Source organism: Streptomyces sp. NPDC003393 (assembly GCF_053589015.1).
On record NZ_JBSFRB010000032.1, the window covers coordinates 1 to 56678 of the forward strand.

At 71.4% G+C, this 56678-nt stretch carries 43 protein-coding genes and 3 pseudogenes; 29 read left to right on the forward strand and 17 right to left on the reverse strand.

Features of this window, described 5'->3' with window-relative positions; translation table 11 throughout:
* Nucleotides 1-221 precede the first annotated feature (221 nt).
* Entirely contained in the window at nucleotides 222-986 is a 765-nt protein-coding gene (locus ACWDUZ_RS26515; protein ID WP_451634318.1) for a methyltransferase domain-containing protein, read from the reverse strand.
* A gap of 69 nt (nucleotides 987-1055) precedes the next feature.
* Here ACWDUZ_RS26515 and ACWDUZ_RS26520 point away from each other — a divergent pair, with 69 nt between their 5' ends.
* The 6 genes from ACWDUZ_RS26520 to ACWDUZ_RS26545 all read left to right on the forward strand — a co-directional run bounded on the left by ACWDUZ_RS26520 (nucleotide 1056) and on the right by ACWDUZ_RS26545 (nucleotide 8487).
* Nucleotides 1056-1499 carry a hypothetical protein gene (locus ACWDUZ_RS26520; RefSeq protein WP_451634319.1) on the forward strand — a complete coding sequence of 148 codons (444 nt, stop codon included), beginning with the start codon at nucleotides 1056-1058 and terminating at the stop codon, nucleotides 1497-1499.
* A gap of 235 nt (nucleotides 1500-1734) precedes the next feature.
* Nucleotides 1735-3963, forward strand: a complete 2229-nt coding sequence (locus tag ACWDUZ_RS26525; protein WP_451634320.1) for an MMPL family transporter — start codon at nucleotides 1735-1737, stop codon at nucleotides 3961-3963.
* A gap of 161 nt (nucleotides 3964-4124) precedes the next feature.
* A complete protein-coding gene (locus ACWDUZ_RS26530; protein WP_451634321.1) occupies nucleotides 4125-4706 on the forward strand; it encodes a hypothetical protein in 582 nt (193 codons plus the stop codon).
* Nucleotides 4707-4911: 205 nt separating this feature from the next.
* Complete coding sequence (locus ACWDUZ_RS26535; RefSeq protein ID WP_451634322.1) at nucleotides 4912-5097, forward strand: hypothetical protein; 186 nt, start codon at nucleotides 4912-4914, stop codon at nucleotides 5095-5097.
* A gap of 113 nt (nucleotides 5098-5210) precedes the next feature.
* Nucleotides 5211-8261 (forward strand): helix-turn-helix transcriptional regulator, encoded by a 3051-nt coding sequence (locus ACWDUZ_RS26540; protein WP_451634386.1) that lies wholly within the window; start codon nucleotides 5211-5213, stop codon nucleotides 8259-8261.
* Nucleotides 8262-8292: 31 nt separating this feature from the next.
* Complete coding sequence (locus ACWDUZ_RS26545) at nucleotides 8293-8487, forward strand: DUF6191 domain-containing protein (RefSeq protein WP_451634323.1); 195 nt, start codon at nucleotides 8293-8295, stop codon at nucleotides 8485-8487.
* 8 nt (nucleotides 8488-8495) lie between these two features.
* Here the strand turns inward: ACWDUZ_RS26545 and ACWDUZ_RS26550 are convergent, their stop codons facing one another.
* Both ACWDUZ_RS26550 and ACWDUZ_RS26555 read right to left on the reverse strand, forming a co-directional pair.
* A complete protein-coding gene (locus ACWDUZ_RS26550) occupies nucleotides 8496-9638 on the reverse strand; it encodes a PQQ-dependent sugar dehydrogenase (protein ID WP_451634387.1) in 1143 nt (380 codons plus the stop codon).
* A 177-nt stretch (nucleotides 9639-9815) separates the two neighbouring features.
* Nucleotides 9816-10814 carry an aldo/keto reductase gene (locus ACWDUZ_RS26555; RefSeq protein WP_451634324.1) on the reverse strand — a complete coding sequence of 333 codons (999 nt, stop codon included), beginning with the start codon at nucleotides 10812-10814 and terminating at the stop codon, nucleotides 9816-9818.
* Between the two features lie 78 nt (nucleotides 10815-10892).
* Here ACWDUZ_RS26555 and ACWDUZ_RS26560 point away from each other — a divergent pair, with 78 nt between their 5' ends.
* The 6 genes from ACWDUZ_RS26560 (at nucleotide 10893) to serA (ending at nucleotide 21336) form a co-directional block, all read left to right on the forward strand.
* Complete coding sequence (locus tag ACWDUZ_RS26560; RefSeq protein ID WP_451634325.1) at nucleotides 10893-11855, forward strand: 2-hydroxyacid dehydrogenase; 963 nt, start codon at nucleotides 10893-10895, stop codon at nucleotides 11853-11855.
* 444 nt (nucleotides 11856-12299) lie between these two features.
* The gene (locus ACWDUZ_RS26565; RefSeq protein WP_451634326.1) at nucleotides 12300-15674 is read left to right on the forward strand and encodes an EAL domain-containing protein; all 3375 of its coding nucleotides are present in this window, start codon (nucleotides 12300-12302) and stop codon (nucleotides 15672-15674) included.
* 267 nt (nucleotides 15675-15941) lie between these two features.
* On the forward strand, nucleotides 15942-17792 hold the full coding sequence (locus ACWDUZ_RS26570) for an acetolactate synthase large subunit (protein ID WP_451634327.1): 1851 nt from the start codon (nucleotides 15942-15944) through the stop codon (nucleotides 17790-17792).
* 34 nt (nucleotides 17793-17826) lie between these two features.
* Nucleotides 17827-18354 (forward strand): acetolactate synthase small subunit, encoded by a 528-nt coding sequence (gene ilvN, locus ACWDUZ_RS26575; protein ID WP_451634328.1) that lies wholly within the window; start codon nucleotides 17827-17829, stop codon nucleotides 18352-18354.
* A 119-nt stretch (nucleotides 18355-18473) separates the two neighbouring features.
* A complete protein-coding gene (gene ilvC, locus ACWDUZ_RS26580; protein WP_451634329.1) occupies nucleotides 18474-19472 on the forward strand; it encodes a ketol-acid reductoisomerase in 999 nt (332 codons plus the stop codon).
* A gap of 274 nt (nucleotides 19473-19746) precedes the next feature.
* Nucleotides 19747-21336, forward strand: a complete 1590-nt coding sequence (serA, locus tag ACWDUZ_RS26585; RefSeq protein ID WP_451634330.1) for a phosphoglycerate dehydrogenase — start codon at nucleotides 19747-19749, stop codon at nucleotides 21334-21336.
* 75 nt (nucleotides 21337-21411) lie between these two features.
* Here serA and ACWDUZ_RS26590 read toward each other — a convergent pair whose 3' ends face one another.
* Entirely contained in the window at nucleotides 21412-22971 is a 1560-nt protein-coding gene (locus ACWDUZ_RS26590) for an MFS transporter (RefSeq protein WP_451634331.1), read from the reverse strand.
* Nucleotides 22972-23068: 97 nt separating this feature from the next.
* Here ACWDUZ_RS26590 and ACWDUZ_RS26595 point away from each other — a divergent pair, with 97 nt between their 5' ends.
* On the forward strand, nucleotides 23069-23656 hold the full coding sequence (locus tag ACWDUZ_RS26595) for a TetR/AcrR family transcriptional regulator (protein ID WP_451634332.1): 588 nt from the start codon (nucleotides 23069-23071) through the stop codon (nucleotides 23654-23656).
* A gap of 22 nt (nucleotides 23657-23678) precedes the next feature.
* On the opposite strand, the gene ACWDUZ_RS26600 is transcribed toward ACWDUZ_RS26595, so the two are convergent.
* On the reverse strand, nucleotides 23679-24851 hold the full coding sequence (locus ACWDUZ_RS26600) for a PucR family transcriptional regulator (protein ID WP_451634333.1): 1173 nt from the start codon (nucleotides 24849-24851) through the stop codon (nucleotides 23679-23681).
* A gap of 179 nt (nucleotides 24852-25030) precedes the next feature.
* On the opposite strand from ACWDUZ_RS26600, the gene ACWDUZ_RS26605 reads away from it, so the two are divergent.
* From ACWDUZ_RS26605 to ACWDUZ_RS26625, 5 genes are all read left to right on the forward strand, one after another.
* Entirely contained in the window at nucleotides 25031-25957 is a 927-nt protein-coding gene (locus tag ACWDUZ_RS26605; RefSeq protein WP_451634334.1) for a proline dehydrogenase family protein, read from the forward strand.
* A 252-nt stretch (nucleotides 25958-26209) separates the two neighbouring features.
* Nucleotides 26210-27841: an L-glutamate gamma-semialdehyde dehydrogenase gene (pruA, locus tag ACWDUZ_RS26610; RefSeq protein WP_451634335.1), complete on the forward strand. Its 1632-nt coding sequence runs from the start codon at nucleotides 26210-26212 to the stop codon at nucleotides 27839-27841.
* 458 nt (nucleotides 27842-28299) lie between these two features.
* The gene (locus ACWDUZ_RS26615) at nucleotides 28300-28431 is read left to right on the forward strand and encodes a hypothetical protein (RefSeq protein WP_451634336.1); all 132 of its coding nucleotides are present in this window, start codon (nucleotides 28300-28302) and stop codon (nucleotides 28429-28431) included.
* A gap of 77 nt (nucleotides 28432-28508) precedes the next feature.
* On the forward strand, nucleotides 28509-29552 hold the full coding sequence (locus ACWDUZ_RS26620; protein WP_451634337.1) for a 3-isopropylmalate dehydrogenase: 1044 nt from the start codon (nucleotides 28509-28511) through the stop codon (nucleotides 29550-29552).
* A gap of 255 nt (nucleotides 29553-29807) precedes the next feature.
* Nucleotides 29808-30902 (forward strand): branched-chain amino acid aminotransferase, encoded by a 1095-nt coding sequence (locus tag ACWDUZ_RS26625; RefSeq protein WP_451634338.1) that lies wholly within the window; start codon nucleotides 29808-29810, stop codon nucleotides 30900-30902.
* Between the two features lie 4 nt (nucleotides 30903-30906).
* Here the strand turns inward: ACWDUZ_RS26625 and ACWDUZ_RS26630 are convergent.
* A pseudogene (locus ACWDUZ_RS26630) lies at nucleotides 30907-31302 on the reverse strand (cytosine permease); the annotation flags it as partial.
* 215 nt (nucleotides 31303-31517) lie between these two features.
* Here ACWDUZ_RS26630 and ureA point away from each other — a divergent pair.
* The 6 genes from ureA (at nucleotide 31518) to cimA (ending at nucleotide 38958) form a co-directional block, all read left to right on the forward strand.
* Nucleotides 31518-32315 (forward strand): urease subunit gamma, encoded by a 798-nt coding sequence (ureA, locus tag ACWDUZ_RS26635; RefSeq protein ID WP_451634339.1) that lies wholly within the window; start codon nucleotides 31518-31520, stop codon nucleotides 32313-32315.
* Entirely contained in the window at nucleotides 32312-34033 is a 1722-nt protein-coding gene (locus tag ACWDUZ_RS26640; protein ID WP_451634340.1) for an urease subunit alpha, read from the forward strand. Before ureA ends, ACWDUZ_RS26640 begins: the two co-directional genes overlap by 4 nt.
* A gap of 9 nt (nucleotides 34034-34042) precedes the next feature.
* Nucleotides 34043-35083: an agmatine deiminase family protein gene (locus ACWDUZ_RS26645; protein ID WP_451634341.1), complete on the forward strand. Its 1041-nt coding sequence runs from the start codon at nucleotides 34043-34045 to the stop codon at nucleotides 35081-35083.
* A 19-nt stretch (nucleotides 35084-35102) separates the two neighbouring features.
* A complete protein-coding gene (locus tag ACWDUZ_RS26650; RefSeq protein ID WP_451634342.1) occupies nucleotides 35103-35714 on the forward strand; it encodes a TetR/AcrR family transcriptional regulator in 612 nt (203 codons plus the stop codon).
* A 54-nt stretch (nucleotides 35715-35768) separates the two neighbouring features.
* Nucleotides 35769-37070, forward strand: coding sequence for an MFS transporter (locus ACWDUZ_RS26655; protein ID WP_451634343.1), 1302 nt, complete (start codon nucleotides 35769-35771; stop codon nucleotides 37068-37070).
* Between the two features lie 283 nt (nucleotides 37071-37353).
* Entirely contained in the window at nucleotides 37354-38958 is a 1605-nt protein-coding gene (cimA, locus tag ACWDUZ_RS26660; protein ID WP_451634344.1) for a citramalate synthase, read from the forward strand.
* 150 nt (nucleotides 38959-39108) lie between these two features.
* On the opposite strand, the gene ACWDUZ_RS26665 is transcribed toward cimA, so the two are convergent.
* Both ACWDUZ_RS26665 and ACWDUZ_RS26670 read right to left on the reverse strand, forming a co-directional pair.
* The gene (locus ACWDUZ_RS26665; protein WP_451634345.1) at nucleotides 39109-39717 is read right to left on the reverse strand and encodes a GPP34 family phosphoprotein; all 609 of its coding nucleotides are present in this window, start codon (nucleotides 39715-39717) and stop codon (nucleotides 39109-39111) included.
* A gap of 97 nt (nucleotides 39718-39814) precedes the next feature.
* A pseudogene (locus tag ACWDUZ_RS26670) lies at nucleotides 39815-40177 on the reverse strand (RICIN domain-containing protein); the annotation flags it as partial.
* Nucleotides 40178-40485: 308 nt separating this feature from the next.
* Here ACWDUZ_RS26670 and ACWDUZ_RS26675 point away from each other — a divergent pair.
* The gene (locus ACWDUZ_RS26675; protein WP_451634346.1) at nucleotides 40486-43524 is read left to right on the forward strand and encodes a glycoside hydrolase family 3 protein; all 3039 of its coding nucleotides are present in this window, start codon (nucleotides 40486-40488) and stop codon (nucleotides 43522-43524) included.
* Nucleotides 43525-43704: 180 nt separating this feature from the next.
* Entirely contained in the window at nucleotides 43705-45081 is a 1377-nt protein-coding gene (locus ACWDUZ_RS26680) for a hypothetical protein (protein WP_451634347.1), read from the forward strand.
* Between the two features lie 209 nt (nucleotides 45082-45290).
* Here ACWDUZ_RS26680 and ACWDUZ_RS26685 read toward each other — a convergent pair whose 3' ends face one another.
* Nucleotides 45291-45905: a YceI family protein gene (locus tag ACWDUZ_RS26685; protein WP_451634348.1), complete on the reverse strand. Its 615-nt coding sequence runs from the start codon at nucleotides 45903-45905 to the stop codon at nucleotides 45291-45293.
* Nucleotides 45906-46179: 274 nt separating this feature from the next.
* On the opposite strand from ACWDUZ_RS26685, the gene ACWDUZ_RS26690 reads away from it, so the two are divergent.
* The 3 genes from ACWDUZ_RS26690 (at nucleotide 46180) to ACWDUZ_RS26700 (ending at nucleotide 48939) form a co-directional block, all read left to right on the forward strand.
* Nucleotides 46180-46704, forward strand: coding sequence for a hypothetical protein (locus ACWDUZ_RS26690; RefSeq protein ID WP_451634349.1), 525 nt, complete (start codon nucleotides 46180-46182; stop codon nucleotides 46702-46704).
* Nucleotides 46705-47074: 370 nt separating this feature from the next.
* Nucleotides 47075-48670 carry an acyl-CoA carboxylase subunit beta gene (locus tag ACWDUZ_RS26695; protein ID WP_451634350.1) on the forward strand — a complete coding sequence of 532 codons (1596 nt, stop codon included), beginning with the start codon at nucleotides 47075-47077 and terminating at the stop codon, nucleotides 48668-48670.
* 74 nt (nucleotides 48671-48744) lie between these two features.
* Nucleotides 48745-48939, forward strand: coding sequence for an acyl-CoA carboxylase subunit epsilon (locus ACWDUZ_RS26700; RefSeq protein WP_451634351.1), 195 nt, complete (start codon nucleotides 48745-48747; stop codon nucleotides 48937-48939).
* Between the two features lie 129 nt (nucleotides 48940-49068).
* Here the strand turns inward: ACWDUZ_RS26700 and ACWDUZ_RS26705 are convergent, their stop codons facing one another.
* The 8 genes and pseudogenes from ACWDUZ_RS26705 to ACWDUZ_RS26740 form a co-directional block, all read right to left on the reverse strand.
* Nucleotides 49069-49659 carry a GTP-binding protein gene (locus tag ACWDUZ_RS26705; RefSeq protein ID WP_026252548.1) on the reverse strand — a complete coding sequence of 197 codons (591 nt, stop codon included), beginning with the start codon at nucleotides 49657-49659 and terminating at the stop codon, nucleotides 49069-49071.
* A complete protein-coding gene (locus tag ACWDUZ_RS26710) occupies nucleotides 49640-50209 on the reverse strand; it encodes a DUF742 domain-containing protein (RefSeq protein ID WP_451634352.1) in 570 nt (189 codons plus the stop codon). The genes ACWDUZ_RS26705 and ACWDUZ_RS26710 overlap by 20 nt, the downstream gene beginning before the upstream one ends.
* 97 nt (nucleotides 50210-50306) lie before the next feature.
* Complete coding sequence (locus ACWDUZ_RS26715) at nucleotides 50307-50720, reverse strand: roadblock/LC7 domain-containing protein (protein WP_004983065.1); 414 nt, start codon at nucleotides 50718-50720, stop codon at nucleotides 50307-50309.
* Nucleotides 50721-50730: 10 nt separating this feature from the next.
* Nucleotides 50731-53967 carry a nitrate- and nitrite sensing domain-containing protein gene (locus ACWDUZ_RS26720; RefSeq protein ID WP_451634353.1) on the reverse strand — a complete coding sequence of 1079 codons (3237 nt, stop codon included), beginning with the start codon at nucleotides 53965-53967 and terminating at the stop codon, nucleotides 50731-50733.
* A 440-nt stretch (nucleotides 53968-54407) separates the two neighbouring features.
* A complete protein-coding gene (locus ACWDUZ_RS26725; protein ID WP_067301226.1) occupies nucleotides 54408-54983 on the reverse strand; it encodes a GTP-binding protein in 576 nt (191 codons plus the stop codon).
* Nucleotides 54964-55362 (reverse strand): DUF742 domain-containing protein, encoded by a 399-nt coding sequence (locus tag ACWDUZ_RS26730; RefSeq protein ID WP_451634354.1) that lies wholly within the window; start codon nucleotides 55360-55362, stop codon nucleotides 54964-54966. Before ACWDUZ_RS26730 ends, ACWDUZ_RS26725 begins: the two co-directional genes overlap by 20 nt.
* 111 nt (nucleotides 55363-55473) lie before the next feature.
* Nucleotides 55474-55887 carry a roadblock/LC7 domain-containing protein gene (locus tag ACWDUZ_RS26735; protein ID WP_005479910.1) on the reverse strand — a complete coding sequence of 138 codons (414 nt, stop codon included), beginning with the start codon at nucleotides 55885-55887 and terminating at the stop codon, nucleotides 55474-55476.
* A 9-nt stretch (nucleotides 55888-55896) separates the two neighbouring features.
* Nucleotides 55897-56678, reverse strand: a pseudogene (locus tag ACWDUZ_RS26740) (nitrate- and nitrite sensing domain-containing protein); the annotation flags it as partial.

Genomic DNA, 56678 nt, shown 5'->3' on the forward strand with positions numbered 1-56678 from the left:
CCGTACTATTTACCTATCTGTCTGACGGGGGGCTTCGCCTCGGTCTATGGCTGTTTTCCTTCTGATCCGCGGTGCGGCCCCGGAGGACGCGTCCTCCGGGGCCGTACGGCCGTACGCGCACGCCCTCGCGCCGTACGGACAGAAGCGTGCGGTACAGGCCCAGGCATGCCCGAGGCGGGCCGTACGCCCTCGGGGCGGCCCGTCCGGGCATCGGGGGCGTGCTAGGCGCGACGTCCCACGACCCGGGCGAAGCCCAGCAGGCGTCCCCGGTCGGCGTTCAGCAGTTCCACCGAGTCCCGGGCCATCCCCGCCATGAACTCGCTCGGGCTCTCCTCGGCGCACACCTCGCTCCACCGCAGCCAGTCGCGCCAGCCCTCCTCGAGCCAGTCGGCGGTCTCGACCGTCACGGCGCCGGTGCGCGTCCAGTTCCGGTGCCACCAGGCGGGGGAGTGGAACGACCAGAACCCCGTGTCCCAGTGGTCCTTGAGGTGCTCCGGCGGCTCGACGCCGTCGATCTCCTCCCGCACGGACGGCACCACGACCCCGATCCGCCCGCCGGGCTTCAGCAGCCGGGTCAGGGAAGGCAGGTAGAGGTCGTCGGTGCCGAAGTAGTGGTAGGCGTCGACGGAGACGATCGCGTCGAACGACTCCTCGCCGAACGGCAGGTCGTGCGCCTCCGCGTGGACCGGCACCACCCGGTCGGCGACCCCGGCCTCGTCGATCCGGCGGGCGTTGTCGTCGGGCTTGATCCACAGGTCGGCCGCGACGATCTGGACGCCGTACTCGCGGGCCAGGAAGACGGAGGTCAGCGCGCGCCCGCAGCCCAGGTCCAGCACGCGGGCGCCCGCGGGCAGGGAGTCGAGCCGCAGGGCCGGTGCCAGCCACTCCAGCAGCCACAGCGGATGCGGCCCCATCTGGTGTTCGATGAGCCGGCGGGCGTCGTAGGTGTTGCTGCGCGGGTAGCGCGCGTGGGTGATGTCGACCATGGGGAACGTGGGTAGCAGCGGAGACCCCGGTCCCGCACCCGATTTCCCGGGCCGCTACGCTCGCCCGCCATGAGTGGACGCGCCGATTCCGAAACGCACCCCGAGATATCCGCGGCGGACGAGGACTCGGCCGCCACCGTGCCGGACGGACGCGAGGACGCCGCAGGGACGACCGAGGGCGCCGACGACGCCGAGGGCCGCGGTGACGATCCGCAGGACGGCGCCGACGACGCCGAGGGCCACGACGGTGACCCGCAGGACGGTGTCGAGGTCGCGCGCCGGGCCCGCTGGACGGCGACCGGCACGGGAGCCCTGCTCACGCTCGCCGGGGCCGCGGCGTGCCTGCTGCGACTCCGCGACTCGGCCCCGGCCCTCGTCCCGGCCGCCTACGCCGTCGGCGCCGTCGTCTGCGCCGGGGCGGCCCTCCTCGGCCGGCGCGGTCACACCCGACGGGCGCTGTGGCTGTTGATCGCCGGGGTGATGGTGATGGCACTCGGCGATCAGTCGGACTGAGCCGACGGGACGACGGTCCGACCGTGACGGTCGCGGGGGCCGAGACGACAGACCGTGTCCAGTACTCGTGTGAGTTCGCTCCCACTCATGTGAATCACCCCACGAAGGCGCTAAACGATCACATTCGCCTGTAAGAGTGGCTGCATATTGCTCATGCGTTCTTTGCGGGCTGTTCACTCATGAACGACTGTTCCCGGTCAAAGATCCACAATTCGCACATCTGGGAGCACCGTTCGTGGCAGCCCTTGCGTGCTGGTGTCTGCGGCACCGCCTCGCCGTCGTCCTGCTCTGGCTCCTCGCCCTCGGCGGGGTCACCGTCGCCTCCGCCGTCACCGGCCCGGCGTACTCCAACGACTACGAGGTCCCCGGCACCGAGTCGGGCCGCGCCACCCAACTGCTGCGCGAGGGCTTCCCGGGCCTGGGCGGCGACAGCGACACCGTGGTGTGGCACACCACGCCCGGCAGCGTGCGCGACTCCGACGTCGAGCAGACGATGACCCGCACCCTGGACCGGATCGCGACCCTGCCCGGGGTGGCGTCCGTGACCAGCCCCTACAAGGGCCAGGGAGCGGACCGGATCAGCCGCGACGGGCACACGGCGTACGCCACGGTCACCTTCGACCACCCGGCCCAGGACATCCCCGCCACCGAGGCGCAGGCCGTCGTCGGCGCCGCCAAGGCCGCCCAGACCGAGGGTCTCCAGGTGGAGCTGGGCGGCAGCGCCATCGGCGGCACCCAGCCCTCCGGCGGGCACCTCGCCGAGGCCGCCGGCGTGGCCGTGGCCGCCGTGGTGCTCCTGCTCGCCTTCGGCTCGCTCGCCGCGTCCCTGCTGCCCATCGCCACCGCGCTGGTCAGCGTCGGCACCGCCTACGCCGCCATCGAACTCCTCGGCCACGCGATGACCGTGGCCGCCTTCGCGCCCATGCTGGGCGTGCTGATCGGGCTCGGCGTCGGCATCGACTACGCGCTGTTCATCGTCACCCGGCACCGACGCGGTCTCAAACGCGGGCTCGACGTCGATCAGGCGGCCACGAGCGCCGTCGCCACCACCGGACGCGCCGTCGTGTTCGCGGGTGCCACCGTCTGCATCGCGCTGCTGGGCATGTTCGTCCTGCGCCTGGGCTTCCTCGACGGGGTCGCGGTCGCCGCCGCCTCGACGGTCGTCCTCACCGTCGCCGCCTCGGTGACCCTGCTGCCGGCCCTGCTGTCCTGGATCGGCCCGCGGGCACTCAGCCGGCGCGAGCGGCGCAGACTGGCCGAGCACGGGCCCGAACCCGAGGTGCCCACCGGCTTCGCCGCCCGCTGGTCGGCCTTCGTCGAACGCCACCCCAAGCTGCTCGGCGCCCTCGCGCTGGTCGTCGTCACCGTGCTGGCCCTGCCCACGCTCACCCTCCACCTGGGCACCTCCGACCAGGGCAACGACCCCGCGACGTCGACCACCCGCAAGGCCTACGACCTCGTCGCCGAGGGCTTCGGCCCGGGCATCAACGGGCCCCTCACGCTCGTGACGCGGGTCGACGGAGCGGACGACAGACTCGCCCTGGACAACCTCGACGCCACCCTGCGCTCCACCGAGGGCGTCGCCGCGGTCACCCCGGTCACCTACGACACCGGCGGCGGCACCGCCTATCTGACCGTGGTGCCCGACTCCGCGCCCCAGTCCCAGCGCACCAGCGACCTCGTCGACCGGCTGCGCACCGAGGTGCTGCCCCGCGCCGAGACCGGTACCTCCCTCGATGTGCAGGTCGGCGGCGTGACCGCCGGATACGACGACTTCGCCGGCGTGATCATCGGCAGACTGCCGCTGTTCGTGGGCGTCGTCGTCAGCCTCGGCTGCGTCCTGCTCCTGCTCGCCTTCCGGTCCGTCGGCATACCCCTGAAGGCCGCCGTCATGAACGTGGCCGCCGTTGCCGCCGCGTTCGGTGTCGTCGTCGTGATCTTCCAGTGGGGGTGGGGCAGCGAGTTCCTCGGCCTCGGCCGGGCCGGGCCCATCGAGCCGTTCCTGCCCGTGATCATGGTGTCGGTGCTCTTCGGACTCTCCATGGACTACCAGGTCTTCCTGGTCAGCCGGATGTACGAGGAGTGGCTGGAGACCGGCGACAACCGCCGTGCGGTCCGCGTCGGCCTCGCCGAGACCAGCCGCGTGATCAACTCCGCCGCGGTCATCATGATCTCGGTCTTCCTCGCCTTCGTGCTCGGCGGCGACCGGGTGATCGCCATGTTCGGCATCGGTCTCGCCGCCGCCGTCGCCATCGACGCCTTCGTGCTGCGCACCCTGCTGGTGCCCGCCCTGATGCATCTGCTGGGCCGTGCCAACTGGTGGCTGCCACGCCGGCTGGACCGCGTACTGCCCCGGATCAGCATCGAGCCGCCGGAGTGCCGTGCCGCCCATGACCGGCTCACCGACGTCATGGACGAACTGGCGAAGCAGACGCAGCAGGACGTACGCGACACCTCCGGGTGACGACGGAGCGCCGTCGCGGCCTCCGGAGCCCCGGCACGCCCAGGGGCCCCTCGCCCACCGTGCCGGTGCCCGAGTCGCTTCCGGCACGGGCGCGTGCCGGGCAGAAAGATCGTCGACGTTCCTTAAGGGACCTCTCAGACAGCATCCGTGCGGTGCGGCCCATGGCAACCAAGACTGCGGACCAGGCCGCGACCGAGAGCACCGAGGCCGCCGAGGCACCTGAGACCGCCGAGGCGACCGAATTGTCGAACGACGAGGCAAGGGCACAAGGCCCGGACGACACGGCGGGTACGGACGACGTGGAGGCGGCCGGCACCGAGGCCGGTGCCGGTGGCACGGAAGGCGCGGGGCCCTCGGGCGTCGTGCAGGGCGCCGGCGCCGTCGTCTCCGCCGCGCTGGGCCTGGTCTCGCTGAGCGGCAGCTGGCTCGGCACCGTCGCGGGCGCGCGTGAGCAGCTGATCGGCCAGCTGCGGACCTCCACCTCCGCGAGCGTCGCACGGCAGATCAAGGAGGTCTACGGCGACGCCTGGCACACCACCGCGCTGTGGGGCGGGCTGTTCGCGCTCCTCGCCCTCGTCGTCGGCGTCGTGGTCCTCGCCCGGCCCGCGTTCGGCACCACGGGCAGCCCGCAGGCGCCCTGGATCAAGTCGGTCGCCTGGGCGGGCGTCACACTCGGCGTCCTCGGGCTGCTGCTGGCCGTCCTGAAGTACACCGACGCGCTGCTCGCCCTCCCGTCCGCCTGAGCGGGGCCGTGAACCGCGAGCCGGAGAGGGGCCTTACGGCCGCCGTAGGTACCTTAGGGCGACCTTGGGGCCCCTCTTGCAGATCTAAGGTCCTGGGCGGCGCCGAAGATGCGGAAGTAGCCCGATGCGGCCCGGCCCCCTGGGAGACGAAGGTGGTCAGCGAGCACCGAAGCGGTGTTCGGACACCATCTCTCAGGGAGCCACCATGTACGGGTACGAACTCCACCAGCTGCGTTCCGCCGAGCTGCGCCGCGAGGCCGACCGGGCGCGCCTGGTCCGCGAGGCGCTGCGCGCCCGCCGCGCCGCCCGGCGGTCCGCCGCCCACGACGCCCCCGAAGCGGAGTCGCATAGTGGCGCCCCCCGGCGGCACCGGTTCACCCCGGCCGCGTGAACACGGGAGAGCAGAGGGGCGTCGGCTCCACGGTGGCCCGCCGGCCCCGTCCGTCCGGGGCCGACCGGACCGTCCAGCCGAAAAACGGTGCCGCGCTGTCGGACCCGCATGCGATGCTCGAGTCCGTGGAGACCAGGTCCGTCAGTCCCGTGTTCGTGGGCCGCGCGAACGAGTTGGACACGCTGCACGACGCTCTCGCCCACGCGGCCGGGGGAGAGCCGCAGGCGCTGCTGCTCGGCGGTGAGGCCGGTGTCGGCAAGACCCGGCTGATCGAGGAGTTCGCCGCGTCCGCCGCCCGCCGGGGCGCCGTCGTCGCGGTCGGCGGCTGTGTGGAGATCGGCGCGGACGGACTGCCGTTCGCGCCGTTCTCCACCGCGCTGCGCGCCCTGCGCCGGGAGGCGCCCGACGCGTTCGCCGCCGCGGCCGCCGGACAGGAGGAAGAGCTCGCCCGGCTGCTGCCCGAACTGGGCGAGCAGCCCGTCACGCGCGGCACGGGCCGGCACGACGAGGACGGCATGGCCCGCCTGTTCGAACTCACCGCCCGCCTGCTGGAGCAGGTCGCCGCCGACCGCACCGTGGTCCTGGCCCTGGAGGACCTGCACTGGGCCGACGCCTCCACCCGGCACCTCCTGGCCTACCTCTTCCGCACCCTGCGCACCGGCCGCCTGGTCGTCCTGGCCAGCTATCGCTCCGACGACATCCACCGCCGTCACCCGCTGCGCCCCCTGCTCGCCGAACTCGACCGGCTCCGCGCGGTCCACCGCGTCGAACTCGCCCGCTTCACCCGCCAGGAGGTCGGCCGTCAGATCGCCGGCATCCTCGCCGCCGAACCGGCCGCCGCCCAGGTGGACGAGATCTTCCAGCGCTCCGACGGCAACGCCTTCTTCGTCGAGGAACTCGCCTGCTGCGCCGCGGAGGGCTGCGCCGCCCTCAGCGACTCCCTGCGCGACCTGCTCCTCGTCCGCGTCGAGGCACTGCCCGAGTCCGCCCAGCGGGTCGTCCGGATCGTCGCCGAGGGCGGCTCCACGGTCGAGTACCGGCTGCTGGCGGCCGTGGCCCGGCTCGCCGAGGACGACCTCATCGAGGCGCTGAGGGCCGCCGTCAACGTCAACATCCTCGTCGCCGCACGCACCGGCGACGGCTACCGCTTCCGGCACTCCCTGGTCCGCGAGGCCGTCAGCGACGACCTGCTGCCCGGCGAACGCTCCCGCCTCAACCGCCGCTACGCCGAGGCCCTGGAGGCCGATCCGACGCTCGTCCCCGCCGACCAGCGCGTCATGCGGCTGGCCAGCTACTGGTACCACGCCCACGACCCGGCCAAAGCCCTGCCCGCCGTCCTGGACGCCTCCGTCACGGCCCGCGCCCGGCACGCCTACAGCGAACAACTCAGGCTCTTGGAACGGGCGATGGAACTGTGGGACTCCGCACCGGAGGAGGTGCGGTCCCGGCTGCGGCCCGTGGACTACACCGAGGTCTACCCTCCCTGCGGCTGCGACCCGGCGACCACACCCCTGCGCTACCTCGATCTGATGGCGGAAGCAGCCGTAGCCGGCCGCCTCTGCGGCGAGCGGGAACGCGCCCTGAAGATCACCAAGCGGGCGCTGCGCCTGCTGGACGAGGAGCACGACCCGCTCCGGGCCGCCTGGTTCTGGGTCCAGCGCTCCCGGCTGGTCCAGCTGAAGTCCCACGGCGACGGCCGGCGCGAACTGGCCACGGCCCAGGAGCTGGTGCGCGGGCTGCCGCCCTCGGAGGTGCATGCCGAGGTGCTGGCCCACGTCGCCAACTGGTCCATGGTCCACCTGCCCGGCCCCGAGGCCTTCTCGGCGGCCGAACGGGCCGTGGAGTACGCACGCATGGTGGGGGCCCGTGAGATAGAGATGACCGCGCGGCTCACCCTCGGCGGGCTCATGGTCGACGCGGGGGACATCGAGACGGGCCTCGCCGAGATGTACGAGGTGAACCGGTGCACGGTGGAGGACGGGATCTCCGCCGTGGCCGGCCGCTCCTACGTGAACCTGCCCTCCGAGCTGGAGGCCGTCGGGCGGTCCCGCGACGCGGTGCCGCTGCTGGAGCAGGGGCTCGCCTACACGCAGAGTCATGGCCTGCTGGACCACGAGGCCTGGATCTGGGGCAACCTGGCCGAATCCCTGTTCAGCCTGGGCCGCTGGGACGAGGTGGCCGAGGCGGCCACCCGGTCGGCACGCGTCGGCCGAAGCGCCAAGCCCAGTGCCTTCCATGCGAAGAACCAGGCCGAACTGGCCGTCGCCCGCGGCGACCTGCCCGAGGCGGCGCGTCAGCTCGCCCTCGCCCGGGAGAGCTTCGGCAAGTACGACCACGCCCTGCAGCACGCCCTTCCCCTGGCCCGTCTCTCGATCGCCGTCGCGGCGGGCGAGGGCCGCCTGCTGGACGCCCGGGCCGAACTCCAGGACGTCCTGGAGACCGGTTTCCCGCCCGGAACCCAGCGCTACGGCTGGCCCCTGCTGCTCACCGCCGCCACCGTGGAGGTCCGCGCGGCCGGACTGCCCGCCGCCGATCCCGGCCGTCCCGCAATCCTCGACCGCATCCGTCAGGCCATGCGGACGTTGACCGTCAAGGTGCCCGTCTGGCAGGCGTACGAACGCTGGGTGCGCGCCGAGCTGCTGCGGGCCGAGGGCCAGTTCCGCGCCGACGACTGGGCCGAGATCGTCGCCGTCTTCGAAACCCTGGAGCGCCCCTACGACCTCGCCCGGGCCCGCTTCCGCCTGGCCGAGTCCCTGCTGCACTCCGGCGAGGACGGGCGGGAGCGCGCCGCGGAGCTGCTCCGCCTGGCCCAGGCCGTCGCCGAGCACCTGGGCGCCCGTCCGCTGGCCGACTCGGTGGCCGTGCTCGCCCAGCGCGCCCGCCTGTCCCTGGCCCACGCCCCGCAGCGGGGCCTTGTCCCGGCCGACCCCGCCGAGTCCCTCGGGCTGACCAGCCGCGAACGCGACGTGCTGCGCCTGGTCGCGCTGGGCCGCACCAACCGCCAGATAGCCGAGGAACTGTTCATCTCGCCCAAGACGGCCAGCGTCCACGTCTCGAACATCCTCGGCAAGCTCGGCGTCTCCGGCCGCGGCGAGGCGGCGGCGGTGGCGCACCGGATGGAGCTGTTCCCGCAGGACACACTCACTGCCCCGACGGCGGGGTGAGCCGTACGGTGGACACCAGGAAGGGGCCATCGTGTTCGACATCTTCGAGGAACTCTTCGCGCCCGGCCGCAAGCACACCCGGGACGAGCGGAAGCGGCTGGAACTGACCCGGGAGGACGTCGGGGACAACGATCCGGGGCGCGGACCCATCGATCTCGCCTCGGGGAAGGTCGTCGTACGGCCGCCCAGGAGGTCCCGCGACGACGCCGAGCCCGGCGATGAGTGAGCCCGCCGTCACGTCACCTCCAGCTCCAGGATCCGGTCGTCGCCCTTCCTGGGGTCCCCGCGGCCGTCCGTGTTGCTGGTGACCAGCCAGAGCTTGTCGCCGCCGGCCGCGACCACCGTGCGCAGCCGGCCGTAGGCGTCCGTCAGGAACGCCTGGGGCGGTGCCGAGGCCTCCGTGCCCTTCAGGGGGATCCGCCACAGGCGCCGGCCCCTCAGGCCGGCCATCCAGACGGAGCCCTCGGCGTAGGCGATGCCGCTGGGGGAGGCCTGGTCCGTGTGCCACTGGTCGATCGGGTTGTGGTACTTCGGGTCGCTCGACCTGCCCTCCGCGTCCGGCCAGCCGTAGTTGTCGCCGGGTTTGATCGCGTTCAGCTCGTCCCAGGTGTCCTGGCCGAACTCCGAGGCGAACAGCCGCTGCTTGCCGTCCCAGGCCAGGCCCTGCACATTGCGGTGGCCGTAGGTGTAGACGGGGGAGCCGGGGAAGGGGTTGCCCGGCGCGGGCCGGCCCTCCGGGGTCAGCCGCAGGATCTTGCCGCCCAGGGACTTCCTGTCCTGGGCCAGGCCCCGCTCGCCGCTCTCGCCCGTGCCCGCGTACAGCATGCCGTCGGGGCCGAAGGCGATCCGGCCGCCGTTGTGGATGATTCCCTTGGGGATGCCCTTGAAGACGGTGTCGGGTGCGCCGAGCTGTTCGCCGGCCGGCTTCTTCGGGTCGTACAGCATCCGGACGATGCGGTTGTCCGAGGCCGAGGTGAAGTAGGCGTAGATCATGTGGTCCGAGGCGTAGCCGGGGGAGAGCGCGATGCCGAGGAGGCCGCCCTCGCCCTCCGGCGCCACCCCGGAGACGGTGCCCAGCTCGGTCTGCTTGCCCGTCCTGTCGTCGACCCGGGTGATCGTGGCCTCGTCGCGGGAGGACACGAGGAGACCGCCACCGGGCAGCGGCGCCAGCCCCCAGGGGCTGTCCAGGCCCTCCGCGACCGTGCGCAGCACCCTCACCGAGCCCTTGGCCGGTGGCGCCGTCTCCCCGGGCGCCTGCCCGGAGGGCGAGGACGGGGCGGCCGTCGCACGGCTGGGCGCCGCGCCCTGCCCGGACGGCGTCTCCGGGGAGCCGCACCCCGCCGCCAGCACCAGCACGGCGGCCAGCGTGCCCGTCACAGCTCGTCGTTGCACGATGAAGTCCCTTCGACGCGGCGGGTCCTACTTCCTCATACACCGCCCGCGCCTCCAAGGTTCCCGACTCCGGGATTTCGGCGCTTCCCGGGCGTGCCGCTCGGGGCCCCCGAGGACGCGCGCGGCGCGGGGTCGCCGAGGACCCCGCGCCGGCCCGCCCCTTCAGTCCCACGACTCCTGTGCCGCCGGCAGGCGGCCCAGCTCGGCCAGGTCCTCCGGCGTCAGACGCAGGTCCGCCGCGCCGGCGTTCTCCACGACCCAGCGCTCGTGCTTGGCGCCCGGGACCGGGACCACGTGCGGCCCCTGGGCCAGCACCCAGGCCAGGGCGACCTGGCCCGGAGTGACGTCCTCGCCGTGCCGTGCGGCCACGCGGCGCAGGCCGGCCACGATCGGCTGGTTGGCGGCCATCATGTCGGCGGTGAAACGCGGGTGGCGGGCCCGCAGGTCGTCCGGTTCGAAGCCCTGGCCGGGCGTGAGGGTGCCGGTCAGGAAGCCGTTGCCGAGCGGCATCGCGGCCAGGAAGCCGATGCCGCGCGCCGCGCACCACGGGAGCAGGGACCCAAGCGCCTCCGGCGACCACACCGACAGTTCGGCCTGCACCGCGCCGACCGGGAAGACCTGCTGCACCCGCTCCAGCTGCCGGATCGTTCCGTCGTACAGGTGAGCCCCGGACCGGCGGCCGCCGCGCGCCCCCACGGCGCACAGGCCCAGCGCCCGCACCTTCCCGGCCCGCACCAGCTCCGCCATCGCGCCCCAGGTCTCCTCGACGGGGACCTCCGGGTCCGCGCGATGCAACTGGTAGAGGTCGATCACGTCCGTCTGCAACCGCCGCAGCGACGCGTCGCAGGCCCGCCGCACATAGCCGGGGCGGCCGTTGGCCACGATGTGCTGCTCGCCGACCAGCAGGCCCACCTTCGTCGAGACGAAAGCGACCGACCGCCGCTCCTTCAACACCCGCCCCACCAGCAACTCGTTGGTGAACGGGCCGTACATGTCGGCCGTGTCCAGGAGCGTCGTGCCCAGGTCCAGCGCCCGGTGCACGGCCCTGAGCGACTCCTCCCCCCGCTGCCGCGAGGTGCTGTACGCCCAGCTCATCGGCATGCATCCGAGTCCTACAGCCCCCACCGCGAGTGCCGCCGCGCCGATCGTCCTGCGCTCCACCTCGCCGTAACCCTCCCTCTGTCGCGGCTCACCAACCTAACCTCTGCCTCCTCACGCACCTGGCATAGCCTCCTGAACATGACTGCTGACGTGTGGCTGCCCATCCCGCCCGGCGAGATCGACGGGCTTCCCGAGGGGCCGAACTACCTGTTCTGGGACGGGGGTGAGGACGGCGGCCAGGAGTTCCCCGGAGACCCGGCCGACTGCGTCTTCTACGTGGTCCCGTACATGAAGCCCGCCGGGCTCGGCACCCGCCCGATGTCCCGGATGCGTGCGGTGCGGGTCGTCCAGACGCTGTCCGCCGGCACCGACCACGTCGAGGCCGGCCTGAAGGACCTGCCCGCGGGGGTACGGCTGTGCAACGCGCGCGGTGTGCACGAGGCGAGCACGGCCGAACTCGCCCTCACGCTCGTCCTCGCCTCCCTGCGCGGCATCCCCGACTTCGTGCGGGCCCAGGACCGGGGCGAGTGGCGGGGAGGTTTCCGTCCGGCGCTCGCCGACAGGACCGTCCTCATCGTCGGTTACGGATCCATCGGTGCCGCCATCGAGGACCGGCTCGCGCCCTTCGAGCTCGCGCGGGTGGCGCGCGTGGCGCGCTCCGGGCGCACCACAGCGCGCGGTCCGGTGCATCCGCTCACCGATCTGCCCTCTCTGCTTCCGGAAGCCGATGTCGCCATCCTCTCCACGCCCTTGACAGAGGGCACCCGCGGCCTGGTGGACGCCGAGTTCCTCGCCCGCATGAAGAACGGCGCCCTGCTCGTGAACGTCGCGCGCGGGGCCGTCGTCGACACGAAGGCGCTGCTGGCGGAGGTGGAGACGGGCCGTCTCACCGCGGCCCTCGATGTCACCGATCCCGAGCCGCTGCCCCCCGGCCACCCGTTGTGGCACGCGCCCGGCGTGCTGATCAGCCCGCACGTGGGCGGACCGACATCGGCGTTCCTGCCGCGTGCGAAGCGGCTGCTGACGGGCCAGTTGCACCGTTTCGTGAACCAGGAGCCGCTCGCGAACGTGGTTCTGACGACGGGTGCGTCGGGCGGGTGACCCCGGGCGGGTGAGCCCTTCGGGTACGGACCGCGACCTGCCGGGTGCGGAGCGTACTCGCCTTCCGGTCGTTCGTCACGGAGCGTAGAGCAGCTATGTCCCTGAGTGACCGGACTGGTGTATCGTCCCGGACAGGGGCTGCGCCGCGACCGTTCGGCGCCGGGGACGGACATTTCAGACGCGAGGGGGGCGACGGGCGATGCACGGCCGATGGACGAACGATCCGACGCGGTGGGGCCGCCACCAAAGGCCCTGGCACGCGGCCGCGCGCAGACGGGGTCACCACGGCGGCCACCACAGTCACCACAGCCATCACGGCAGTCGCTCCAGCCGGCACTGCCCGCACAGTCACCACCAGCACCGCAGGCCGACCGGACGCCGCAGGCACACCCATACGCCGCACCTGGACCCGCGGGACCCGGCGGCGCGGACCGGGAGGGACCGGTGAGCCCGCCCCCGCCCGCCCTGCCGGCGCTGGGCGGCGCCCTGCGGCGCCGGTCCGCGCCGAGCACGCTGCGGGCCCGCCCGCAGGCCCCCGCCGGCACCACCCGGAGGCTGGTGCCCCAGCTCGTCCTGGCGCTGATGTGCGCGGGATACGCCGTCGGCGCCGCCTGTGACTGGGGCTCGCACGAGCTCGCGCTGATCATGGGGGACTTCGGGCTGGCCGCCGCGGCCGGCACCGCCGCCGTGTCCTGCGTCGTCTACGGCCGCGGTCATCGCGTCCGCTTCCGCTCCGCCTGGCTGCTGTTCGGCCTCTCCTCGGCGATGGCGGCCCTGGGCAACGGGGTCTGGGGGTGGTACGAGGTCGTCCTCGGCGAGCCCATGCCCAGTCCCAGCTACGCCGACCTGTTCTTCCTCTGCTTCGCGCCCCCCGCGATCGTCGGCCTGCTGGTGCTCGCCAAACGGCCGGTGACCAAAGCCGGTTGGGTGTGCCTGGCGCTGGACGCCTGGCTGATCGGAGGCTCCCTGCTCACGCTGTCCTGGAGCCTCGCGCTGGCCCAGGCCGCGAAGTTCGACGGGCCGAGCGTCGCGCACACCGCGCTCTCGCTGGCGTACCCGCTGCTGGACATCGCTCTGGTCAGCATGGTGCTCGCGCTGCACTTCCGGCGCTCGCCGGTCAACCGCACCGCCGTGAACACCGCGATCGGCGGGCTCGCCCTGACCGTGCTGAGCGACGCCCTGTTCACCTCGCCGCTGCTGCACAGCAGCTACAGCTCCGGGCAACTGCTCGACGCGGGCTGGTTCGCCGGCTCGCTGCTCCTCGCCTACGCCCCCTGGGTCGCGCCCCGCGGCCCTGCGGCCCCCACCGGAGAACAGGAGACGGACCGGCAGACGGAACGCGCCAGGCGCAGGTCCCCGGAGTCGGGCCACACCGCCGACGGGCCGGGGCCCCACGCGGACGAGCCCCGCGCACGCGGGCCCCGCGAGCGCGAGCCCGACACGCACGGGTCTCGCGAGCACGACCGCCGCGGGCATGCCACCGACGGGCACCGGCCGAGCGCGCACGAGCCCACCGGACAGCGGACCGAGGGGCACACGGGTCACGCGCGCGTGGCCGACGGACAGGCCGTGCGGACCGCCGCCGGTACCGCTTCCGCCGAAGACGGACACACCCCCGCCGCCGACGGGCACGCCCCGGCGGCCGACACGCGGGCCGTCCCGGCGGACCGGCACGCGCACGCGGTGGACGGGCCGACGCCCGGACGGCGCCCGGTCCCGCGCGGCCGCGACCGCCGGGCACCCGGGCCCGGCGGCGACGGCGTCCGGTATCCGGCCGGCCGGCCGATCGCCGGCTCCCTCGCCGCGCTCACCCCCTACCTCGCCGCGGCCGTCTGCACGCTGGGGATCCTCTACAACGTGCTCAACGGCCACAGCGTCGACCGCGTGGTGCTGATCACCGCCGGTGCCGTCGTGCTCGCCCTCGTCGTGCGCCAGGGCATCATGCTGCTCGACAACATCACCCTCACCCAGGAACTGGCCCAGAAGGAGAATCACTTCCGCTCCCTGGTGCAGGGCTCCAGCGACGTCATCATGATCGCCGCGCCCAACGGCATCCTGAGGTACGTCTCCCCGGCCGCCGCCGGGGTGTACGGGCGGCCCGCGGAGGAACTGGTGGGCACCGAACTGGCCGGTCTCATCCATCCGGAGGACCTGGGCTGCGTGGTGCACGAGGTGCGCCGCTTCCTCGTCGCCCGCCCGGAGGAGGAACCCACCACACGCATCGAGTGCCGGTTCCGCTCCGGAGACGGCGGCTGGCTCAACGTGGAATCGACGGTCAACCGGCACCACGGCGGACTGATCTTCAACAGCCGGGACGTCACCGAGCGAGTCCGCCTCCAGGCGCAGTTGCAGCACAACGCCGAGCACGACCCGCTCACGGACCTGCCCAACCGCGCGCTGTTCACCCGGCGCGTGCAGCAGGCACTGTCCGGCCGCCGCTCCACCGACCGCGGCACCGCCGTGCTCTTCATCGACCTGGACGGCTTCAAGGCCGTCAACGACACGATCGGGCACCAGGCCGGGGACGAGCTGCTCGCCCAGGCCGCCCGCAGACTCCAGGAGGCGGTCCGGCACGGGGACACCGCCTCCCGCCTGGGCGGCGACGAGTTCGCGGCCCTCATCGTCGGGGACGGCACCCGCGACCGCACCGCCCGCGAAGGGCACATCCTGGAGCTCGCCGACCGCCTCAGGGTGACCCTCTCGCAGCCGTACCTCATCGACGGCAACGATGTCCGCGTCGCCGCCTCCATCGGGGTGGCCTTCGCCGAACCGGGGTTGGGCGCGGGGGAGCTGCTGCGCAACGCCGACCTGGCCATGTACCGGGCGAAGGCGGCCGGAAAGGGCCGCGTCGAGCTGTACAAGCCGCAGATGCAGCAGGACGTCGTGCGCAAGGCGGAACTGGTCGGCCGGCTCAGGTCCGCCCTGCACGACGGCGAGTTCACGCTGCTGCACCAGCCGGTGGTCTGCCTGGAGACCGGCCGGATCACATCGGTCGCGGCGCAGGCGCGCTGGCGCTCCTCCCAGGGGGTGCTCTTCACTCCCGCCGATTTCCTGCGGGTCGCCGAGGACGGCGACAAGGCGGCCGAACTGGGCCGCTGGATGCTGGAGGAGGTCGTGGAGCAGGCCTCCGAGCGCGCTCGGGACGGTCTGAGCGTGTCCGTGGTGGTCCGGGTGGGCGCCCGCCGTCTGGTGGACCGCTCGCTGCCGCCCGGCACCGTGGAGGCCCTGCTGACCCGGCACGGGCTGCCGTCCGGAGACCTGGTGATCGAACTGTCGGACACCGACCCACGGGTCTCCCTGGACGAGCTGGAGCGGCGGCTGGCCGGCCTCAGACGCCTCGGCGTCCGGATCGCGCTGGACGGCTTCGGCAGCGGCCACGGGGCCATCACGGCCCTCAGAAGGCTCCCCGTGGACGTGCTCAAGCTCGACCGCGGCCTGGTCGAGGGCGTCGTCGAGTCAGCCCGGCTGCACAAGATCACCGGGGGGCTGCTGCGCATCGCCGGGGACCTCGGACTCCAGTCGCTGGCCGAGGGCGTGGACCTGCCCGAACAGGTCGCCGCCCTGCGCGCGATGGGGTGCACCCATGGGCAGGGCATGGCGTTCTCCGGCCCGCTGGACGAGTACCGGCTGCGCCGGGTGCTTGCCGCCGGCCGCTTCCCCGTGCCGCACGGCCCCGCCGAGCCGGCCTTCGCCGGCGGCGGGCGCGGTGAACGCTCCGTGGAGCGGGGCTCCGGCGTGTACACCGGCGGGATGACCGCGGTCCTCGGGGGCGGGACGACCCTGCGACCACATGATGAGACTCCCGTCCCACCCACTTGACACCGAGTGCGTGCCGGGGGGAGGGTCAGTGCCATGCGCACCCGAATTCTCGTACTTGGACGGCGCGTCGGCTGAGCTGGGACCCACCGGAGAGACACCCCGGAATCCCCAGCGACCCTCACCGGCGCGCTCCCCTCGCTTGCCTCACGGCACGAGGGGTTTTTTGTTGCACGGGCACCTGCCGCACAGCAGCCCGAAACCGTGCGAACCTGGCGAAAGCCGACACCCGAACCCTCGCAGAACCTCAGCATCGAGAAGAGAATGCCGATGACCGAGCAGGCCTCCGGGGCCCACCATCCGCAGCCGCGGCCCCGTTCCTCAGGACAGCAGTCCGCGCCCGTCGAGCACGTCACGGGTGCGCAGTCCCTCATCCGCTCTCTCGAGGAGGTCGGCGCCGACACCGTATTCGGCATTCCCGGCGGCACGATCCTTCCGGCGTACGACCCGCTGATGGACTCCGGCCGCGTGCGTCACGTCCTGGTCCGGCACGAGCAGGGCGCCGGCCACGCCGCCACCGGCTACGCGCAGGCCACCGGCAAGGTCGGCGTCTGCATGGCGACCTCGGGACCCGGCGCCACCAACCTGGTCACGCCGATCGCCGACGCCAACATGGACTCCGTGCCGCTGGTCGCGATCACCGGGCAGGTGGTGTCCTCGTCGATCGGCACGGACGCCTTCCAGGAGGCGGACATCGTCGGCATCACGATGCCGATCACCAAGCACAGCTTCCTGGTCACCAAGGCCGAGGACATCCCCCGGGTGATCGCGCAGGCGTTCCACATCGCCTCCACCGGCCGCCCCGGACCGGTCCTGGTCGACATCCCCAAGGACATCCTCCAGAAGAAGACCACCTTCTCCTGGCCGCCGGTCATGGACCTGCCCGGCTACCGCCCGGTCACCAAGCCGCACGCCAAGCAGATCCGCGAGGCGGCCAAGCTCATCACCGCCGCGAAGCGCCCCGTGCTCTACGTCGGCGGCGGCGTGCTCAAGGCCGGGGCCACCGCCGAGCTGAAGGTCCTCGCCGAACTCACCGGAGCGCCCGTCACCACCACCCTGATGGCGCTCGGCGCATTCCCCGACAGCCACCCGCTGCACGTGGGAATGCCGGGCATGCACGGTGCGGTCACCGCCGTCACCGCGCTGCAGAAGGCCGACCTGATCGTCGCCCTCGGAGCCCGCTTCGACGATCGCGTCACCGGCAGGCTGGACAGCTTCGCCCCGTACGCCAAGATCGTCCACGCCGACATCGACCCGGCCGAGATCGGCAAGAACCGCGCCGCCGACGTGCCGATCGTCGGCGACGCCCGCGAGGTGATCGCCGACCTGATCCAGGCCGTCCAGAAGGAGCACAGCGAGGGCCAGAGGGGCGACTACAGCGCCTGGTGGAAGGACCTCAGCCGCTGGCGCGACACCTACCCGCTCGGCTACGACCAGCCCGAGGACGGCTCGCTCTCCCCGCAGCAGGTCATCGAGCGCATCGGACAGCTCGCCCCCGAGGACACGATCTTCGCGGCGGGTGTCGGCCAGCACCAGATGTGGGCCGCGCACTTCATCCAGTACGACAAGCCCGCCACCTGGCTGAACTCCGGTGGCGCCGGAACCATGGGCTACGCCGTCCCGGCCGCCATGGGCGCCAAGGCGGGACAGCCCGAGCGGACCGTCTGGGCGATCGACGGCGACGGCTGCTTCCAGATGACCAATCAGGAGCTGACCACCTGCGCCCTGAACAACATCCCGATCAAGGTCGCCGTCATCAACAACGGCGCCCTCGGGATGGTCCGCCAGTGGCAGACCCTGTTCTACAACCAGCGGTACTCCAACACGGTCCTGCACTCCGGTCCGGACGACGTCAACCCCGAGGCCAGGGGCACCCGGGTGCCCGACTTCGTGAAGCTGTCGGAGGCCATGGGCTGCTACGCGATCCGCTGCGAGCGGCCCGAGGACCTGGACAAGGTCATCGAGGAGGCCAACTCCATCAACGACCGCCCGGTCGTCGTCGACTTCATCGTCCACGAGGACGCGATGGTCTGGCCGATGGTCGCCGCCGGCACCTCCAACGACGAGATCATGGCCGCCCGCGACGTCCGCCCCGACTTCGGCGACAACGAGGACGACTGAGAGCCACCGAGGACTTCAGGAAGGTACGACCGTCATGTCCACCAAGCACACGCTCTCGGTCCTGGTCGAGAACACCCCCGGCATCCTCGCCCGGATCGCGGCCCTGTTCTCCCGTCGCGGCTTCAACATCGACTCGCTCGCGGTCGGCGTCACCGAGCACCCGGACATCTCCCGCATCACCATCGTGGTGAGCGTCGAGGACCTGCCCTTGGAACAGGTGACCAAGCAGCTCAACAAGCTCGTCAACGTGCTCAAGATCGTCGAGCTGGAGCCGTCCCAGGCGGTGCAGCGCGAACTGGTCCTGGTGAAGGTGCGCGCCGACAACGAGACGCGCTCCCAGGTCGTCGAGATCGTCCAGCTGTTCCGCGCCAAGACCGTCGACGTCTCCCCGGACGCGGTGACCGTCGAGGCCACCGGGTCCAGCGACAAGCTGTCGGCCATGCTCAAGATGCTGGAGCCGTTCGGCATCAAGGAACTGGTCCAGTCCGGCACGATCGCGATCGGCCGCGGGGCCCGTTCGATCACGGACCGGTCGCTGCGCGCCCTCGACCGGTCGGCTTAGCGGCGTATTCGGGCGGTCGGGGGACACCGGCCGCCCGGATACCGAGACCCCCGAACCTCCCGTCCCCTCACCGGCATACGGTGGGACGCACAACCTGCACACCAAGGAGAGAACCCAAAGTGGCCGAGCTGTTCTACGACGCTGACGCCGACCTGTCCATCATCCAGGGCCGCAAGGTCGCGGTCATCGGCTACGGCAGCCAGGGCCACGCCCACGCCCTGTCGCTGCGCGACTCCGGCGTCGACGTCCGGGTCGGTCTGCACGAGGGCTCGAAGTCCAAGGCCAAGGCCGAGGAGCAGGGCCTGCGTGTGGTCACCCCGGCGGAGGCCGCCGCCGAGGCCGACGTCATCATGATCCTGGTCCCGGACCCGATCCAGGCGCAGGTCTACGAGGAGTCCATCGCCCCGAACCTGAAGGACGGCGACGCGCTGTTCTTCGGCCACGGCTTCAACATCCGCTTCGGCTTCATCAAGCCCCCGGCCGGCGTGGACGTCTGCATGGTCGCTCCGAAGGGCCCGGGCCACCTGGTGCGCCGTCAGTACGAGGAGGGCCGCGGCGTCCCGTGCATCGTGGCCGTCGAGCAGGACGCCTCCGGCAGCGCGTTCGCGCTGGCCCTGTCCTACGCCAAGGGCATCGGCGGCACCCGGGCCGGCGTCATCAAGACCACCTTCACCGAGGAGACCGAGACCGACCTGTTCGGTGAGCAGGCCGTGCTGTGCGGTGGCACCGCCGCCCTGGTGAAGGCCGGCTTCGAGACCCTGGTCGAGGCGGGCTACCAGCCGGAGATCGCCTACTTCGAGTGCCTGCACGAGCTGAAGCTGATCGTCGACCTCATGTACGAGGGCGGCCTGGAGAAGATGCGCTGGTCGATCTCCGAGACCGCCGAGTGGGGCGACTACGTCACCGGCCCGCGCATCATCACCGACGCCACCAAGGCCGAGATGAAGAAGGTCCTGGCCGAGATCCAGGACGGTTCGTTCGCCCGGAACTGGATGGACGAGTACCACGGCGGTCTGAAGAAGTACAACGAGTACAAGAAGCAGGATTCCGAGCACCTGCTGGAGACCACCGGCAAGGAGCTGCGCAAGCTCATGAGCTGGGTGAACGAGGAGGCGTAGGCCTCATGCCGGAGGCCGGGGCGCGGAACGCCCCGGCCTCTTCGGCGGACCGGGGGTAACGTCGGAGTTCACGGTGGACTCGCGGCGTTGTCCACCCCGTCCAGCCACGGACGGGTGATCCTTCCGCAGCGGCGCAATGGGGCGCCCGTGGCGCCACTACACTGCTGCACAACAACGCGTCAGGCCCACAGCGTCGTGCGTCTTCCACGCGGCTAGCACCCCTCCGCCAGCGGCCGTCGGGACGGCCGTCCGCATTGGACTTGTGAGGACTCACGTGAGCTCGAAACCCGTCGTACTCATCGCTGAAGAGCTGTCGCCCGCCACCGTCGACGCGCTCGGCCCGGACTTCGAGATCCGGCACTGCAACGGCGCCGACCGTGCCGACCTGCTCCCCGCCATCGCCGACGTGGACGCGATCCTGATCCGTTCGGCCACCAAGGTCGACGCGGAGGCGATCGCCGCGGCGAACAAGCTCAAGGTCGTCGCCCGCGCCGGTGTCGGCCTGGACAACGTCGACGTCTCCGCCGCCACCAAGGCCGGCGTGATGGTCGTCAACGCCCCGACCTCGAACATCGTGACCGCCGCCGAGCTGGCCTGCGGCCTCATCCTCGCCACCGCCCGCAACATCCCGCAGGCCAACGCCGCGCTGAAGAACGGTGAGTGGAAGCGCAGCAAGTACACGGGTGTCGAGCTGGCCGAGAAGACCCTCGGTGTCGTCGGCCTCGGCCGCATCGGCGCCCTGGTGGCCCAGCGCATGTCCGCCTTCGGGATGAAGGTCGTCGCCTACGACCCCTATGTGCAGCCCGCGCGGGCCGCGCAGATGGGCGTCAAGGTGCTGACCCTGGACGAGCTGCTGGAGGTCTCCGACTTCATCACCGTCCACCTTCCGAAGACCCCCGAGACCCTCGGCCTGATCGGCGACGAGGCGCTGCGCAAGGTCAGGCCGAGCGTGCGCATCGTCAACGCCGCCCGCGGCGGGATCGTCGACGAGGAGGCGCTGTACTCGGCGCTCAAGGAAGGCCGGGTCGCCGGCGCGGGCCTGGACGTGTACGCCAAGGAGCCGTGCACGGACTCCCCGCTGTTCGAGTTCGACCAGGTGGTCTGCACCCCCCACCTGGGCGCCTCCACCGACGAGGCCCAGGAGAAGGCGGGCATCGCCGTCGCCCGGTCCGTGCGCCTCGCGCTGGCCGGTGAGCTGGTGCCGGACGCGGTGAACGTCCAGGGCGGTGTCATCGCCGAGGACGTCAAGCCGGGCCTGCCGCTCGCCGAGCGCCTCGGCCGCATCTTCACCGCCCTGGCGGGCGAGGTCGCGGTCCGCCTCGATGTCGAGGTCTACGGCGAGATCACCCAGCACGACGTGAAGGTGCTGGAGCTCTCCGCGCTCAAGGGCGTCTTCGAGGACGTCGTCGACGAGACCGTGTCCTACGTCAACGCCCCGCTGTTCGCCCAGGAGCGCGGCGTCGAGGTCCGCCTGACCACCAGCTCCGAGTCGGCCGACCACCGCAACGTCGTCACCGTGCGCGGCACCCTCGCCGACGGCGAGGAGGTCTCGGTCTCCGGCACGCTGGCCGGCCCCAAGCACGTCCAGAAGATCGTCGCGGTCGGCGACTACGACGTGGACCTGGCGCTCGCCGAGCACATGGTCGTCCTGCGCTACGAGGACCGTCCCGGTGTCGTGGGCACGGTCGGCCGTGTCATCGGCGAGGCCGGCATCAACATCGCCGGCATGCAGGTCGCCCGCTCGACGGCGGGTGGCGAGGCACTGGCGGTGCTGACCGTCGACGACACCGTGCCGTCCAACGTGCTCGCCGAGGTCGCCGCGGAGATCGGCGCGACGTCGGCCCGTTCGGTGAACCTCGTGTAGGTTGCCGCAACCGAACGCCGGGCGGCTACGTGAGGTAGCCCGCCCGGCGTTTTCGCGCACCGCCCATGGCCGCCGTCAGGCCGCCGCCTCCACGGCCTCGGCCGCCTCCGGCGCCGGCGCGGTCTCCCGCACGTGAACCCGGCGCAGGCTCGTCGCCGCCGCGATCGCCGCGAGGACCAGCACCGCCGCGGCCGCGATCGCCGCGCCCCGCATGCCGCCGGTGAAGGCCTCGCGTGCCGCCGACACCAGGGCCTCGCCCGCGCGTCCCGGGAGCTGTCCGGCGACGGCGAGCGCACCGCCGAGGGTCTCGTGGGCCGGGGCCGGCGCGGCGGACGGGATCGCGTGGCGGTAGATCGCCGTGCCGACGGAGCCGAGCACCGCCATGCCGAGCGCGCCGCCGAACTCCTGGCCGGTCTCCAGCAGGGACGAGGCCGCGCCCGCCCGTTCCACCGGGGCGGCGCCCAGCGCCAGGTCGGTCATCTGGGACATCACCATCACGACGCCGGAGGCCAGGACGCCGCACGCGACCAGCACCAGCCAGAGCGAGTCGGTGCCGGCCAGAGCGAGCATCGCGTAGCCGGTCGCGGCGATCGCGAAGCCCGCGGCGACGACGTACGCCCGGTTGACGCCCTTCTGCACCAGCTGTGTCGCCACCGGCGCCGCCATCCCGATCGGCACCGACGGCAGCAGCGCCCACAGGGCGGCCTCCAGCGCGCTCTTGCCGAGCACCGACTGCAGGTACTGCGTGGTGAAGAAGGCCGAGCCCATCATCGCGAACGCGGAGACGAGGTTCAGGACGATCGCGGGGGCGAAGCCGCGGCCGCGGAACAGGGCCGGGGAGATCATCGGGTCGGCCGCCGTGCGCTGGCGGTGGACGAAGAGGGCCGCGAAGAGCAGGCCGACGGCGATCGAGACGACGTAGCGCGGGTGCGCTCCCTCGGACGGGATCTCCTTCAGGCCGTAGATCACCGGAAGCACCGCCGCCATCGACAGCGGCACGCTGAGCAGGTCGAAGCGGCCGGGCTCGGGGTTCTTCGACTCGGGCAGCAGGATCGGGCCGAGGGCCAGCAGCAGCACCATCGCGGGCAGGTTGACCAGGAAGACCGAGCCCCACCAGAAGTACTGCACCAGCACCCCGCTGAGCACCGAACCGAGCGCGATGCCGCCGGTCATCACACCGGACCAGATGCCGATGGCCTTCGCCCGTTGTCCGGGGTCGGTGAACATCGTGCGGACCAGCGCCATCGTCGAGGGCATCAGGGTGGCGCCGCCGATGCCGAGGACCGCGCGGGCGGCGATCAGGGTCTCGGCGCTGTTCGCGTACGCGGCCACCAGCGATGCGGCGCCGAAGGCGGCGGCCCCGGTCAGCAGCAGTCGGCGGCGGCCGATGCGGTCGCCGAGCGAGCCCATCGTCATCAGCAGACCGGCCAGGACGAACGCGTAGATGTCGAAGATCCACAGCTGCTGGGTGCCGCTCGGCTCCAGGTCCGCGCTGATCGCGGGGATCGCGAAGTACAGGACCGAGACGTCCATGGAGACCAGCAGCAGCGGCAGCATCAGCACACCGAGGGCGGTCCATTCGCGACGGCCGGCGCGGGGGGCCGCGGTCGTGGTGGTGCTCGTCGAGTTCGTCATGGCAGTGACTGTACGGGCGTCTTAAACGCCTGTCTAGTACGCTCGTATAAATCAGTCGTCTAGGACGGACGTATGAATCCGGAGTAGGGTGAAGCGCATGGGACACCGTGAGGATCTGCTCGAAGGCGCCAAGCGCTGTCTGCTGCAGAAGGGCTTCGTTCGTACGACCGCGCGTGACATCGTCAAGGAGTCGGGGACCAACCTCGCCTCGATCGGCTACCACTACGGGTCGAAGGACGCGCTGCTGGCGCAGGCCTACGTGTCGCTGGTCGAGGGCATGTCGGGCGCGTTCGCCGTGGACACGGACACCGGAACGGACGCCCCGCCCGGATCCGTCGAACGGTTCCAGCAGGTGTGGTCGAACGTCATCGCCACCATGCGGGAGCCGGGCTCGTTCTGGCGGCTCAGCGCGGAGATCGCGGTCATGGGCGACCAGTTGCCCGAGGTGCGCGACCAACTCGCGCAGGCCCAGCGGGAAGGCTCGCGCGGCTTCGTCGCGCTGCTGATGGGCGGTCGGGAGGAGGACATCCCCGAACACGTCGTCGACACACTCGGCAGCTTCTACACGGTCCTGATGACGGGCCTCATCTCCCAGTGGACCTTCGACCCGAAGACCGCCCCGGACGCCGAACAGCTCACCGAGGGCCTGCGCCAGGTCATCGAGGGAGCCACCAGGAGCTCCTGAGGCCGCGCGGCCCCGGGAACGACTAGAGCCGCGCCGCCTTCAGGGCCATGTGCAGCAGCAGCCGGTCCTCCCCCTCGTCCAGGTCCAGACCGGTCAGCTGTTCCACCCGGGACAGCCGGTAGTAGAGCGTCTGGCGGTGGATGCCCAGCTCGGCGGCGGCCCGGCCGGCCTGGCCCGCGCAGTCCAGGAAGACCTCGGCGGTGCGGGCCAGCTCCTGATGGCCCGGGGAGAGCAGGGCGCGCACGGCGGGGTCCTGCGCGGCCTGTGGTGGCAACGCGCTGAGCAGGCGGAACGGGCCGATCGAGGCCCACTCGGCCACCGGCCCGAGGCGCGGCTCCGCCAGCGCGGCCCGCGCGGCCGCCGACGCCTCCGCCCAGGCGCTGCCCAGCTCGGCCAGCCCGGTCCGGCCGGCGGCGATCCCGCCGGCCACCCCGTCCGCGCCCGCCCGTTCCAGTAGCCGCGTCGCCGCCGACACCGCCGGGGTCAGCGTGTCCGGCGAGCGCAGCCGCACCAGCAGCGCCAGGCACTGGTCCGCGGCGCCCCAGGGCACCGCGCACAACGCCGTCGCGCCCGGCAGAGTGCGCACCGAGGGGGCGTCGTCGGGGTCTGACGAGGGCCAGGGGGCCACGCACACCACGGTGTGCGGCCCGTCCGCCCGCGCCCCCAGGGCCGTACGCAGCTCCGCCACGGCCATGTCCCGCGGCCAGCCCCGCTCCGCGGTCAGCACGGCGCGCAGCTCCCGGGTCAGATCGGCGCCGTGCTGCGCCTCGTCGGCGAGCAGCGCGCCGATCCGCGCGGTCACCCGCATGGCGGCCGCCAGCTGCTGGTCCGTCGGCCCCGGTTCGCCCTCCAGGAGCCAGACGTAGCCGAGGACGACACCCCGATGGCGTACCGGAAGGCAGATCCGTCCCCGGTACACGCCCGCCTCGGGGGTGGGCGGGATCCTGACCGGGCCCGTGGCCCGCGTGATGCCGAAGCCCTCGAACCAGCGGCGGACGGCGGCCGTGGAGCGGCGCGTGAGGATCGAACGGGTGCGCACCGGGTCCAGGGCCGAGGGATCCAGGTCCTCCTCGCTGGCGTAGGCGCCGAAGGCGATCAGCTCGAAGTCCCGGTTCTCCAGCGTGGCCGGCGCTCCGAGCAGCTCCGAGATCTCGTCGACCAGCTCCTGGTAGTCACCTTTGTAATCGGCCGTCACTCAGGCATTCTCCCTCATTTCCGCAGGGCCTTCATACATCTGTCTGAGATCGCGTCCACGGATGCGTGACAGCTGTCGATGGCAGACGATCGGAGGGATCCCTAACTTTCACGGTGGTTCTCCGTGCCGTCCCCGATAGCTCGGGCTCCGGCCTTCTTCGACTGTTGTGGAGGTGCCCCGTGCTGGGTCCCGTGATTCTTGCCGCGTCGCGCAGCGACCGGATGCGACGCCTGATCTCGGCGGCCCCAGTGACCAAGCAGGTCGTCGACCGGTTCATCCCCGGTGAGACCGTGGACGACGTCGTCCCCATCATCGAGGAGCTGACCGGCCGGGGCCTGGAGCTGACCATGGATGTGGTCGGCGAGGACATCACCACCGCCGAGCAGGCCGCCGCCGCCCGCGACGCCTACCTGCAGCTGGCCGACCGCCTCAAGGACCTTCAGCTCGGCCCGAAGGTCGAGATGTCGGTGAAGCTGTCCATGTTCGGCCAGGCGCTCCCGGGCGGCCACGAACTGGCGCTCGCCAACGTCCGCCCGGTCGTCGAGGCCGCGGCCGCCATCGGCACCACGGTCACGCTGGACGCGGAGGACCACACGACCCTGGACTCGATGTTCGCCATCCACGAGGAGCTGCGGAAGGACTTCCCGCAGACCGGCTGCGTCATTCAGGCCTACCTCTTCCGCACCGAGGCCGACGCGCGCCGCCTCGCCGCGGGCGGCAGCCGCGTACGGTTGGTGAAGGGCGCCTACAAGGAGCCCGCCGAGGTCGCGTACCAGAACAAGCACGAGATCGACAAGGCGTACGTCCGGATCCTGCGCACCCTCATGGAGGGCGACGGCTACCCGATGGTCGGGTCCCACGACCCGCGTCTGATCTCCATCGCGCAGGAGCTGGCCCGCACGGCCGGACGCAAGCTCGGCGAGTACGAGTTCCAGATGCTGTACGGCATCCGCAGCGACGAGCACCTGCGACTGGCCGCCGAGGGCCACCGGATGCGCGTCTACACCGCCTACGGCACCGACTGGTACGGCTACTTCATGCGGCGCCTGGCGGAGAAGCCGGCCAACCTGCGCTTCTTCGTGCGCTCGATGGTCAGCAAAGGCTGAGCGGCGGTCGTCGTCCTCCAGTGCCCGCCGGCGGACGACAACCGCCGCCCACGGCCGACTGAGTCGGACCCGGTTCCGCCGTACACGAGAACGAGAAGGAGTTACGGAACCCGTGACTCCGCCTCCGAAGAGGCTTCTCACGGACTTGCTGCGGCGCGTCCGTGACGGTCAAGCCCTGACCACCGCTCACCATACGCAAGCGCTTCGGCTCCCCCCGGCCGAAGCACGGGAATCACTCGGAAGAGGTAACCCATGGACGCTGTGACCCAGGTCCCCACGCCGGTCAACGAGCCGGTGCACGGCTACGCCCCCGGCTCGCCCGAGCGCGCCCGGCTGGAGGCCAAGCTCAAGGAGCTGGCCGAGAACCCGGTCGACCTCCCCTGCACCATCGGTGGCGAGAAGCGCATGGGCGGCGGTGAGGCCTTCGAGGTCGTGCAGCCGCACAACCACAAGGCGGTCCTCGGCACCTACCGCAACGCGAGCAGGCAGGACGCCCAGGACGCCATCGACGCGGCCCTGGCCGCGGCCCCCGCCTGGCGCGCCATGTCCTTCGACGACCGTGCCGCGATCATCCTGCGCGCCGCCGAGCTGCTGGCCGGTCCGTGGCGCGAGACGATCGCCGCCTCCACCATGCTCGGCCAGTCCAAGACCGCCCAGCAGGCCGAGATCGACAGCCCCTGCGAGCTGGTCGACTTCTGGCGCTTCAACGTCCACTACGCCCGCCAGATCCTGGCCGAGCAGCCCCCGGCCAACTCCCCGGGCGTCTGGAACCGCATGGACCACCGCCCGCTGGAGGGCTTCGTCTACGCGATCACGCCGTTCAACTTCTCGGCCATCGCGGCCAACCTGCCGACCGCGCCGGCCCTCATGGGCAACGTGGTGATCTGGAAGCCGTCCCCGACCCAGACCCACGCGGCCGTGCTGCTCATGAAGCTGCTGGAGGAGGCGGGCCTGCCCAAGGGCGTCATCAACCTCCTCACCGGCGACGGCATCGAGGTCTCCGAGGTCGCCCTGAACCACCGCGACCTGGCCGGCATCCACTTCACCGGCTCGACCAGGACCTTCCAGTACCTGTGGAAGACGGTCGGCAACAACATCGAGAAGTACCGCTCCTACCCGCGTCTGGTCGGCGAGACCGGCGGCAAGGACTTCGTGGTGGCCCACCCGAGCGCCGACCGCGCGGTGCTGAAGACCGCCCTGACCCGCGGTGCCTTCGAGTACCAGGGCCAGAAGTGCTCGGCCACCTCCCGGGCGTACGTCCCGGCCTCCATCTGGAACTCCGGCTTCAAGGAGGAGTTCGCCGCCGAGGTCGACTACCTGACCATGGGTGACGTCACCGACCTGTCCAACTTCATGGGCGCGGTCATCGACGAGCGCGCCTTCGCGAAGAACAAGGCCGCGATCGACCGGGCCAAGGCGGACCCGTCCTGCACGATCGTCGCGGGCGGCACCTACGACGACTCGGTCGGCTACTTCGTCCGCCCGACCGTCATCGAGTGCACCGACCCGGAGAACGAGGTCTTCACGACCGAGTACTTCGGCCCGATCCTCGCGGTCCACGTCTACGAGGACGACCGGTACGACGAGATGCTGACCCAGATGGAGTCGGTGTCGGACTACGCCCTCACGGGTTCGGTCATCGCGAACGACCGCGCCGCGGCGGCCTACACCATGGAGAAGCTGCGCTACGCGGCCGGCAACTTCTACATCAACGACAAGTCGACCGGCGCCGTGGTCGGCCAGCAGCCCTTCGGCGGCGGCCGCGCCTCCGGCACCAACGACAAGGCGGGCGCCCCGCAGAACCTGATGCGCTGGACCCTGACCCGCGCCATCAAGGAGACCCTGGTCCCGCCGACCGACTACACCTACCCGCACATGGGCTGACCCCCGTCCCACCCGACATGGGCTGACCCCCGCGCGGAACCCGCGAACCCCGCCCCCGGCCGGAAGCACCCCTCCGGCCGGGGGCGGTGCCATGTCCACAAGCAACGCAAGGCGTCCGGCCGCCGTCGCCGGGCCGCTCCTCGACCGGTCCGACGGCGGCGTCCGCTGACTCGCCGTCGGGATCAAGGCATCCCGGCCGCGGGCGAGAAGACCAGGTCAGAGGCGTGCGGCCGGTGTCGCCGTCTCAGATAGTAGGAAGTCCGAGTAATTGTGGAGACAGCGAGGCCGTCCTCGCATAGCTTTGTAGGAGCCGAACGTCACCGCTCGATCCAGCGAATGGCGGTCGTGAGCCGGGCCCTGTGCAGGACACCCCTGCGGCGCCGCTCCCCGCCCACTCCGGCGTCTCGTAAATCCCTCCGCCTGCGCGCTCCGCGCTTTCCCGAAGGAGTCGATTCACCATGGCCGAGACGACCGTCCGCCGCCGCGTCCGTCACATCACCCGCAAGAGCGAGTCCGACCGCAAGAACGCCGCCGCCGCCCTCCAGCGCGCCCTCGACCGCCGCGACAACGGGGGCGAGACCGGCCACTGAGCCGGCCCGCTCCGGCCGCCGGTCCATATGGCGGACGTCGCGTGTCATCTCTCGGGACGATTGAGTAGGGTGCCGACATGTCTCGCAGCATCGATCTCGCAGTGATCCCCGGTGACGGCATCGGCCAGGAAGTCGTGGCCGAGGGTCTGAAGGTCCTGACCGCCGTCCTCCCGGAGGATGTGAAGCTGGAGACGAGGGAGTACGACTTCGGCGCCCGGCGCTATCACGCCACCGGTGAGACCCTCACCGACGCCGACCTCGAGGCCCTGAAGGCGCACGACGCCATCCTGCTCGGCGCGATCGGCGACCCGTCGGTGCCCTCCGGCGTCCTGGAGCGCGGCTTCCTGCTCAAGCTCCGCTTCGCCTTCGACCACCACGTCAACCTGCGCCCGAGCAAGCTCCTGCCGGGTGTCGCCACCCCGCTCGCCGGCGAGCCGAAGATCGACTTCATCGTCGTCCGGGAGGGCACCGAAGGCCCGTACACGGGCAACGGCGGCACCATCCGCAAGGGCACCGAGCACGAGGTCGCCACCGAGGTCTCCGTCAACACGGCGTTCGGTGTCGAGCGCGTGGTCCGCGACGCCTTCGCCCGCGCCCAGGCCCGCCCCCGCAAGAAGCTCACGCTGGTCCACAAGAACAACGTCCTGACCTTCGCGGGACACCTGTGGACGAACATCTTCACCAAGGTGGCCGAGGAGTACCCCGAGGTCACCACCGAGTACATCCACGTCGACGCGGCCACCATCTTCCTGGTCACCCAGCCGGAGCGCTTCGACGTCATCGTCACCGACAACCTCTTCGGCGACATCATCACCGACCTCGCCGCGGCCGTCTCCGGCGGCATCGGCGTCGCGGCCTCCGGCAACATCAACCCGAGCCGCCGGTTCCCGTCCATGTTCGAGCCGGTCCACGGCTCGGCTCCGGACATCGCAGGCCAGGGCAAGGCCGACCCGACCGCCACGGTCCTCTCCGTCGTCCTGCTGCTGCACCACCTCGGCTACGACGCCGAGGCGACCCGGATCGAGGACGCCGTCTCCGCCGACCTCGCGGAGCGCGGTGGGCTGCCCACGCGCAGCACCTCCGAGATCGGTGACGCGCTCGCCGTACGAGTAGCCGGCTGACCCCGCCGCGCCACTCGAAGAACCTTCGAAGCCGTCGGGTCGCATCAGGGCCCGGCGGCTTCCCCATGCCCGCCGCCGGGTGCCACCATCGAATCCTGGGCCGCAAACACCCCGTTTCCTTCCATCGCAGCCCCCGCGCGATAATCGAACGCGGAGCCGCGACATGAGGGAATGCTCGGACGTCCTAGCACCGGCCGCCGGCCGTGCGGGCGTGAGCGCGGCCCGTCACTACAACCCGGTGAAGGACACTCACTCATGACGACGCCCACGATCGAGCTCAAGCCCTCGGCCAATCCGCTCTCCGACGCGGAGCGCGCGGCGATCCTGGCCAACCCCGGGTTCGGCCGCCACTTCACCGATCACATGGTGACGATCCGGTGGACCGAGGGCCGGGGGTGGCACGACGGCCAGCTCGTTCCGTACGCGCCGATCCCCCTCGACCCCGCCACCCACGTCCTGCACTACGCGCAGGAGATCTTCGAGGGCCTGAAGGCCTACCGCCAGCCCGACGGCTCGGTCGCCACCTTCCGCCCGGAGAAGAACGCGCTGCGCTTCCAGGCGTCCTCCCGCCGCCTGGCCATGCCCGAGCTGCCTGTCGAGACGTTCATCGAGGCCTGTGACGTCCTGGTCCGGCAGGACGAGGCGTGGGTGCCGGCGCACGGCGGCGAGGAGTCCCTCTACCTGCGTCCCTTCATGATCGCCACCGAGGTCGGACTGGGTGTCAAGCCCGCCAACGAGTACCTGTTCCTGGTGATCGCCTCCCCGGCCGGCGCCTACTTCCCCGGCGGCGTGAAGCCCGTCTCCATCTGGGCCTCCGAGGACCGGGTCCGTGCCGTCCCCGGCGGCATGGGCGACGCCAAGACCGGCGGCAACTACGCGGCCTCCCTGCTGGCCCAGGCGGAGGCCGCCGCCAAGGGCTGCGACCAGGTCTGCTACCTCGACGCCGTGGAGCACAAGTGGGTCGAGGAGCTCGGCGGCATGAACCTGTACTTCGTCTACGGCGACAAGATCGTCACTCCGGCGCTCAGCGGCTCGATCCTGGAGGGCGTCACCCGCGACTCCCTGCTGGCCGTCGCCCGTGACCTCGGCTACCAGGCCGAGGAGGCGCGTGTCTCCGTCGACCAGTGGCAGCGCGACTCGGAGAACGGCACGCTGACCGAGGTCTTCGCCTGCGGCACGGCGGCCGTGATCACCCCGGTCGGCACGGTCAAGCGCGCGGGCGCCGAGTGGCAGCAGTCGGGCGGAGAGCCCGGCGAGGTCACGATGCGGCTCCGCCAGGCTCTCCTGGACATCCAGCGCGGCATCACCGAGGACAAGCACGGCTGGATGCACGAGCTGGGCCGGGCCTGACGGCTCAGACCCCCTGGTGTTCGGCTGGGGCCGCCGCGGACTCCCCGTCCGCGGCGGCCCCTTCCCGTTCCCGTCCGGCCGTCAGCAGCAGGTAGACGGCGCCGCCGACCGCGCCCGAGAGCAGGAAGCTGCAGTCCGCACCGTCGGTCAGGCGCAGCAGCGGACCCTGGTACGACGGCAGGGACACCGCCAGCAGACCGACCACGGCGCCCACCGCCCAGGAGAGGGCCGCCCGCACGTTCCAGCCGGCCCGGTACCAGTAGATCCCGCCCCGCGAGCGGCGGTTGAAGACCTGGAAGGCGTCGGCGTCGTAGACGCCGCGGCAGCGGACGAAGCCGATGAGGGTGACGACCGCCCACGGGGTGCCGATCGCGGTCAGCAGGAGCACGAAGGACGACACCAGATCGCGTGGACCACTGGTCCGTTCCGCCTCGGGGATGGTGTCGACTCCGCGCTGTTCTACCGGCATGGCTTGCGTCTCCTTCGACTGCCGCCTGAGAGTTTGAGCGACGTTCAATGTGACGTGCGTTTCGCCATCTCGTCAATCTTCCCCGGCAGTGAAATTCAGGATTAGAGTGTTGCTCTAATCTGTGCAAGGCAAGGAGGTGCCGTCGCGTGAGACTGACCCCCACGGAGCGTGACCGGCTGCTGCTCTTCTCGGCCGCCGAGCTGGCCCGCGCCCGCAAGGCCCGCGGCCTGCGGCTCAACGTGCCGGAGGCCACCGCCCTGATCGCCGACACCGTCTGCGAGGCCGCCCGCGACGGCGCCCGGCTCGCCGAGGCGATCGAGCGCGCCCGCGCGGTGCTCGGCCCGGACGACGTCCTTCCGGGCGTCGCGGACGTGGTCGGCGAGGTCCACGTCGAGGCCGTCTTCGACGACGGCTCACGACTCGCGGTGGTCACCGACCCCATCGCGGGCGGCTCGCTGGGCGACCAGGGCCCCGGGGCGCTGCTGCCCGGACCCGAGCACGCCGATCCCGAGCCGGCCGTGTGCGTCACGGTCACCAACACCGCGCCCGTTCCCGTGTCGGTCACCTCCCACTTCCACTTCTTCGAGGCCAACCCGCGCCTGGACTTCGACCGCGCGGCCGCCTACGGGATGCGGTTGGCCGTGCCCGCCGGTTCCTCGGTCCGGTTCGGGCCGGGGGAGAGCTCCGAGGTCGGTCTCGTGCCGATCGGCGGGGAACGGATCGCCGTCGGCTTCGCGGGACTCGTCGACGGCCCGCTGGACGCCCCGGGCGCCAGGCAGGAGGCCCTGCGCCGGGCCGCGGCCTGCGGATACCTCGGCGTGCGCGAGGGCGCCGTACCCGAGGACGCCGGGCCCACGGACACCGGGCTCGAGAGCACCGGGCCCGAGAACAACGGTTCGGAGAACACCGGGCCGGCGAACACCGAGCAGGAGGCCGCGCGATGAGCCGCCCCGGAGGTCACCCGGCCGAAGCCCGCCGGCTCACGCCGTACGAGTACGCCGCCACCCACGGCCCGCGCGCCGGCGACCGCATCCGCCTCGGCGACTCCGGGCTGGTCGTGCGCGTCGAGTCCGACGCCCAGAAGTACGGCGACGAGTTCCTCGCCGGGTTCGGCAAGACCGCCCGCGACGGCCTGCATCTCAAGGCGGCGGCCGTCCGCGACACCTGCGACGTCGTCATCAGCAACGTCGTCGTGATCGACGCGGTGCAGGGCATCCGCAAGGTGTCCATCGGCATCCGCGAGGGGCGCGTCTGCGCGATCGGACGGGCCGGGAACCCCGACACGCTCGACGGCGTGGACGTCGTCGTCGGCACGGGTACGTCCATCGTCTCCGGCGAGGGACTCATCGCCACCGCCGGCGCCGTGGACACCCATGTGCACCTGCTCTCCCCGCGCATCATGGAGGCCTCCCTGGCCTCCGGCGTCACCACGATCATCGGACAGGAGTTCGGCCCGGTCTGGGGCGTCGGCGTCAACTCGCCCTGGGCGCTGCGGCACGCCTTCAGCGCCTTCGACGCCTGGCCGGTCAACATCGGCTTCCTGGCCCGCGGTTCCTCCTCCCACGAGGCGCCGCTCGTCGAGGCCCTGGCGGAGGGCGGCGCGAGCGGCTTCAAGGTGCACGAGGACATGGGCGCCCACACCCGCGCCCTGGACACCGCGCTGCGGGTCGCCGAGGAGCACGACGTCCAGGTGGCCCTGCACAGCGACGGACTGAACGAGTGCCTGTCGGTGGAGGACACCCTGCGCGTCCTCCAGGGCCGTACGATCCACGCCTTCCACATCGAGGGCTGCGGCGGCGGACACGTCCCCAACGTGCTGAAGATGGCCGGAGTGCCCAACGTCATCGGCTCCTCCACCAACCCCACCCTGCCCTTCGGCCGGGACGCGGTCGCCGAGCACTACGGCATGATCGTCTCCGTCCACGACCTGAAGCCCGACCTGCCCGGCGACGCCGCCATGGCCCGCGACCGCATCCGGGCCGGCACCATGGGCGCCGAGGACGTGCTGCACGACCTGGGAGCCATCGGCATCACCTCCTCCGACGCCCAGGGCATGGGCCGGGCCGGCGAGACCGTGCGCCGTACCTTCGCGATGGCCGGGAAGATGAAGGCCGAACTGGGCCCGCTGGACGGGGACGGCGAGGGCGACGACAACGCCCGCGTCCTGCGCTACATGGCCAAGCTGACCATCAACCCGGCCATCGCGCACGGCCTGGCCCACGAGGTCGGCTCCATCGAGGCCGGCAAGCTGGCCGACATCGTGCTGTGGCGTCCGGAGTACTTCGGCGCCAAGCCGCAGCTCGTCCTGAAGGCGGGCTTCCCGGCCCACGGCGTGGTGGGCGACCCGGGCGCGGCCACGGACACCTGCGAACCCCTGGTGCTCGGCCCGCAGTTCGGCGCGCACGGCGCCACCCCCGCCGACATCTCGGTCGCCTTCGTCGCGCAGGCCGCGCTGGACCAGGGCCACGACACGATGCCCACCCGGCGCCGCCGGGTCGCCGTGCGCGGCACCCGCGGCATCGGCCCGGCCGACCTGCGCCTGAACTCCCGCACCGGAGCGGTCGACGTGGACCGGCGCACCGGCCTGGTCACTCTCGACGGCGACCCGCTGCGCTCCGAACCCGCCGACTCCGTCTCCCTCAACCGCCTCTACTTCCTCTGAGGATCGCTGATGCACACCCCCGCCGCCGACGGCTTCCGCATGCCCGCCGAGTGGACGCCGCACGAGCGCACCTGGATGGCGTGGCCGGGCCCCAACCCGACCTTCGACACGCCGGAGGACCTGGCCGCCTCCCGTGCCGCGTGGGCGTCGGTGGCCCGCGCCGTCCGCCGCTTCGAACCGGTCACCGTGGTGTGCGGCCCCGGCCAGTCGGCCGAGGCCCGCACCCTGCTCGGCGACGGCGTGGAGACCGTCGAGCGCGACCTCGACGACGCCTGGATGCGGGACATCGGCCCCACCTTCCTCGTCGACGGGCGGGGCGGACTGGCCGCCGTCGACTGGACGTTCAACGGCTGGGGCGCGCAGGGCTGGGCCCGCTGGGAGCACGACGCGAAGATCGGCGCGTACGTCGCGGACCTCGTGGGCGCGCGGAGCTACAGCAGCGCCCTGGTCAACGAGGGCGGCGCGATCCACGTCGACGGCGCGGGCACGGTCCTGTTGACGGAGACCGTCCAGCTCGGCCCCGAACGCAACCCGCACTGGACGAAGGAGCAGGTCGAGGCCGAGATCCACGCCCACCTCGGTACCCGCAAGGCTATCTGGCTCCCGCGCGGCCTGACCGGCGACTACCCTCCTCACGGCTACGGCACCCTCGGCCACGTCGACATCGTCGCCGCCTTCGCCCGCCCCGGCGTCGTCGTCGCCCACCACCAGCCGGACCCGGCCCACCCCGACCACGAGGTGACGAAGGAGGTCATCGGCATCCTGAAGTCGGCCACCGACGCCCGCGGCCGCCGCCTGGAGGTCGTCGAGGTGCCCGCCCCGACCGTCCTGGAGGCCGACGGCCCCTGGGCCGACTACTCCTACATCAACCACTACCTGTGCAACGGCGGAGTCGTCCTGTGCGGCTTCGACGACCCGCGCGACGAGATCGCGGCCGGCATCTTCCGCCGCCTCTTCCCCGAGCGGACGGTGACCCTGGTCGACGCGCGTACGATCTTCGCAGGCGGAGGCGGTATCCACTGCATCACGCAACAGCAGCCGAAGGTCTGACCACGTACAGGAGCAGCAGATGGCCGGTGCGGCCCGGGCCCGCAGGAACGCGCCGCCGCGCGAGGAGGTGCTCGCCGCCGCCATGGCCATGATCGCCGAGCGGGGGCTGGAGAAGCTCACCATGGCGGGGCTCGGCCGGGAGGTCGGCATGAGCAGCGGCCATCTGCTGTACTACTTCCACTCCAAGGACGAACTGCTGCTGCGGACCCTGGAGTGGAGCGAGGGCCGGCTGGGCGCCGAACGCGGCCGGCTGCTGGCCCGCCCGGGGACCGCGTGGGAACGTCTGTCCGGGTACGTCGACCTGTACGTCCCCGACGGCCACCGCGATCCGCACTGGACCCTGTGGCTGGAGGTGTGGAACCGCTCGCAGAACGCGGACGACGACGCGCGCGCCCGGCAGGCGGCCATCGAGGGGGCCTGGCACCGCGACCTGGTCGCGCTGATCGCCGAGGGTGTCTCGCGCGGCGAGTTCCGCGCGGTCGACGCGGACCGCTTCGCGACGCGGCTGCGGGCGCTGCTCGACGGGTTCTCCATCCATGTCGCCATCGGACTGCGAGGGACCGACAGGGACCAAGTGCTGGCGCATGTACGGGAGTTCGTCGACGAGGGCCTCGCCGTCACCCCCGAGTGACGCGCGCTCAGGTAAGAGGAATCCTTTCCTCCGTCGTCGGGCATGTACCGCCGCATGGGACGAGAGCACTGGAAGAAGATCTGGATCGGTTCGGCCGGGAACATGGTGGAGTGGTACGACTGGTTCGTCTACGCCAGTTTCGCCACCTACTTCGCCGGGGCGTTCTTCCCGCACGGGAACCCCACCGCCCAGATGATGAACACCGCGGGCATCTTCGCCGTCGGCTTCTTCATGCGGCCGGTGGGCGGCTGGCTGCTCGGCCGGGTGGGTGACCGGCGGGGCCGCAAGGCGGCGCTGACGCTGACCGTCACCCTCATGTCGGTGTCCGCCGTCCTCATCGCCGTCGCGCCGACGTACGCGGTCGCCGGATACGGGGGCGCGCTGGTGCTGCTCCTCGCCCGGCTGCTCCAGGGGCTGTCGGTGGGCGGCGAGTACGCGGCCAGTGCGACGTACCTCACCGAAGCCTCCGATCCGCGCCGGCGCGGCTTCGCCTCCAGCTTCCAGTACGTGTCCATGACCGCCGGCCAGATCGCCGGCCTCGGCCTGCAGCTCGTGCTCCAGCGCACCATGTCCGACACCGCACTGCACAGCTACGGCTGGCGCATCCCCTTCGTCGTCGGCGCGCTCGGCGCGGCCGTCATCTTCTACCTGCGGCGCAGCATGCTGGAGAGCGAGGTGTACGAGGCGGACGCCACCGTCGGCGAGGCGCGCGGCACCCTGCGCGCGCTGTGGGCGCACAAGCGGGAGGCGTTGCTGGTGATGGCCCTGACCATGGGCGGCACGGTGGCCTACTACACGTACACCACCTACCTGACGAAGTACCTGTCCAACTCGGCGGGCCGGCCCAAGCGGACCGCGACGCTGGTCTCCTTCACCGCGCTGATCGTCTTCGCCGGGCTCCAGCCGCTGGCCGGCCGGCTGTCCGACAGGATCGGCCGCCGCCCGCTGCTGATCACCTTCGCGCTCGGCTCGACCCTCCTGACCGTGCCGATCATGACGCTGCTGGGACGCGCGGACGGCTTCTGGCCCGCGCTCGGGCTGTCCCTGACGGCGCTGACCGTCATCACCGGCTACACCTCCATCAACGCCTGTGTGAAGGCCGAACTGTTCCCCACCGGCGTACGCGCCCTCGGCGTGGCCCTCCCCTACGCCCTCGCCAACGCCCTGTTCGGCGGCACGGCGGAGTACGTCGCCCTCTGGTTCAAGAACGCCGGCGCCGAGTCCGGATTCTTCTGGTACGTGGCGGCCTGCGCGGCCGTCTCCCTGGTGGTGTACGTCACCATGCGGGAGACGAAGGACCTGGATCTGACCCGGGTGGAGGCGGCGCCGGAATCCAGACTCACGCCCGCATCCTGAGACGGCGGTGAGCACGGGGGCGCAACTGTGCCAAACTGCCCCCGTGCTCTCGTTCGCCATGATTATTGGCAGCAGGCGCGCCGGTCCGCAGTGACCGCCACGTACGACCAGGTACGGGCGGACGCCGTCGTCCTCGACCCGCGCGCAGACCTCTCGCACCCGCGAGGGGTTTTTCGTTTTCCTGGCCCACCTTCAGCCGGGGGCGCGAAGCGCGAGGGAGTATTGGGGGGATGGTGGAGCCGGTCATTCCGGTACGACCGAGATCCCACAGGAGCCCTGAGACATGTCCGAAACCAGCCGGCTGGACGATTCCTTCCACGTCTTCGACACCACCCTGCGCGACGGCGCCCAGCGCGAGGGCATCAACCTGACCGTCGCGGACAAGCTGGCCATCGCCCGGCACCTGGACGACTTCGGCGTGGGCTTCATCGAGGGCGGCTGGCCCGGCGCGAACCCACGCGACACCGAGTTCTTCGCCCGCGCCCGGCAGGAGATCGACTTCCACCACGCCCAGCTGGTGGCCTTCGGCGCCACCCGGCGGGCGGGCGCCAAGGCGGCGGACGACCCCCAGGTCAAGGCGCTCCTGGACTCGGGCGCCGAGGTGATCACGCTCGTGGCGAAGTCGCACGACCGGCATGTGGAGCTGGCCCTGCGCACCACCCTGGACGAGAACCTGGAGATGGTCCGCGACACCGTCTCCCACCTGCGCGCCCAGGGCCGCCGCGTCTTCGTCGACTGCGAGCACTTCTTCGACGGCTACCGGGCCAACCCCGAGTACGCCAAGTCGGTGGTCCGGACCGCCTCCGAGGCGGGCGCCGACGTGGTGATCCTGTGCGACACCAACGGCGGCATGCTGCCCGCCCAGATCCACGCGGTCGTCTCCACCGTCCTCGCCGACACCGGAGCCCGTCTCGGCATCCACGCCCAGGACGACACCGGCTGCGCCGTCGCCAACACACTGGCCGCCGTCGACGCCGGCGCCACCCATGTGCAGTGCACGGCCAACGGCTACGGCGAGCGGGTCGGCAACGCCAACCTGTTCCCGGTCGTCGCCGCCCTGGAACTGAAGTACGGCAAGAAGGTCCTCCCCGACGGCCGGCTGCGCGAGATGACCCGGATCTCGCACGCGATCGCCGAGGTGGTCAACCTGACCCCCTCCACCCATCAGCCCTACGTCGGCCTGTCCGCCTTCGCCCACAAGGCCGGCCTGCACGCCTCCGCGATCAAGGTCGACCCGGACCTGTACCAGCACATCGACCCCGAGCAGGTCGGCAACACCATGCGCATGCTGGTCTCCGACATGGCCGGCCGCGCCTCGATCGAGCTCAAGGGCAAGGAGCTCGGCATCGACCTCGGCGGCGACCGCGAACTGGTCGGCCGCGTCGTCGAACGCGTGAAGGAGCGCGAACTCAGGGGCTACACCTACGAGGCGGCCGACGCGAGCTTCGAACTGCTGCTCCGCGCGGAGGCCGAGGGCAAGCCCCTGAAGTACTTCGACGTGGAGTCCTGGCGGGCCATCGTCGAGGACCGCCCCGACGGCACCCACGCCAACGAGGCCACCGTGAAGCTGTGGGCCAAGAGCGAGCGCATCGTCGCCACCGCCGAGGGCAACGGCCCGGTCAACGCCCTCGACCGCGCCCTGCGGGTGGCTCTGGAGAGGATCTACCCCCAGCTGGGCGCCCTCGAACTGGTCGACTACAAGGTCCGCATCCTGGAGGGCCGGCACGGCACCTCCTCCACCACCCGCGTCCTCATCTCCACCTCCGACGGCAAGGGCGAGTGGTCCACCGTGGGCGTCGCCGACAACGTCATCGCCGCCTCCTGGCAGGCCCTGGAGGACGCCTACACCTACGGGCTGCTCCGGGCGGGCGTGGAGCCGGCGCGGTAGCCGCGGTGGACACCCGCGGCGAGCCGGGTGCCCGGTTCCCCGACGGCGCGGGCGACCTGCCGGGCCTCGGCGAGCCGGTCCGGCAGCCCGTTCAGGGCGGTCGGTGCGACCGCGGGGTCAGGCCCGCCGGGTGGTCAGGGCGCCGGGTGGTCAGGGCGCGCGCCAGATGTTGTCGAAGGCCGCGTCCTCGACGCGCCGGCGCTGCCGTACGGCCTCCAGCTCCTGGACCGCCTCGTGGACGGCGGCCAGCACGGTCAGCGCGGCCTCGTCGTCCGGCTCGGGGGTGGCCTCGCCGGCCGCCTCGGCCGGGATGCCCAGCGCGGCGGCCAGCCCGGCGAGGACGGGCTCGCGGTCGGCCCAACGGTCGGCCGCCGCGCGCCGCGCCGGCGAGTCGAGCGGCACCGGCCGGTCGGCCCCCCGTGGCATCCACCGGTGGCGCCGCCCGGCCACCTGCCCCGCCGCCTCCAGTGCGTCGACGTACGCCGAGGCCAGGCCGCGCCCCCGGCGCCACAGCCAGTCCTCGACGGTCTCGTACGGCGCCTCGCGGACCAGCGCCGCACCGGCCTGGTCCAGCAGGCGGTCGTCCGTGGCCGGCACCAGTCCGGGCACGATGCGGTCGCCGTCCAGGGAGACCGTCTCGGCCGAGAGCAGGTCGACCAGTTCGGCCCCCGCGAGGGCCAGCGACAGGTCTCCCTGCTCCACGGGGTGCGTGCCCGGAACGTCCAGGGTGACGAAGAACAGGTCACGCGAAGTGCTCATGCCGGACTCCAGGTCGGGGCGGTGACGGCGGCGGGGCGTCACCCGACCGGGCGGAACGCCCTGCCGCCCGGTCGGGCCACGCCTGCCTGACGATACGTCACCTCAACTGCCACTTCTGGTTCGCCGCCCCTGTGCACCACCAGATCTGCACGCGGGTGCCGTCGGCCGAGGATCTGTCGGTGACGTCCAGGCACTTGTCCGCGGCCAGGTTCACCACGTCACCGGTCGACGCGTTGTACGACCACTGCTGCGCTCCGGTGCCGTTGCAGTCGTACAACCGCACCTTCGCCCCGTCGGCCGTCGAGCCGGACGCCACTTCCAGGCACTTGCCGAGCGCCCGCGTACCGTTCGCCGACGAGGCACCGGCCACGTCCAGGCACTTGTCCGCGAGCCCCACGAACGCCCCCGACCGGCTGTCGCCGCCCGACTGCGTCCCCGACCAGGTGAAAGTCGCCGAGGTCGGTCAGCCCGGCGGTGGCCAACAGGCCCGCGAGGAGCAGCCGAGCCGTGCGCAGCGGTCTTCTCATGGTGCGCCGCCCTTCTGGGTGGGGGAGACGGGGGCGTGCGAGCTGTGAGTAAATGACGACGGCTCAGGGCCGCCGCACGGTTGCGCGTTCACAAGTCGAACGAACAACGCACCTGCTTCGGCCGCGCGTTGCCGCTGTACCAGCAGGTGTGTGAAGTCTTGACGGGTCGAGCGCCGTCCTAGTTAACTCACGCCGTGATCTAAGTCATGAGCGAGTTCCCGAGTCGAGGGAAGGTCCGTCCATGCGAAGAACCGCCCTGCTCGCCTCCGCCACTCTCCTCACCGCGCTGATCCCGCTGGCGTCCGCGCACGCCACGCCGGATCCGGCGCCCGACCCTGCCCCGGTGCCCGTCGACCGTTTCGAGGGCGAGGTGCCCTTCGCGAGCCAGCCGGCCGAGGGCATCTTCACCTGGGGCGGGGACAGCGACGACCCGCCCACCCTCCAGCTCGCCGCCCGCCCGGACGCCCCGGAGGGCGCCAAGGTGCTCTCCGGCACCTACGACATCAGCGGCTACGGCGGCTTCACCCATGACTTCGCCGCCGAACGGCCCGCCCACGACTGGTCCGCCCACCAGGGCATCCGCTTCTGGTGGGACGGCCAGGACAACGGCCGGAAGATCGCCTTCGAGATCAAGGACGGCGGTGCGAACGGCGAGGCGTCCGAGCTGTGGACGACCTCCTTCACCGACGACTTCAGCGGCTGGAAACAGGTGGAGCTGCCCTTCACCGACTTCACCTACCGCACGGACTACCAGCCCGTCGGCGGCGTCGACCACGTCCTCGGCCTGACGCAGATGTGGGGGTACGCGCTGACGCTCCCGGCCGGCACCAAGGGCGGCTTCGCCATGGACGAGGTGGAGCTGTACGGCAAGGCCGACCAGTCGCTGCGCGCCTCCGTCAGCACCGACGCGCCGGTGTACCCGGTCCATGAGGGCGGCACGGCCGCCGTCAGGATCACCCTCGCCACCACCGGCTCTGCCCCGGTCGACGAGCCCGTCACCGTCGAGTACCGCACGGCTGCCACCGGCTCCGCCCGGCCCGGCAAGGACTACACCCCCGTCTCCGGCACCCTCACCTTCCCCGCGGGCACCCCCTCCGGGACCTCCCGGACCGTCAAGGTCCGCACGCTGAAGGACCGGTCGGCCGAGCCGGCCGAGACCGTCCCGCTCCAGCTCACCGTCACCGGTGCCAAGGCCCCGGCCGAGACGGCGCAGGTCGTCGTCGACGCCCACGGACTGCCCTACCTGGACAGCCGGCTGCCGGTGCGGAAGCGGGTCGCGGACCTGCTCTCCCGGATGTCCCTGGAGGAGAAGGCCGGGCAGATGACGCAGGCCGAGCGCGGCGCGATGTCCGCACCGGGCGACATCGCCGCCTACGGCCTCGGCTCCCTGCTCTCCGGCGGCGGCTCGACCCCCACGCCCAACACCGCCGAGGCCTGGGCGAAGATGATCGACGCCTTCCAGCTCCGCGCGCAGGCCACCCGCTTCCAGATCCCGCTGATCTACGGCGTGGACGCGGTGCACGGTCACAACAATCTGGCCGACGCCACGATCATGCCGCACAACATCGGGATCGGCGCCACCCGCGACCCGCACCTGGCCGAGAAGACGGGCGCGGTGACGGCGAGCGAGGTGCGTGCCACCGGCGTCCCCTGGGACTTCGCGCCCTGCCTGTGCGTCTCCCGCGACGAACGCTGGGGCCGCTCCTACGAGTCCTTCGGCGAGGACCCGGCCCTGGTGACCTCGATGGAGACCGTCATCCAGGGCCTCCAGGGACGGGCGGACGGACGTGACCTGAGCCGCGACGACAAGGTGCTGGCCACCGCCAAGCACTTCGTCGGCGACGGCGGCACCGAGTACGGCTCCTCGACCAGCGGCACGTACACCATCGACCAGGGTGTCACCAAGGTCACCCGGCAGCAGTTGGAGACGATCCACCTGGCGCCGTACCGGACCGCCGTCGACCGGGGCATCGGCACCGTCATGCCGTCCTTCTCCTCGCTCGACATCGCCGGCGACGGACAGGGTCCGGTGAAGATGCACGCCCGTGGCGACATGATCAACGGCGTGCTCAAGGACCGGATGGGCTTCGACGGTTTCGTCATCAGCGACTGGAACGCCATCGACCAGCTCCCCGGCGACTACGCCTCCCATGTCCGCGCCTCGGTCAACGCGGGCGTGGACATGATGATGGTGCCGTACTCCTACAAGGACTTCAGCACCACGCTGATCGACGAGGTGAAGGCGGGCCGGATCGGGGTCGAGCGCGTCGACGACGCGGTGTCGCGGATCCTGACCGAGAAGTTCCGGCTGGGCCTGTTCGAACACCCCTACGCCGACACCAGCGGCGCCGCGCGGATCGGTTCCGCCGCGCACCGGGCGGTCGCCCGCCAGGCCGCGGCCGAGTCCCAGGTGCTGCTGAAGAACGCCGGCGGCGTACTCCCGCTGAAGAAGAACCAGAAGGTCTACGTCGCCGGATCCAACGCCGACGACCTGGGCAACCAGACCGGCGGCTGGACCATCACCTGGCAGGGCGAGTCCGGCACCCACACCCAGGGCACGACCGTCCTTCAGGGCATGCGAAACGCCGGGGGACACGTCACCTGGTCCAAGGACGCCTCCGCGCCCATGAAGGGCCACGACGTCGGGGTGGTCGTCGTCGGCGAGACCCCGTACGCCGAGGGTGTCGGCGACGTCGGCAACGGCCACGCCCTCCATCTGTCGGCCGCCGACCAGGCCGCCGTGGACAAGGTGTGCGCGGCGATGAAGTGCGCGGTGCTGATCGTCTCCGGCCGGCCGCAGCTGATCGGCGACCGGCTCGGGAAGATCGACGCCCTCATCGCCTCCTGGCTGCCGGGCACCGAGGGCGACGGTGTCGCCGACGTGCTCTACGGCAGGCGTCCCTTCACCGGACAGCTCCCCGTGACCTGGCCGAAGTCGGAGCAGCAGCTGCCGATCAACGTGGGCGACGCCTCCTACGACCCGCAGTTCCCCTACGGCTGGGGCCTGACCACGCTCACCAAGGTGCCCTCGGGCGGCACGGTGACGCTGCGGGCGCTGGGCCTGGCGGCGACGGTGGCCGAGAGGGCGCACGCGGACCGGGCCGGCCGTGCCCTCGTCACCCAGGCCCGGCTGATCGTCCAGCGAAAGGTGACCGGGGCGGGCGGTGCCGGCCTGAGCGCGGCGGTCGCCAAGCCCTTCGCCGACGCCGACCACCTGCTGCTGACCGGCAGGTACGGGGCGGCGGTGGAACGGCTGACGGCCGCCTACCGGGCGGCGTGAGCGGGGACCGCCTGACCGGAACGACCGAGCACAGGGGCAGGCGCCTCGCCGGGAACACCGGGCGAGGCGCCTGCCGGCTGTATGGCGTCCGGTCCACGGGACGCCCTGCGGAGTCCACCGCAGTCCACCACAGTCCATCCGGAATGACCGAATTATTGTATTTCCGGTAGCTTCGAAACCATGAAGGCCGTCGCTCTGACCCGAGCCCCCGCCCATCTGCTGGTCGTGCTCGCGGTGGCCGTCATGGCCGTCCTGTCGACCGGTGCCCCGCCCTCGGCCGCGGCCACCAGTGTCTCGGCGGTCGCGCAGGCGCTGCGCGAGCATCCCGTCTACGTCGATCCGGCGGCCTCCGCCCAGCTGTCGAAGGCCGACGCCGACACGCTGGCCCGGCGGATCGAGGACGCGGACAAGCCGCTCTTCATCGCCGTGCTGCCGGCCGACTTCCCGACGCAGAACCTCTTCACCGATCTGCGCACGGCCACCGGTGTCACCGGCGCCTACGCCATCCGCCTGGGCGACCGCTTCGACGCCCGCGCCGACGCCTCGGTGCTGTCGGGCGCCGCCGTGCGGAACCTCGTCACCAGCGTCCAGGGTGAGGACGCCAGGACCCAGCTCACGGACTTCACCGACCGGGCCCTGGTCAACATGGGCGGCTCCGCCCCGTCCACCTGGGGCACCTCCGGCCACGGCGCAGGGATGTCGAGCACCGCGCTGATCATCGCCGCCGCCGTTCTGGTGGCGGGCGGCGTGGGCGCGTACGCCCTGGCCCGGCGCAGCAGCCGGCGCCGGGCGGAGGAGCGGCGGGCCGCTCTGGACAGGCTGCGGGTCGTCGTGGACGAGGACATCACCGCCTTCGGCGAGGAGCTGGACCGCCTCGACTTCCATCCCGCGGAGCCCGGCGCGGACGACGCCATGCGCGCCGACTACGAACGGGCCCTGGACGCCTACGAACAGGCGAAGCAGCGGATGGGCGAGGCCCGCGGCCCCGAGGACGTGCGGGGCGTGACCGAGGCCCTGGAGGACGGCCGCTTCTCGCTCGCCCAGCTCGCCGCCCGCCGGGAGGGCCGCCCGCTGCCCGAACGCCGTCCGCCCTGCTTCTTCGACCCGCGCCACGGACCCTCGGTCACCGACGCCACCTGGTCCCCGCCCGGCGGCACGGCCCGCGAGGTCCCGGTCTGCGCCGCCGACCAGGTCCGCCTGGCCGAGGGCCGCGACCCGAGGATCCGCGAGGTCGACACCGACTGGGGCCGCCGCCCCTACTGGGACGCGGGCCCGGCCTACGGTCCGTGGGCGGGTGGCTACTTCGGCGGCGGCATCCTCCCCGGCCTCCTGGTCGGCACCATCCTCGGCAGCATGATGGCCGGCCCGGCCTACGGCGCCGACTACGGCACGGGTTACGGGGACTTCGGCGCGCACGACGGCTTCGGCGGCTACGACGGCGGCGACGTCTCCGGTGCCGACTTCGACCCCGGCGACTTCGGTGGCTTCGGGGACGGTGGTTTCGGCGACGGCGGCTTCGGTGGGGGCGGCGGTGGGGATTTCGGAGGCGGGTTCTGAGCGGTGGAGCACGCAGCGCTCCGGCCGTCGTCATCCGGCGCGACATGCCCGTCGTGCGGATGCCGGAGAGCCCCGGACGACGTGAAGGCGCCCGCCCTGCCGCCGGGGGAGCGGAGGGCGGGCGCCTTCAGGGGGCCGCTCAGGTGTCGTGACGGGGGCCGTGTGCCGAGTGGCTCGGGCTCAGGTCCGCCGGATCGCGGCGCTCGGACTCAGGCCTTCCGGATCGCCGAGATGTCGAAGTTCAGCTTGATCTTGTCGGAGACCAGGACGCCACCGGTCTCCAGCGCGGCGTTCCAGGTCAGGCCCCACTCGGAGCGCAGGATCTCGGCCTTGCCCTCGAAGCCGACGCGCTCGTTGCCGAAGGGGTCCTTGGCGGCGCCGTTGAACTCCAGGTCGATGGTGAGCGGCCTGGTCACGCCGAGGACGGTGAGGTCGCCGGTGATGCGGTAGTCGTCGCCGCCCAGGGCCTCCGCCTTGGTGGAGCGGAAGGTCATCTTCGGGAACTCGTCGGTCTTGAAGAAGTCCGAGCTCTTCAGGTGGCCGTCGCGGTCCGGCGAACCGGTGTCGATGCTGTCCATCGTGACGTCGATCGAAGCGGTGGAGGCGCTGGGGTCGGTGCCGTCCAGGTTCAGGGTGCCGGCGAAGTCGTTGAACTTGCCCTTGACGTTCGTGACCATGGCGTGCCGCGCCACGAAGCCCAGCGTGGAGTGCGCAGGGTCGATCGTGTACTCGCCGGTCAGCGCGGCGAGGTCCGGGTTCACGGCGGCGGGGGCGACGGTGGCGGTGGTCTCGGGGGTGCTGTTCTTGCGGCCGAAGATGCCCATGAGGTGCTCCTTGGGGGACGGGATCGCTCGACGCGAAGGAGGAGCGCCGATGATGTTGAATGTTCAATCAGGTCAACGGGAACGACCGTAGACCTATTCCGTTCGAGTTTCAACTTCTTGCGCCCGTGTCGTGAGAACACCGTCCCGGTCCCGCCTGCGGCCCTCTGGCGGACGCGCGTAGACCTCGGGCACCATCTCCCTGCACCCCTTGCGCGATCGCACCGCCTGCACTCTCACCCCACACGCAGCACGGCCAACCGCAGGAAGGGTCCCCATGAAGAGCATGAAGGGCAAGAAGGTCACGAAGGCGCGGGCCGCGCTCACCGCGCTCGCCCTCGTCGTCGCCCCCGGCGTCGCCGTCGTCGGTACCGCGACCGACGCCTTCGCCGTCACCAAGATCAGTCACTCCACCGCGACCCAGATGTTCCGTCAGGTCGGCATCACCTGGTCCTCCTCCGGCAACTGCTCCAACCGGAACATCTCCACCTGCACGTCCTTCGAGCAGCTCAACCTCGCCACCGCGCAGGGCGCCCAGACCCTCAAGCGTGCCAGCGGCTGCGCCCTCAACATCACCGGCGGGACCGAGACGGGCCACGCCTCCGGCACCTACTCCCACTGGAACGGCTACAAGCTCGATTACGGCAAGAACACCTGCATCACCGGCTACATCAAGAACTACTTCGGCTACATCGGGCTGCGCGGCGACGGAGCCCCGCAGTACAAGTCCGGCTCCGGCAACGTCTACGCCGACGAGGGCAACCACTGGGACGTCGTGTACTACAACTGCGGCGGTTGCTGAACGGCCGGCATGCCGGGCAGGTCGGTCCGGGGCGGAGGCGGTGCCCGCCGCCGGTCCCGGACCGACCGTGCGGCACCATGGACGCGGCCCGTACCGGCGGTCGGGTGGTTCTCGTGACGAGGCGTCACCGTCGCCCTCTGCTCCCCCCGTCTGGTCGTGCGCGTCACTCCAGGGAAGGCATGCGCCACATCCGAATGTGAGGTGGCTCTCGTACTCTGACTTTGTGTGACCTCTACAACGCCGGAGCCCTCTGAGCAGTCGGAAAGGCTGCAAGCCCCTTGGGTTCTGTTCAGGGGTACCAGGAAAACGGGCCGGAGACTGTACGGAGTCGACGGCTCGCTTTCCCAGGTGTCCTTCGTAAGGTCACTACATGACCGTTTTGGAAGAGACGACGGGTGAGCCCACCGGCGAGCCGACGGACGCCCGCGGGCGGGTCGCCGAACTGCACGGCATTCGTGCGCAGGCGGTGGCGGGCCCCAGCGAGAAGGCGACCGCGGCGCAGCACGCCAAGGGCAAGCTGACGGCGCGGGAGCGGATCGAGCTGCTTCTGGACGCCGGGTCCTTCCAGGAGGTCGAGCAACTTCGCCGGCACCGGGCGACCGGTTTCGGCCTGGAGGCGAAGAAGCCGTACAGCGACGGTGTGGTCACCGGATGGGGGACGGTGGAGGGCCGAACGGTCTTCGTCTACGCCCATGACTTCCGGATCTTCGGCGGGGCGCTGGGCGAGGCCCACGCCACGAAGATCCACAAGATCATGGACATGGCCATCGCGGCCGGTGCCCCGCTGGTGTCGCTGAACGACGGTGCGGGTGCCCGGATCCAGGAGGGTGTCTCGGCGCTGGCCGGTTACGGCGGCATCTTCCAGCGCAACACCAAGGCCTCCGGTGTCATCCCGCAGATCTCGGTGATGCTGGGCCCGTGTGCGGGCGGCGCGGCCTACAGCCCGGCGCTGACCGACTTCGTGTTCATGGTTCGCGACACCTCACAGATGTTCATCACCGGTCCGGACGTGGTCAAGGCCGTCACCGGTGAGGAGATCACCCAGAACGGCCTCGGTGGCGCGGACGTGCACGCCGAGACGTCCGGGGTGTGTCACTTCGCCTACGACGACGAGGAGACCTGCATCGCCGAGGTCCGCTACCTCCTCTCCCTCCTCCCGCAGAACAACCGGGAGACCCCGCCCCGGGTGGACACCGGCGACCCGGCCGACCGCCGCAGCGACGTCCTCCTGGACCTGGTCCCGGCGGACGGCAACCGTCCGTACGACATGACCAAGGTCATCGAGGAGATCGTCGACGACGGCGAGTACCTGGAGGTCCACGAGCGCTGGGCGCGCAACATCATCTGCGCGCTGGCCCGCCTGGACGGCCAGGTCGTCGGCATCATCGCCAACCAGCCGCAGGTGCTGGCAGGCGTGCTGGACATCGAGGCGAGCGAAAAAGCTGCGCGCTTTGTCCAGATGTGTGACGCTTTCAATATCCCGATCGTCACCCTCCTGGACGTCCCGGGGTTCCTCCCCGGTGTCGACCAGGAGCACGGCGGGATCATCCGGCACGGTGCGAAACTGCTGTACGCCTACTGCAACGCCACCGTGCCGCGGATCTCGCTGATCCTGCGCAAGGCGTACGGAGGTGCCTACATCGTGATGGACTCCCAGTCGATCGGCGCCGACCTCACCTACGCCTGGCCGACCAACGAGATCGCCGTGATGGGCGCCGAGGGTGCCGCCAACGTCATCTTCCGCCGTCAGATCGCCCAGGCCGAGGACCCCGAGGCCATGCGGCAGAAGATGGTCAAGGAGTACAAGGCCGAACTGATGCACCCGTACTACGCGGCCGAACGCGGCCTCGTGGACGACGTCATCGACCCCGCCGACACCCGCCAGACCCTCATCCGGTCCCTGGCCATGCTCCACACCAAGCACGCCGACCTGCCCTCCCGCAAGCACGGCAACCCCCCGCAGTGAGCGCAGCGACCCCCGTAACCCAGTGGACGCACCGCGGCAACCCCGCGGAACCCTCAGCCACGGAGACTGATCCTATGGACACGCCTGACATCCGCGTCGAGAAGGGCCACGCCGAGCCCGAGGAGGTGGCCGCCATCACTGCCGTCCTGCTCGCCCGTGCCGCGGCCCGCCCCGCCGACACGACCCCGTCCCACCGCGGCCGCGTCAGGGCCGGCTGGCGCCGCCTGGAGCGCGAGAAGGGCTTCCGCGCCCCGCACAGCTGGCACTGAGCCGCAGCACCCCGACTCAGCAAGGGGCTCACCCGTCCGGGTGAGCCCCTTGCGCATGCGCCCGGAGGCAACGCCGAGGGGCCCTCTCCCGGCCGGGAGAGGGCCCCTCGCGCGGGCGTGCGCCGTGCGCTACCGCAGGCGGGCCATCAGGGCGTGTTCCACCAGCGTGATCAGGGCGGACTTGGCGTCCGCGCGGTGCCGGGCGTCGGTGGTGATGATCGGCGTGTCGGGGCCGATCTGGAGCGCCTCGCGGACCTCGTCCGGGTTGTAGGGCTGCTGGCCGTCGAAGCCGTTGAGGGCGATGACGAACGGCAGTCCGCTGTTCTCGAAGTAGTCCACCGCGGGGAAGCAGTCGGCGAGCCTGCGGGTGTCGACGAGGACCACCGCGCCGATGGCGCCGCGGACCAGGTCGTCCCACATGAACCAGAAGCGGTCCTGTCCGGGCGTGCCGAACAGGTAGAGGATCAGGTCCTGGTCCAGGGTGATACGGCCGAAGTCCATCGCCACCGTTGTGGTGGTCTTGTCGCCCGTGTGGGTGAGGTCGTCGATGCCCGCGGAGGCGGATGTCATGACGGCCTCTGTGCGCAGCGGGTTGATCTCCGAGACGGCGCCGACGAACGTGGTCTTGCCCACGCCGAAGCCGCCCGCCACCACGATCTTCGCGGAGGTGGTGGAACGACTGGGAGAAACCGGCCCTCCGCTAGAGCTTGCGAAGTCCACTGAGCACCCTTTCGAGCAGTGTCACGTCTGGCTGGCCGCCGGCGTTCTCGTCGCCGCCGGGCTGATGGATGGCGACCAGGCCCGCCTCCGCCAAGTCGGCGACGAGGATCCTGGCCACGCCGAGAGGAATCGTCAGCAGGGCCGAGATCTCGGCCACCGACTTGATCTCGCGGCACAGATGGCAGATCCGCTGATGTTCGGGCAACTGGCCCTGCATCTGGTGCGGCTGCGCCGTGGTGTGCACCAGCGCCTCGATGGCGAGCTGGTACCGCGGCCTGGTGCGTCCGCCCGTCATGGCGTACGGGCGGACCAAGGGGTTGTTCGAGGCGCCCGCGGGCGCCGGCTCAGGGGTGCGTCGCTGCGGCTGCACCGGCTGGATGCGAGGTGCCGGCGGCTGGTCGTACGGCGACGGGCCGGGGCCCTGCGGCGCGTACGGCCGACCATGGCGGGGGACGGAGGGGAAGGCGTAAGGGTTCGACGAACCGTCACCGTGGCCCTGTGCGGGACCGTACGACCAGTTGCCCGAAGACGAACCTGGGGGTGTTGCCACTCTTACTCCTCCTCCGACTGCGCCGGGCGCCCAACGGTGTGGAAGCCGCGTCCCGAAACCTTACGGCCCCGGGACACGTGAACGCACCGTCTGTCTGTTAGTTGAGAAGGCTGCCCTGGAGTTCCGCGCGCAGGTCCGGGGTCAGAACCGTGCCCGCGCGGTCCACCAGGAGGGCCATCTCGTACCCAATGAGACCGATGTCCGCCTCCGGGTGTGCGAGAACCGCGAGTGAAGACCCGTCGGAGATGGACATGATGAAGAGGAATCCCCGCTCCATCTCCACAACCGTCTGGTTCACGCTGCCGCCCTCGAAGATGCGCGAGGCACCGGCGGTCAGTGAGGTCAGACCGGAGGCGACGGCCGCGAGCTGGTCGGCGCGGTCACGGGGGAAGCCTTCGGACATCGCCAGAAGGAGTCCGTCGGCGGAGACCACCACGGTGTGGGACACCCCGGGGGTGTTGTCCACGAAGTTGGTGATCAACCAGTTCAGGTTCTGTGCCGCCTGGCTCATCGGGCTCACACTAACGCTCCTGGTTGTAGGTGCTGTCAGGACCACTGTGTTCAATCCTCGTGGCCTGACCGTTCTTGTCACTTCCTGCGCTGCGTCCCCGCTGGACGCCCCGGCGCAGGTTGCTCAACCTGCCCCTGACGTCCTCGGGGGCGCGGGAGACCTGTGGGCCGCCCTGCGGGGTCGATTCCGCCGTACCCTCGACCAGGTTGGCCTTGGGCACTCGCCGCGGCAGGCCGGAGGAGGTCACTCCGCCCGCCTTGGGTTTCCGGAGCTGCGCGGCCTGCGACCACCGTTCGTCGTTGGCCGAACGCCAGCCGCTGTCGCCGTTGCTCTCCGGATCGGGGGCCGTCGCCTGCCGCGGCACGGGCCGCGCGCCGTTCGAGTCGCTCGTGGTGGAACCACGGCGGGGCAAGCCGGCGTCCGTCAGCTCGTGGGCGGCGGAGGAGGCCGTTCCCGGACGGTCGAAGCCTACGCGTTCACCGTCGTTCCCGTCAGCGGCCTGCGCTGATTCGGTTTCCGGAGCGTACTGGTCCGCGTAACCGCCGAGGAAACCGTCCGCCTGCTGCCAGTCGCTCTGGTAGGGCTGCTCCTGGTAACCGGCATACGGATCCGAGGCGCCGGCCTGCCCGTCCTGCGCCGGCTCGGCGTAGGAGCCGGCGTCCGGGTAAGCGCCGTTCGCCGGGTAGGCGCCGTTCTGCGGCACGGCCGCGTCCGGCGCGTAGTAGGCCTGCTCGTACGACTGCTGTCCCTGCTGGTCGTACGCCGTCTGCTGCTGCTCGTCGTACGCCTGGTGGCTGTAGCCGCCGTTCTGCTCGGGGAAGGCCGCCTGGCCGCTGTCGTAGGCGGTCTGCGGCCCGGTGGCCTCTTCGGCGTACGCGGACGTCTCGGGCGCCTGCGCCTCGACCGCCTCGCCGTTCGACTGGGCCTCCAGAGCGGCCCGGCGCTCCTCGCGCTTGAGGGAGCGGCCGACCGGGTCCAGCTCGCGGATGTCGTCGGGGACGTCCGCGTAGCGGCTGTCGTCGAAGCCGAGCTCGGCGGCGGTGCGCAGGGGCGGCAGCTGGGCGAAGTCCTCACCCTGGAACTGCTGCTCCGGGATGATCTGCGAGACGGTGAACTCGTCGCGCTCCAGCGTCTGCTCGCCGCCACCGCCGTGGGTGATCGCGTCCGGCAGCATGACCAGCGACGTGGTGCCGGCCTGCTCTCCGGAGGGGCGCAGCTGGACGCGGATGCCGTGCCGGTCGGCGAGGCGGCCGACCACGAACAGGCCCATGCGCTGGGAGATCGCCACGTCCACGGTGGGCGGGTTGGCCAGCTTGTGGTTGATGTCCGCGAAATCCTCGGCGGTCAGGCCGATGCCCTTGTCGTGGATCTCGATCATGACGCGGCCGTCGGGCAGCCGGGTCGCCGTGACACGGACCTTGGTCTGCGGGGAGGAGAACGTGGTGGCGTTCTCCAGCAGCTCGGCCAGCAGGTGCACGAGGTCGGTGACCGCGCGGCCGTGGATCTCGGCCTCCGGGACGCCGGACAACTCGATGCGCTCGTACTGCTCCACCTCGGAGGAGGCGGCGCGCAACACGTCGACCAGCGGGACCGGCTGGTCCCAGCGGCGGCCGGGCTCCTCGCCGGCGAGGACCAGGAGGTTCTCGCCGTTGCGGCGCATACGGGTCGCCAGGTGGTCCAGACGGAAGAGGTTCTCCAGCTGGTCGGGGTCGGCCTCGTTGTTCTCCAGATCGGTGATCAGGGTCAGCTGGCCCTCGATCAGGGACTGGTTGCGGCGCGAGAGGTTGGTGAAGATCGCGTTGATGTTGCCCCGCAGCAGGGCCTGCTCGGCGGCGAGCCGGACGGCCTCGCGGTGGACCTGGTCGAAGGCGCGCGCGACCTCGCCGATCTCGTCGGTGGAGGTGATCGGGATCGGCGCGACCCGGGTGTCGACCCGGCCGGGGTCGGTGCGCGAGAGCTGGTCGACCAGCATCGGCAGGCGCTGCTCCGCGATGCCGAACGCGGCGTTGCGCAGCTGGCGCATGGAGCGGCTCATCTGGCGGGCCACCAGACCGGCCAGGATGAACGCGGCCAGCAGGGCGATCAGGACGGCCGCGCCGGTGATGAACGTCGACTGCTTGGCGTCGTCGGCGATGTCGGCCGCCTCGTGCACCGCGGTGTCGGCCATGTCCGACTCGATCGTGCGGTAGGCGTCGAACTTGAGGGTGTTGACCGCCCACCAGTTCTGCGGGGTGACGCCCTTCTGGGCGATCTGGGCGCGCTCGGCGGGGTCGGTGGACGTCAGCGAGGCCAGGGTCGCGACCATGTCGGTCGGGTTGGCCGGCGGAGCGACGTAGTCCGGGTCCTTGGCCTTGGCCTCCCGGACCATCTCGGCGCCCTTGGACTGGATCTCCTGCTGCAGCGCCTGGAGCTTGTCCGCATCGGCCTGGGTGCCGGCGCCGAGGTACTCCTCGGCGGCGATGCCCTCCAGGTAGGCGTAGGAGGACAGGGCCACCCGCTGGCTGGCCAGGCTGCCTGTGCCCGGACCCGGCTTGACCAGCATGTGCATGCCGATCGAGCGCTCCAGGGACAGCGCGGCCTTGGTGAGGGAGATGGCGTAGACACTACGGCCGTAGGAAGTGATGTTGCCGGTGCCCAGGCCGAGTTCGTTGGCGAACTCCATCAGCGGGTGGGCGACCTTGACGTAGCCCTCCTCGGTCTGCACGCCGGTGAGCTTGGAGCTGTACGCGGCGGCGCGCAGCGCCTGGAGTTCGGGTTCGGTCTCGCGGAACAGCTTCAGGCGGCGTTCCAGACCGGCCTTGTGCGGCATGTCCTTGGCGGCCTGGTCGAAGTTCTGGGCGGCCTGGTCGGTCAGTTGCCGGGCCTTCGCGACCGTCGAGTCGCTCGGACCCTTGCCCTGGAGCAGGGGAGCGGCCGAGATGTCGCGCTCATTGTACAGGGCGTCGGCGTAGGTCAGGGAGGCGCGCACCAGACGCGCGGTCTTCTCCGCGTCCTGGGCGTCCTGCCAGGTTCCGATCGAACTCTTGACCTGGAAGCCGCCCATGACGAGGCCGACCAGCACGGGTATGAGCAGGATCGCGTTCAGCCGGGTGGGTACCCGCCAGTTGCGGGGGGAGAGACGGCCCCCGCTGGGGGAGGGAACGGCCGCCGACTCCGAACCGGGCACGTGTGCGGGCGCCGCACCGCGCGGCGGCGGGGTGAAGTTGCCCCGGGCCGACGGCTCGGAGCCGTTCTTGCTTCGCCTCACTCGACCAACAACCTCTCGGCGGTCGGCACCTACGTCGTGCCGCACTTTCTCAGAGCCCTGTCCGCCGCGGACGACTCCGTACTGGTGAGTACGTCCTTGACCATGGGGCAGTTCAGGCATTCCAGCACGCCGACATGCGCTCTTCCAAACAGTTGGAACCGCAGGTCCAGCGTGATGTAAGCCCCAGATAAAACGGTCATAAAGAGCGAGCCGCGCCAAAAGGCGGGGTGATTGTGCGCGCAGCGAGACCGGATGTGCGCGACGCGTGGCCGTACCACCCGATTCCTCTGCCGAAACGTTATGAACACCAGGGCCGGCCGTGTCAAAGGACACAGCCGGCTCCGATGCGTCTACGTCGATCGTTACGACAACTGCCGTACGCACCTGCCTACTTGTAGGGGTGTGCGGTCGGCGGCTGCCGTTCGGAACGAGGAGCGGGGCTACCGCAGGCGGGCCATCAGGGCGTGTTCCACCAGCGTGATCAGGGCGGACTTGGCGTCCGCGCGGTGCCGGGCGTCGGTGGTGATGATCGGTGCGTCCGGGCCGATCTGGAGCGCCTCGCGGACCTCGTCCGGGGTGTACGGCTGCTGGCCGTCGAAGCCGTTGAGGGCGATGACGAACGGCAGACCGCTGTTCTCGAAGTAGTCCACCGCGGGGAAGCAGTCGGCCAGACGCCGGGTGTCGACGAGGACCACCGCGCCGATGGCGCCGCGGACCAGGTCGTCCCACATGAACCAGAAGCGGTCCTGTCCGGGCGTGCCGAACAGGTAGAGGATCAGGTCCTGGTCCAGGGTGATACGGCCGAAGTCCATCGCCACCGTGGTGGTGGTCTTGTCCCCGGTGTGGGTCAGGTCGTCGATGCCCGCCGAGGCGGACGTCATGACGGCCTCCGTGCGCAGCGGGTTGATCTCCGAGACGGCGCCGACGAACGTGGTCTTGCCCACGCCGAAGCCGCCCGCCACCACGATCTTCGCCGAGGTGGTCGCCCGGCCCGCGTCAGAGCTTGCGAAGTCCACTGAGCACCCTTTCGAGCAGCGTCACGTCCGGAGCGCCACCGTTGTTCTCGTCGCCGCCCGGCTGGTGGATCGCCACCAGACCGGCTTCGGCCAGGTCCGCGACCAGGATCCGCGCCACACCCAGCGGCATGGTCAGCAGCGCCGACACCTCGGCGACCGACTTCACCTCGCGGCACAGATGGCAGATCCGCTGGTGCTCCGGGAGCAGTCCCATCAGCGCTGCCGGGTCGGCCGTGGTGCTGATCAGCGCCTCGATGGCGAGCTGGTAGCGCGGCCGGGTCCGGCCGCCGGTCATCGCGTACGGACGGACCAGCGGCTGGTCGCCCTCTTCCCCGTACGGCTCGGCGTACGGATCATGATGGGCGGTGGGCGGGGTCATGAATCCTCCGGGCGGGACAGCAAGTCGGTCGGGCAAGCCGTCGGACGGGGCCGGTGGGGGGATTGTGGCGGCCGGACGGTGATTTGGTGAGACGGGTGGTGCCGGGGCCGGTCAGTGGAGCAGACTGCCCTGTAGTTCGGCGCGCAGGTCGGGCGTGAGCACCGCCCCCGCACGGTCGACGAGGAGCGCCATCTCGTAGCCGACGAGGCCGATGTCGCACTCGGGGTGGGCCAGTACCGCCAGGGACGACCCGTCCGAGACGGACATGAGGAACAGAAAGCCGCGCTCCATCTCCACGACCGTCTGCGCCACGTCGCCGCCCTCGAAGATCCGGGAGGCCCCGGCGGTCAGCGAGGTCAGGCCGGACGCGACCGCCGCGAGCTGGTCGGCGCGGTCACGCGGAAAGCCTTCGGACATCGCCAGAAGGAGTCCGTCCGCGGACACCACGACGGTGTGCGACACCCCCGGGGTGTTGTCCACGAAGTTCGTGATCAACCAGTTGAGGTTCTGTGCCGCCTGGCTCATCTGGCTCAACTAACGCTCCTGCTGGTGAGTGGGGCTCGGGAAGCTGCCCGTCTGACCGGAACCGGCCTGACGACCCTGCGCGATGCCCCGACGGAGATTGGTCAGCCGGCCGCGTACGTCGTCGGGCGAACGCGAGACCTGCGGACCGCTCTGGTGCTGTTGCTGCTGAGCCGTGCCCGGGACGAGGTTCGCCCGGGGCACCCGGCGCGGCAGGCCGGAGGTGGTGACGCCGCCCGCGGCCGGCTGCCGTACGCGCTCCGCCTGACGGACGAGTTCGTCGTTGGGCGAGGTGCGCCAGGCGGGAGCCGCGGGACGCTGGGGGCCCGTGGGGGCCTGGTGCTGCGGGGCGACCGGAGCCGGCCGGCCCGCCTGCTGCCGTTCACCGCGGAACCAGTTGGTCTCCAGGGTGTCGTACAGCGGGGTGCGGCCGTCGCCCGGACCCGTGGCCGGCGGCAGCGCCTCCGGCTCACGACGGACCGGACGCCGCTGCGGGGCCTGCTGCTGCGGGGCCTGCTGCTGCGGGGCCGGCCGGTGCGGGGCGCCGAAGTCGGCCGGGCCGGTCTGCGGCCGCTCGAACTGACCGGTGGACGAGGGGTCCTGACGGCCGGGCAGGGTGTGCTGACCGGTGTTGCCGCCGTCATAGCCGGGCTGCGGGTACTGGCCGGTGGAGCCGTTGTCGTAGGCCTGCGGCGCGGCGTACTGGCCGGTGGAGCCGTTGTCGTAGGCCTGCGGCGCGGCGTACTGGCCGGTCGAGCCGTTGTCGTAGGCCTGCGGCGCGGCGTACTGGCCGG

Excerpts from the sequence above, each read along its gene's own strand:
- ilvN (WP_451634328.1), top strand. The coding sequence starts at position 17,827 with ATGTCCACCAAGCACACGCTCTCGGTCCTGGTCGAGAACACCCCCGGC.
- ACWDUZ_RS26675 (WP_451634346.1), top strand. The coding sequence starts at position 40,486 with ATGCGAAGAACCGCCCTGCTCGCCTCCGCCACTCTCCTCACCGCGCTG.
- ACWDUZ_RS26690 (WP_451634349.1), top strand. The coding sequence starts at position 46,180 with ATGAAGAGCATGAAGGGCAAGAAGGTCACGAAGGCGCGGGCCGCGCTC.
- ACWDUZ_RS26620 (WP_451634337.1), top strand. The coding sequence starts at position 28,509 with ATGTCTCGCAGCATCGATCTCGCAGTGATCCCCGGTGACGGCATCGGC.
- ACWDUZ_RS26520 (WP_451634319.1), top strand. The coding sequence starts at position 1,056 with ATGAGTGGACGCGCCGATTCCGAAACGCACCCCGAGATATCCGCGGCG.
- ACWDUZ_RS26715 (WP_004983065.1), bottom strand. The coding sequence starts at position 50,720 with ATGAGCCAGGCGGCACAGAACCTGAACTGGTTGATCACCAACTTCGTG.
- ACWDUZ_RS26590 (WP_451634331.1), bottom strand. The coding sequence starts at position 22,971 with ATGACGAACTCGACGAGCACCACCACGACCGCGGCCCCCCGCGCCGGC.
- ACWDUZ_RS26615 (WP_451634336.1), top strand. The coding sequence starts at position 28,300 with ATGGCCGAGACGACCGTCCGCCGCCGCGTCCGTCACATCACCCGCAAG.
- ACWDUZ_RS26645 (WP_451634341.1), top strand. The coding sequence starts at position 34,043 with ATGCACACCCCCGCCGCCGACGGCTTCCGCATGCCCGCCGAGTGGACG.
- ACWDUZ_RS26625 (WP_451634338.1), top strand. The coding sequence starts at position 29,808 with ATGACGACGCCCACGATCGAGCTCAAGCCCTCGGCCAATCCGCTCTCC.
- ACWDUZ_RS26595 (WP_451634332.1), top strand. The coding sequence starts at position 23,069 with ATGGGACACCGTGAGGATCTGCTCGAAGGCGCCAAGCGCTGTCTGCTG.
- ACWDUZ_RS26640 (WP_451634340.1), top strand. The coding sequence starts at position 32,312 with ATGAGCCGCCCCGGAGGTCACCCGGCCGAAGCCCGCCGGCTCACGCCG.
- ACWDUZ_RS26535 (WP_451634322.1), top strand. The coding sequence starts at position 4,912 with ATGTACGGGTACGAACTCCACCAGCTGCGTTCCGCCGAGCTGCGCCGC.
- ACWDUZ_RS26665 (WP_451634345.1), bottom strand. The coding sequence starts at position 39,717 with ATGAGCACTTCGCGTGACCTGTTCTTCGTCACCCTGGACGTTCCGGGC.
- ACWDUZ_RS26695 (WP_451634350.1), top strand. The coding sequence starts at position 47,075 with ATGACCGTTTTGGAAGAGACGACGGGTGAGCCCACCGGCGAGCCGACG.
- ACWDUZ_RS26540 (WP_451634386.1), top strand. The coding sequence starts at position 5,211 with ATGCTCGAGTCCGTGGAGACCAGGTCCGTCAGTCCCGTGTTCGTGGGC.
- ACWDUZ_RS26685 (WP_451634348.1), bottom strand. The coding sequence starts at position 45,905 with ATGGGCATCTTCGGCCGCAAGAACAGCACCCCCGAGACCACCGCCACC.
- ACWDUZ_RS26650 (WP_451634342.1), top strand. The coding sequence starts at position 35,103 with ATGGCCGGTGCGGCCCGGGCCCGCAGGAACGCGCCGCCGCGCGAGGAG.
- ACWDUZ_RS26730 (WP_451634354.1), bottom strand. The coding sequence starts at position 55,362 with ATGACCCCGCCCACCGCCCATCATGATCCGTACGCCGAGCCGTACGGG.
- ACWDUZ_RS26530 (WP_451634321.1), top strand. The coding sequence starts at position 4,125 with ATGGCAACCAAGACTGCGGACCAGGCCGCGACCGAGAGCACCGAGGCC.
- ACWDUZ_RS26570 (WP_451634327.1), top strand. The coding sequence starts at position 15,942 with ATGACCGAGCAGGCCTCCGGGGCCCACCATCCGCAGCCGCGGCCCCGT.
- ACWDUZ_RS26560 (WP_451634325.1), top strand. The coding sequence starts at position 10,893 with ATGACTGCTGACGTGTGGCTGCCCATCCCGCCCGGCGAGATCGACGGG.
- ACWDUZ_RS26655 (WP_451634343.1), top strand. The coding sequence starts at position 35,769 with ATGGGACGAGAGCACTGGAAGAAGATCTGGATCGGTTCGGCCGGGAAC.
- ACWDUZ_RS26735 (WP_005479910.1), bottom strand. The coding sequence starts at position 55,887 with ATGAGCCAGGCGGCACAGAACCTCAACTGGTTGATCACGAACTTCGTG.
- ACWDUZ_RS26515 (WP_451634318.1), bottom strand. The coding sequence starts at position 986 with ATGGTCGACATCACCCACGCGCGCTACCCGCGCAGCAACACCTACGAC.
- ACWDUZ_RS26700 (WP_451634351.1), top strand. The coding sequence starts at position 48,745 with ATGGACACGCCTGACATCCGCGTCGAGAAGGGCCACGCCGAGCCCGAG.
- pruA (WP_451634335.1), top strand. The coding sequence starts at position 26,210 with ATGGACGCTGTGACCCAGGTCCCCACGCCGGTCAACGAGCCGGTGCAC.
- ACWDUZ_RS26680 (WP_451634347.1), top strand. The coding sequence starts at position 43,705 with ATGAAGGCCGTCGCTCTGACCCGAGCCCCCGCCCATCTGCTGGTCGTG.
- cimA (WP_451634344.1), top strand. The coding sequence starts at position 37,354 with ATGTCCGAAACCAGCCGGCTGGACGATTCCTTCCACGTCTTCGACACC.